The sequence below is a fragment of the Paenibacillus typhae genome (assembly GCF_900099765.1).
GTDB lineage: Bacteria > Bacillota > Bacilli > Paenibacillales > Paenibacillaceae > Paenibacillus_AQ > Paenibacillus_AQ typhae.
The window spans coordinates 1-57,106 of record NZ_FNDX01000036.1; the positions used below are offsets into that span (position 1 = coordinate 1).

Sequence of the window (57,106 nt, forward strand, 5' to 3'; positions counted from 1 at the left end):
CCAGCGTCATGGCGGTAAGCAGCGCGATTCCCCGCAGGCCCTGGAGGGCTTGAATCACGGGGGCGTACAGACAGATTTCTGCTTCCTCCCGCATGGCAGCTTCAAACCGTTTGATTCGCTCCTCCACTTCCCTCAGCTCCTGCAGAAGCTCGGCGAATACCCGTTCTTGCACCGTAAACGCAAACGTCAAGGTAGATAACCACTGCCGGTATCTCTTCGTCCAGCGTCTTTTCATCCCTTCGGAGGTGTGAATCTGGTGCCTGAGCAGGAAGTGAATAATCCGCTGCCGGGTTCGGTGTAACTCGCCACGGGCAGCCTCCCGGGCCCGGATGAGGTCTCGCAGGGCTTCGATTTCTGGAGTCGGAACATGGATCGCGGTCAATTCTCCGGCACGATGGAGCTGGGCCAGCCGTTCGGCATCCCGCCGGTCGGTTTTCACGGCATCGCCCGGACGCTGTGGAATCCGTGAAGGGGCAATGACGGTGCAGGAAATCCCCATTTTTGTCAGCCAATGATACAAGTCATACCCGGTCGGTCCGGCCTCATAGCAGACTTCCAGCGTAACTTCCTTGCTTTGGAGTTTACGCATCAATCGTGCCACGGCATCGGGAGTATGGGCAATGGCACTATGATACCGGGCAGGTTCCCGGCCCTCATCTGCAATGGCCACCGCAATTTTTTCTTTAGACACATCCAAACCGACGTATTTTATGGTATTCTTCATAGTAACAGCTCCTTTCGCATGTAGCTCTGAAATGGTTGTCCTTACTCCCATTTTAACCTACGGTGTGCGAACAGGGGCTGCCTTTCGTTCATCATAACTTAATCTGTACAGCGGCCGCCTGTTGCAATATCCCAGCAACAGCTCACAGCCTGCTGGCACATATGCCGGCACTTATAATCTTGCCCGCCGTTACTTTACTGTGACGGACGGGCTTTTCGGCCTGCCTTCCATAGCCGGAACAGGCAATAGCCGAGCACGCCGCCAAAAGTATTCAAGAGCAAATCATCGACATCGAATGTTCCGATTGAAAACAGTCCCTGTGCGCATTCGAGCACAGCGCTTACCCCGAAGGAGCGCAGCATTACCCCGAACCAGGAAATTTGCCGGTTGGAGGACAGCAGGGCCATAAAAATGCCGAACGGAATAAACAACGCGATATTCCCGGTCAGGTTCACCAGCTTGGTTACCGTAACCGGATCAAACGTATTATAGACCGTCTCCAGCGGAGTGAAGTTACCCTGCCGCAGTTGGCGCAGGGTGGTGTCCGGGCTGCGCTGCAGCTGGTGCCACAGAAACCGGAAGTCGATCGGACTGAACTTGAACAATATGATTTTGAAGAGTACATAAATATAGACGGCAAATATGGCCTGCAGCCCGGCTGAACGGAGCTTGGCAAAAGCGGCAGAAGCCTGTGCTGCACGCTCTGCAGAAGCAGTCTTTTTTTCGCGCATAACTCTGGTCTGATTCATGGGGGAACGCTCCTTTCTAAGATGAGGGATGCTGCTGGGCTGCGTAATGCTATGGATGAGCTGTTATGATTACTCCATCCACGTTGTTACCGGATATGTCATATTGCTGCCCGGCAGGTATAGGGACAAAGGTGCTTTTTCCGTTAACGGGATAATAGGAAATGTTGTATACGATCCCCTTCACTTTCAGCGTAACCGACTGCTGCTCCTTGAGATAATCAAGGTACTCCTCAAGTGTGTAATGTTTGTCGCGCATAATAATGCTGTGCGGCAAGCCGACATAGCGGAAATGCCAGGGCTCGTACTGGATGCCGGTGATGTCCGACTTGTCCTTGGGATAACGCAGGATGAAGCCATAGTCCCAGGCGTTGGCTTCAAGCCAGCGTCCTTCAGGTGCGCGGCTCATTTCCATCTGCGAGGATCCGATGTCCAGCGACAGGCCGAGGTTATGCTCGCTGTGGCCGGGCGGGAGGGCGTAATCGGCTCCTTTTTCCTCATAGAGCTGTTTCTGTTTGTCCGTATCGCGGTAGCCGCTGCTGATTAGAAACTGACTGACCCCGTCCCCGCCTGCCGCTTCCACCATCCTGGCGAACTGCATGGCAACGGTTTTGGATAATTGGGTGCTGTTATCAAGCAGCGCATAGCCTGCAGTCAGCTCACTGTGCTCTGACAGGGTAATAATATCGGACGTTATCCCCTCCGGGTGCAACGCATAATCCTTGTTCACCAGCAGCAGATTGCCCTGGTAGATCCGGCTTGCGGAAATAGCAGTCAGATCCGATCGGCTGTGGTCTCCATTCATGATCTGTACCGGCTGCAGCCTGTTTACCCGTTCATCAGTCCCCGTATATTGATGCAGCACCTCCCAGCCCAGTAATGCAATCATAACCGCACAAAAAACCCGCTTCTTCATTCCGGTCTCCTCCTTGTCCTGATAACTCAAGAATAAGGAGCAGCGTTTAAAAAGAAGCGGGGGAAAAATTAACTTTTTCTTAAAAAACAGGGTAAGGCAAAGGCTGGAGTCTGCTTACAAACCAAGCGGCAGCTTTACCTCAAAGCTTGTACGCACAGGATCGCTGTGTACGGAAATGGTGCCTTTATGCTGCTCGACTATGTTCTTGGCGATAAACAGGCCGAGCCCGGTGCTGCCCTCCTGATGGCTGCGAGCGCGGTCACCAGTATAAAACATATCAAAAACATAAGGCAAATCCTCAGGCAGGATACTGCCCCCGTAATTGGTTACCCGGACGACTGCCTGTCCATCTTCCGCATTACAGCTGATATCGACATACTGGCCGTCTTTGCCGTACCGGACTGCATTGGTCAGCAGATTCTCGAATACGCGGGCCAGCAGCTCCCCGTCGCCGTGAATCTCCATGACGGGAGCCAGCTCCAGCCGGGCGGTCAGCCCGTTGTTGTCCAGCAGCGGGTACAGCTCTTCATGCAGCTGGACGAGCAGCTCACTCAAATCGAGAGGACTGCTGTCCACCTTCAGCATGCCGTAGTTCATCCGGGTAAGCTCAAACAGCTCGTCGATCAGCCGCTCCAGCCGCCGTGATTTGGTATAGGCAATCGAGGTATAATGCCGGACCTGCTCGGCCGTTAATTCCTGATCCTTCAGCACATAATCGAGATAACCAAGCACTGAGGTCAGCGGGGTGCGCAGGTCATGCGCCAGATTGAGCACCAGCTGATCCTTGCTGTTCTCGGCAAAATCCCCGCGCTCCACGGCCTGCTGCAGCTTGCCGCTGGCCAGATTCAGGTCGGCGGCAATATCCCCGAATTCATCCTTGGAGGGGATGATGATCCGGCTGCTGAAATTACCTTCGGCCAGCTGGCGGATCTGCTGCGAGATTTCCCGGAAGTAGCGGGCGTAGGGCTGTGTAAACAAGTAGAAGAAGACAAGGGCCAGCGGGACAAAAAAGATCAGAAAAAAATTCAGATCCCCGATGTTGCCGATCATATAGCGGTAGCGGGCCAGCGGGTCCTCGGCCAAGACGTTAGCGGTATAGTACTGCTGCAGCATCTTGTAAAGCGCATAGGTCAGGATGCCGGAGCAGAGCATGCTCAGCGTGAGCAGAAAAATCATCTGAAAGCGAAAGCTGCGAAACCGTCTAGCCATTGAATGTATAACCTACTCCCCATATGGTTTTGATCAGTTTATTCTTGTCCTGTTCTTCGCCAAGCTTTTTACGCAGGGTGCGGATATGAACCATAACCGTATTCCCGCTCTCAAAATAAGCCTCGCCCCACACCTGCTGAAACAGATTCTCCGCGCTGAATACCTTCTTGGGGTAACTCGCCAGCAGGTACAGAATGTCGAATTCCTTGGGCGTCAGCTCCACATTGTTCCCGAACAGCTCTACCGTCCGGCGGTCCGGGTCTATGACCAGCCCGCCGGATTCCAGCACCGGCTTGCGCTCTGCCTGCGGCTGGTTAAGCTGCATGAAGCGGCGCAGCTGCGCGTTCACCCGGGCGACCAGCTCCATCGGGTTAAACGGCTTGGTCATATAATCGTCGGCTCCGATGACGAGGCCGGTGATTTTGTCGAGGTCCGAGGTCTTCGCGCTCAGAAAAATAATCGGCAGCTGATGCTGCTCCCGGATCTGCCGGGTCACCTCATGCCCGTCCAGCCCGGGCATCATGATATCAAGCACCGCCAGATCAATATGGCGGGACTGCACGGCCTGGACTGCGGCTTTGCCATCGGTCACCTTGACCGTGTGATAGCCCTCTTTTTCCAGATGCAGAGCTACCAGATCAGCAATTTCCGCATCGTCATCGGCGATAAGAATCGTTATCCGTTTCATTTCGTATTCGCTCCTGTACAAATGAACTTGGGTACGCGCCATTACAGCGCTTTGCTCCTAGTGTACCTTATCGGAAGTTGTTTCGCGAACAGGAATCGTGAATAATAGAATGGGTGTGCATGGAAAACATCGTTGCAGCAGGTGGCCAGGCGATCTGCGTCGTGCGTCAGACTATTTTTAAAATACTTAAATTTGTAACATTTAATGTTAAGGTATAGCCCGAAAGAGTCATGCCGGGGACTATTAGACAGTGATACTGTTAGTAACAGGATTTGAGGAGGGGACGGCAACGTATACAAGAATTAAGCTGCTGATTCTGCTGATACCCACGTTAATGGTCGGGATCTGGGAGTTCGTGCGCCACCAGTTTCTGATGCCGTACATTTCCATGGATATGGGGAATTATTTAACGCCGGTGCTTGTATTTGTGTTCAGTATTGTTTTGCTGCTGCCGCTGTTCCGGATTATGGAGCGCAATCAGCTGGAGCTGGAGCAGAAGCGGGCGGCTACCTCGGCAATGGAGGCCCGGGAGGGGCTGGCGAAGGAGCTGCATGACGGGATGGCGCAGTCTTTGTTTTTGTTGTCCGTCCGGATTGACCGGCTGGAGCAGAACCATAAGAACGGTACAGTCAGCACAGAGAACGTGGATCAGATTAAAAAAACAGTGCATGAGGTCAACCGCTATGTGCGCCAGGCGATCGCCAGCCTAAAGGTGCCGGTCTCGGGCAGTGCGGATTATTCACTCGAACGGTCCGTGCAGGAGCAGCTGGGCAGAATCGCCGCAGAGGTGATGATTGATGTCTCACTGGACTGGCATCTGCTGGAGGATGCGCTGAATAGTAAGGAACAGGCCGAGCTGCTGTCCTGCATCCGCGAAGCCATTATCAATGTGCGCAAGCATACGCGTGCCGGCCGGGTTGTCGTTAGCGGTGCAGGCGATAAGCACAGCTGGAAGGTAAGCGTAGCCGATGACGGTGCCGGAATAAAGCATGAAGACCCTTTTAAGGTGACCGGAAGCTATGGTCTGCAGATTATGCGGGAGCGGGCGGAAAGTATGGGCTGGCGTCTTCGCCTGACATCCGGCCCGGACGGAACGACAGTGGAAATTGCGAAGGGAGGGCTGGCGGATGAACCGCTGCCGGGTGATGATCGTCGATGACCATGCGCATGCGCGTGAAGCGATGACTGAAATCGTATCGCTGGATGAACGTTTTGAAGTAATTGGGGCAGTGGGCAGCGGAGCTGAGGCCATCGTTATGACCGGGCAATGGATGCCGGACCTGATCCTGATCGACATTGAAATGCCGGGAATGGACGGGCTGGAGACGACGAGGCGCATCAAGCTGGAATATCCTTATGTCCGGATCGTCATCGTTACCGTCTCGGATGAAATCTCTTATCTGTTCGAAGCGCTGAAGCAGGGCGCACAGGGATACTTGCTGAAGAATCTGGCCCCGTCAACCTGGATCGAGTATTTGCTGGCGATTGTCAGCGAGGAGGTTCCGCTGAGCCGGGAGCTGGCTTTTCAGATTCTGAAGGAGTTTGCTGTAACCTCGGTCAAGGAGGAGCGGGAAGCATTAACGGCGCGCGAGAAGGAAATACTGGGCTGTGTATCCTCAGGCTCCACAAATAAGGAGATTGCAGCCACTCTCGGGATTTCCGAGCACACGGTCAAAAACCATCTTAAAAATATTTTGCAGAAGCTGCAGCTCCAGAACCGTACGCAGCTGACCCGGTATGCCCTGGAGCAGGGACTGGCGCCGAGGGAGCGGGATTTTCCGCGGAAAAGATAAACCATTATTTAAAGAAACAATCATCCGTTGAGGGGGAAACAACTTGAATAAAATGCTTCTTAAACTGCTGACACTCGCTGCCCCGATGGCAGCTGCACTATCACTATTCACCGCGGTAGCCAGCGCTCATGTAACGGTATCGCCGGCTGAATCCACCACAGGTGCTTGGGAGACCTATACGCTCAAGGTACCGTCGGAAAAAGACATTGCCACCACACAAATCGACCTGCGCATGCCGGAAGGCGCCGAGTTCAAGCAATATGAAGCGGTGCCGGGCTGGATAGTAACTGTCGAAGGCAACAAAATCAGCTGGATCGCTTCCGGGGACGGCATTCTGGCCGGCCAGTTCCAGCGCTTCACCTTCACAGCCAAGAACCCGGATACCGCCGGCGACATCGCCTGGGATGCCTACCAGCATTATGCTGACGGCAGTCTGGTCCAGTGGTCCGGTGAAGAAGGCAGCGATACGCCACACTCTATCACAGAGATCGTCCAGGCCGCAGCCGGCGGAGACAGTCATTCCCACGGGGGATCAGGTGCGGCACACTCCGGCTCCATGACGATGGATGAGCATGAGGCAATCATGGAGAACGCAGAAAAGTCAGGAAGCACCTCGCCAATGGTGTATATTACTCTGGGAATCTCGCTGCTGGCCTTCCTGCTGTCGGCGGTTGCACTGCTGCGGGGGAAGAAGGAGTAGGGCGGTTTGGAAAATGGGAGGGACAGTCAACAGACTGTGGGAAAAACAACGGAATAACGGTGAAAAGATAAGTAACTGCGGATGGCTTTGTCCTGTACTGGGATGGAGTGTCCGCAGTTTTTTGTTGTGTAAAGATCGGGGATTGGATACATTGGTAATATGTGGAGCATGGCATAAAGGCTTGGGAGTTGTGATTGTATTTTGTACAACAGAATCAGCTCTGAATGGACTTAAATCTCATTCTATTGTATTTCATACAATTGATTACACAGGAACGTGGCGAATAAGCCAATAATGCAAGATTCTAATGTATAAAGTGCAATAGAACCGTTTTATCATAGTGATTTTATTGAATTCTATTGTATATTGTGCAATTGAAGGTAAGGCATTTGTGATGTGTGATGATTTTCGGTGAAATGCAATATTGTTGATGGTTATGGTAAAAAGTTGAGGTGGATGAAGGAGCGTTTGAATGAATTCCATTATTTTTCGATGCAGGTATGTCGGAATGCTTATGCTGTTGATCTTATCATTTAAATTACTCTCTGTTACGCAAACGGGGCCAGGCTGGGAGGTTCCCACTTTTGTCTTTGATGAGATCAGAGAAATTCAGAGCAAAATGATCTTTCTATTTTTAGTGGAAATTGTCTTAATCATTTACGATGCTGTTAAGAAAAATAAACCGGGTACCTTGAGCCTTTTGCTGTACATCCCAGCTGTTCTTTTTTCTTTTATCATTTATTCCTATGGGTCGGAGCAGGTAATCTTTAATCTGCCAGGAGATGCCCCTGCTTTATCGGCAATAGTAGCTAATTCTCTATTTATTGGCGTCCCGATAGCATGTTTGTTGGCAGGAACACTTACATATTTTCGTTGGAAAAAAGGCAGGGATTTTACAGCATGATGAATGGGAGTGTGTTTGAGTAAAGGGAGGATTTGATTGAAGAAAATATTGATTACCTGCGCAGCCATTTCGGGTGCAACTCCACTTATTTTAGTTATACTTCTTATGATTCCGGTCAAGTTTGCTGTTGGACTGGATGAAGCGCAACAAAACTTGGATGCCGGCAGTTATATTTGTGTTGCCGACTATAAGTCGAAAGTCGCTACAAATACTGAGTGGTATGCGGCATCACATTTCAATCCACACTTGGATGGGACACTTGAGGTGTACGTGTCAGGCAATAGTCCAACCCATTATTTATCTAAAAAAGAGTTCGAGAGCTTTGATATAGACAACTTGTTTCTATTAACAGGTAAAGTTGATCGGTTCGAAAAGGATAAGGAATCCTATTTTTTGAAAGCCGACCTAAATGTAGATAAATGGGAAATAATCTATCCGATCAGAAGAGAAGGATCCTTTTTTAAATACCTCATGTCGCCCAAATATCTCAACATTTATGATTTTGACTTGAAAAAAGTAGTGCATTCAATGTGGATGAGGATGACTAACTGGGGATGATGCGGCGTCAATGACTCTTCGGGTTAGTGGAGATTTTACAAGAGGAAGGAATGCGTATGAAAAGGATATTTTTTGTGAGTTATAAAAATATGATTTTAGGCTGTTTATTGTATCTCTCATGTTCTTTCGTTCCATTCATCATAATAAAGTTTGGAAACTATGGTAGAACAACAAATATTATGATCGTATTTTTTTGGAGCTTATTTTTAATTGTTTTTGGCTATTTTTCATACTTCGACAAGAAAATATATTTTAATGAGGAGGGAGTAAGATATCAATCTTTATTAAAGAAAAAATTTATCGGATGGCATGAAGTGCAGGAAGTCGGGATTGCTATTTATTCTCCTTTAGCGGGTAACAGAACCGTAGACTTCTTATGTATCTCTACTCAACAGGCTGTAACCGGCAGGATGCTTATTGTTATGGAAAATCACAGCACTTATATGAATTACAGAAAATCGCTTATCCCCCTCATAAAGAAATACTGGTCTGGTGAGATAATAAAGTGAGTTGTTTGCCTCGGAATCAATTGATTGATGATTAACACTAAGGAGTAAAAACCATGTCCATATCCGCATGGATTGATATTCATTTAAGCAGTAGCGCCAATTTATCAGCCGCGGACTTAATCCGGCAGTTTGCAAAAGAAGGCTGGGATTACACAGGCCATAACGGGGAGGTCACTTATCTGCCTTTAGGTGATGGCGACAATTTTAATTGGCTGAGTGAAGCAGTGGATAGCGCCCATATCATGAATATCATTGAAACGAAGCAGGCACAACGAGAAATCGTGGGCATCCAGCTGTTACGGAGAGATTCTGAAATCGGATGCGATATGCTGATGTTTAACACGAATCAGATCGGATTCAGTCTGTCGATGGCCAGAAAAAGTATTCAAACTCAGGGTGATCTAGATATTACTGATTTTAGCTGGTACTTGGAAAGAATATTGCCAGTCTTTAAACATGCAGGATTGCGGGTTGAGCGGGTACAGTGTGAACAATTGGACTAGGAACTTGTGATTGGTGAGGGAGGAGAGCCGAATGCCAAAATATTATCTGGATAATATTTTTACAGGACGTAGTTACGGTATGGATTTCCTGTTGAGTGTTGTATACGGCTTTCTTGAAGAAGGGGATAAGTTGTATTTCGAGTACGGTTATTCGTACATAAATTCATTTCCTTATAAGAATGTTGAGAACTTCGAAGACGCGGTTAACCGGATCTGGTATCATCCCAAAGATAAAGAAGAAGCTAAATCGATTGTAGATAGTTTTATGATTAATTGTATCGTACTGGAAAGAGATAGAGACATGGAATCATGCAAGTACAGACTTCTGGTAGTGGAAAGCATGGAATCCATTGAATTAATGGTTACCGAGTATGAAGAGGGTAGCTTTCAGAAGCTGCTCAAAACAAAGCTCAAACCGTTTCTGGAACAGGGTGTTAAGGTTTTGATTGACTAATATGCGGGAGTAGACGCAGCAAAGGGGATTTACAGATGAACATCCATAACATCGATTTTGCGAGGGAACTCCCAAAGTATAAGATAGCGGACGAGAAGAACACTTTTTTTGCAAATAGACCGTCAAAGGAAATTAATATCGAATTTCTCGACCAGCAATTTAAGCTGATGATTGAGACAAACGGATTCAGACATACCTTTGCTATCAAACTATGGAATTTTACTTTAATTGAGTTAATGACCAAAGAATACAGGGATGAGGATGTTGATAAATGTATCTCTGTAAATAATCATATTTATTTTGACATTACCGCCGTGCTGACAAGTAAACTGAATGCAGAACAAGTATTAGGCTATCCGTGCATCTCTAATGAAGCATTCAATCAGCTGATTGATAATGAGGGATATAGAGTAGACTGCTTTTATAACATTCTACATTTTATACATACATATAAGGCCCGTCCAAGTCAAGAGGATTTAACATTATTTTTGCTGGGAACAACAGGAGGTTTATTAGCTGAATTTCTGTATGAACAAGGGGTGGTTGATTATTCCCGTGAAAAATATGAATACGCGCTAACCTTCAGAAACAGTAAGATTGCTACTGATTATTTTATTATGGAACTGATTGAATGTATCAGTCGGCTAGGTTTTGCTTGCCAAGCGTTGGCGCTTGATTATATGTGAAATATTAGTACGAAGGGGAATGGGCTAATGAACGTTCATTATCTGAGTAATATTATTCCGGCGTCAGAAGATAGTTCGAGTTTCTTGATGGAGCTCGTGTTTGCTTTTGCAGGCAGGGATGAGTTTCTGTATTTGGAATATAATCTTCATGAATCTGATCCGCAGTATTCTAATGATATTGAAACATTTTCAGGGAAATATAAACAAGAGTGGTTCCGCCCGAAAAGTGTTCAGGAGGCGTTAGAAATAGAATGGAGTTTCCTGATCGAAGCGCTAGTTTTGACGAAAAATAAAGATATGGACTCATGGAAATTCAAGCTTAGTGTAGTTGAAAGCCCAGAGACTATTGAATTAATGGTTACTGAGAACATTGAGGGGGATTTGCAGGAGCTACTGGGGACAAGCTTAAAGCCGTTACTGGATCAGGGAGTCAAGGTGCGGACAGAGGAAATGTATAATGACATGATTGAAGCACAGTATTTGAAATACGGGATTCATATTTGAAAAGAAAAAAGTGAGGCTCAAACATGAACAAATACAAAGCTCTCATATCTGATTTTGATCAAGCAAAAAGGAACTTCGGTTATTTAACTTCATTTAATTTATCACGTGGTACAGAAATAGAAGGATTCCAGGTGACCTTGCAAATTACTCTAGCCCAATCAACGTTTGATTACGGTGAACAATTATCGATAACTTTTACAGGGGTGAAGGATCTGGAAGTAGGGCAACTAACGGGATTGATATGCTGGTTATATCTTGATATCACGGATATTTCTAAAGACCAGCTGGAGGATATAAGATTCAAGGTTGTTGAATATGAAAATGATATTTTTAGTTTATATTGTAGTCAGATCGCATTTGAAATCATAGGCCAGGAGCTGATGTAACATTGTTCAGTAAAGCGAATGGGAGTATCAGTATGAATATAAATACGAAACGATGATCAAAGAATTGGGAGAACCAGCAAAAACAGATGAACATGATCATTATGTAAAATATATATATCCGGGCCTTGTCTTCAGGTATGAAATAAACAACTCATTGGTTCAGGATAGGGATGGCAACTATGACTACAGTGTTTCTCCAGCAACTACAAATGTTAAAATCACTACTGATACATACCGATTTGGTAAACATAACATTGGTGTTGGCTCTACAAGAGAGGAAGTGGAAAGGCCTACCGCAAATCTATATTTAAAATCGTTGAAGAAGATTCAAGCGGTTTCCGGGACGGGGGCTCTAATGATGAGCAGTGGGTAGAATATTATTTTGATAAAAATAATAGAGTTCTAGCGGTCGAATTAGGTTTAACAAGATAAAATTTATTAAAGAAAGAAGGGGAATCAAATTAATAGGAGGTGGAGATATTACATACCGTTTTACCTTGCTGGGTACATCATTTCATTAAATGGGACCGGTATTCCACAATGGTATTATCTGATTCCCGTAAAGTTAATTTCTTTATGCTTGATGTTAATCGGTGGTAACGGGATTTATTATTTAGCTGAGGAGAAACAGCCGTTATACCTAGCCTCATTTAGATCAATGAAATACATATTGTTTTCTGTTTTACTTTTATTTATATTTGCAGTTTTACAAGAAACATTACAACAACAATTCTCAATTGATATTTCAGCATTTATAGGAATGTAGTTGAATCTTCATTAACTTCGTATCCTCTAAACCTAAAGGAGGGTATCCCTAAAAGACTTTTGGTTCAAGTGCTGTAATCAACCAATCATCCTTCCCATCTTGCAGACCATTCCAACAGCTCAGTACGTACACGGTCCGTCAGCCCATCCACCACGCGGAAATCCATGGCGGTGACATAAATTTTCTCTAACTGGTCCCGGTGCACCTTCGCCTCGGCCAGAGCGGCTATGGCATCCTTCATTTTGGCTTTATATTGGGTGCTCACTTCGGCTAGCTGTCCGTCATAGCGCTCATCCGTTCCAGGTGCGACGATGGCTTCATAAGTATCGATGATTACGTCTCCTTCATGATCAGGAAAATATTCATGCGGACTGGTGCTGTCGAAGATCGCAAAACCAAGCTCACGCACAATAACCATATCCAGACTATGGGGATCAAAACCGCAATGGTAGATTTCCGTATCCAGACCGCGTTTCTCCGCTTCGGCGGCGATTTTTTTGAGCATGGTGGATTTGCCTGTTCCCGCCCGGCCTTTAATGAAGAACCGTCTGGTTAGCCCTTCGGTCAAATTAGGTACAAAATCAACCGCCCCGGCAGGTGTCGCTGCTCCCAGAAACCGGTGCTTAACGATAGCACTCTTAGGAATGCTCGTTTCGCCAAAAAGCTGCTCCAGCATCCCGGCTGTTAATTGATTCGCTTTGTCAAAATCCATATGTTCAAAATAAATCTTTTCCCACTCATCGTGAATTTTTAAGGCTTCTGCAAACCCGCTGTACGCTGCTTTATAGGAATCCGCAACCCTCTGGTTAATCTCGCCGATGATTTCTTTTTGACTGATGAGTGCTGCCGAGTCCCAGGCCTCGCCCAGGTTCACATATTCTTCAACGGCTCCCGGTGCTTTGGGTTCAATGACATGAGGCACAGTGCCGTCAACAATGCCTATGCCTAGTGCCGGTATAATGACTGCATCAATCGAATCCTTATCGGATGAACAATGGATCAGCTCTATATTGTAACCACGCTCCGCCCACTCTGTGCCAATTGTTTTCATCAAAGAGGACTTTCCGGTGCCGGGACCACCTTTCAATATATAGATCCGCTGGAGTCCCTGAAGATTCGATTCGAACAAATTATAGAAACCAAGAGCCGTATTACCGCCTGCAAAATATCTTAAAGTCCGTGCAGCCACACATCCACTTCCTTTCACGTTGTCGCCCGGTAGGCTATACCCTACAGTATGCGTCAGGTATTTGTGAGGTGCCTAGAGGCGGAGCTGTGGTAGAACTCTCTCCTGGAGTTTGTCCGGTGTTAGTGAGCAGATGTCTAGCTTTCTAACACCTCGTACAGACATTTGGCAATTAACTGGCGTAACTTTTGCATGCCCCCCCAGATAAGCCTCCCGCGAATTTCTGCCACACTGATCAGATTCAATGGTTTTGACCCCAGTAGCTGTAAAAAGGCTAAACGAATCGCTCCCTTCGCTTTGTTCTGCTTCACTAAGTTAACAAGCTGGGAACTTCCAAAATGTGTTAATATGAATGGATGAATCATAAGTTAAATTCCTGCCGGGGAGATGTAGGATGGATACAAAACATGTAGATTTAATACGAAGAGAACTACTAAAGCTTGAAAAGTTGTTACTGACAGCAGAGATACGTACTTCAGTGAAAGAACTTTCAATATTGCTTGCAGAGGAGTTTTTCGAAATTGGAAGCTCGGGTAAGATGTGGCGCATAAAAGATGGCATAGACTCAAATGGAATAGGTATTGTTAAAATGAATCTAAGTGATTTTGATATCCACCCATTATCAGAAAATATAGTTTTAACAACATTTAAAATATTTAATGAAGAAAAAAAGCAATACTCGCTGCGTAGTTCAATATGAAGTATGAAAATTTTAGATGGCAGATGGTATTTCATCAAGGAACACCAATAACTTAAATTAACGGGATTTGAAATATATAAGGGAGGGGCAGATGCCTATTTTAAAAGAGTTCGAGTTGGATATCCCCCTATAAAGATACGGGAACCAAGGAGGATATTCAAAAGAAGTAGGAAATATCTGTTGGATAACAACGGAATTAAGGAGGTTTTATGAATACAAGAGTGGAAGAAATCACTGCTATACTTGATACTATTAGTATAGAAATAGTTGTACCGCTGAGAAGGAAAGTTATTGACGAGACAGCATTCAGTAAGCTTTTTGAATTAATGGATGAATTGCAGAGTTTGCTTTGTGATCAAAACTTTATGCCGAAAAAACTGGTTAAGATATTATTTCACGTATATACACAACTTGATATGCAAGCGGAGTATGTCAGGTCAGAAGAAGTCAAAAAAGAATTCATTACATATCTCACTATAATGAGAAGCAAAATGAGGGGAATCTTTGAGGAGAGAGTGCCACTGAATGCAGATATGAAGGAAATCTCACTTAAGGATATTATGGAAAGTTCAGGGATCACTGACCAGCGGGAAGTAATTGATAAATTTAAGAAATTGTATGAATAGTAAAGTGATTTTTCAGAACGTTTGATTAGGAGGCAGCATGCAGAATCTATGTCTTGTGTGTGGTTACGGACAATTGTATGAGCCGCCTGTAGATGAAAGAGGTATTTCATCTGATGAGATCTGTCCGTGCTGCGGATTTCATTATGGGCTTGATGATGACGATATAAGGGATGGAATGAACGTATACGAGAAATGGAGAGAGGATTGGATAAGTGGAGGGTGTTTGTGGTTTTCCGAGGGCAGGAAACCGCCTGAAGATTGGAACCCGGTCAGACAACTTCAAGGTGCAAGTGGGTCACTAAGTGAGAATAAGAAATAAAATTAGGATATTGTATATTTTGAGTTCAATTATATTGTTCTCAGTCATATTAATTAAATTTGCTTTACTAGAATGAAGGATATTAATATATGAGATGTTTGGTGGATTGTTTGTCCTATATGCACTGACTGTTGAATTACCGTTATCCATCATTCGCAATAAACAGCTATTAAATAAAGTCTGGAAAAAGGCAATGCTTTTTCTGTTAAATCTGTTAGCTTTTTTGTTGGTCCTTGTAACAGCTCAAAACACATATCAGTTAACAAAGGATGTTTTTAAAGGATATCAGGAAGCAAATGTAGCTATATTAAGCCGTCAGTCAGAGTACCGGTCCATGGATACAGTTTTGGTTGATGATAATAGTAAGATTAGTACATACAAATTAGCTCCGGGATACGTTAAGGTACACACTGGTAAACAGTACGCCGTACGGATTTTTCAAAATTCAAAGATAATAGTGCCGGTTGATGAAGATGGATTCTAGAATGCGTATCGGCGGATTAATACTAAGTGGAAAATCGCCATCTAATTCTTATTAAATTGCTGCTGAGAGAATATTAGATGGAAAAAGGACACTTAATTTCACAGGTTTCGCGGCAAAAGGGTCTTTGGGGCAAAAATAAGTGGCGATTTCCCCCCTAAATCTTAGAAATGATAGGAAATGTTGAAATTAGGTGACGATTATCCAACTAAATGTGCCTGAGATTGGAAAAAGAACATAAATACACCTCAGACGATAATTCGTCCGAGGTGTATTCTTTTTTTATCTAGTGTTAACTTCCAAGTGGCCAGTCTATAGCCGCTTCCTTTTATAAAATGTAACAAACGCCGCGGCGAGAAGGAGAACAATAATCGCTATGCCGGTGGTGATGGCTTCGCTGGTGCTGCCTTGCTGCTGGGTGCCGCCTGGTGCGTCGCCGAAGTCGCCGCCACCAAAGCCGCCCATGCCACCGCCGAAGCCACCACCCATGCCGCCGCCGAAATCACGGCCGCCGCCGGCCATGTCCCCGCCGGGGCCGTTGCCGCCCTCGGGGATGGCCGGTCCGCCCATGGCGCCCGGCACGCCGCCCGGCCAGCTCTGCCCTTGCGCCGGCGCCTGCCCTTGCTGCGCCGCGCCATCGTTTGCCGGCTTCTGCGCCCCGACAGCCTCACCGCCCTGCGTCGCGCCGCCATTGCCCTGCGCCGCCAGGCCGTCCGCGGCGCTCTGCCCTTGCTGCGCCGCGTCGCCGTTGCCCTGTGCCGCCAGCCCCTCCGCGGCGCTCTGCCCTTGCTGCGCCGCGCCATCGTTTGCCGGCGCCTGCCCTTGCGGCGCCCCAGCGCCACCGCCCGGCGCAGCGCCAAAGCCGCCCATGCCCCCGCCGCTGCCGGAGCCGTCGCCGCTAGAGGCGATAGTGCCGTCGAGCTGGCCGGAGACGCTGGTGGCCATCGTCGACATGAAGGTCTTCACGGACTGGATGCCGCTCTCATACTGCTCGAAGGTATAGAAGGCGGAGGGATCAGCCTTCACATAGCTGGAGATCATCTGATCGAGCTCATCCATCCGGGCCTGGAAGGTGTCGTCCTGCAGGTATCCGTCAATCATCTGCCGGATGATCTCGTGGTATTTCGCCTTGTACTCGTCATTCGCCAGCAGCTTCGCTATCAGCGGACGCTCGGCGAGTGCGCCTTGGGTCGGCTCGTCAATCAGAACGTCGGAGCCGCCCAGGCCGCCGAAGGCCATGTTGTAGTCCCACGGCAGGATCGAGAAGACACCGTCATCCTCGTACAGATAATAGTTCTGCTTGTTGCTGCCGAGATAGCTGTCCATATTGCCGGTCACGGCGTTCAGGGCAATGTAGCCGAGCGCGTTATCGACGTTGATATATTTTTCATAGTCGGTGCCGTTGTTCAGCTCATCCAGCATGTCCAGTAGAATATCATCGTTCGATTTCTCTGACTTCATCTCAAGGCCGGTATAGAGGGAGGCATCGTCGCCGAGCCAGGTCAGGTCGCTGCCTTGGCCGGTCATTACCCCTTTATACAGCGCGCCGTAGGAGTTGCCGAAGTTGCGCTCCAGATAAGCATCGCCGATCTGTTCTACAGCGAGATAGAAGCCCTTCAGCTCATCGTTGACATAGATGTTAACGAAGGAGTATTTTGGCGTCGGTAGGCCCATGGTTTCGGCAAGCTCATAGGTGAGAAACTCCCGCATATAAGAGGCATCGCTGTAGTTGTTGTTAAGGTTAATTTTGGTAATCCCGAACAGGTTCTGGCTCACATACTCGTCAAAAGAAATTTTAAAGCTGTAACGGTCCGAATCGCTCATCTGCACAACACTGCGCAGGCTTAAATTCCCCTTGGTCCGGATGCCGACATTGTCCATTTTGATCCCGTTGTATTCAACCGATGCTGCTTTGTATTCCTCGGCGCTGGCATTGTCCAGCATGTTCTGGAAATCATCGGGGTCAATCGTGATCCGTACATCGACAACCTTGTCCTTAGGGAACACCTCAGCATCCAGACTCTGCTCTTCATCCGATACTACCCGGTCCTGCGTATCTCCATCGTTATCGTTATTAGCTTGCTGACACCCGGCCAAAGTGGCAGCCAGCAGCAGACAGCACATCAACAGCAGGAATGGCTTACCTCTAGCTTTCATTTCGGCACCGCCTTTCCTCAGGATACGTAGTCGCCGCTGTAGCTGATCAGCAGGGCGTTTCTGACACCGGTAATATCGGAGACCGTATTGACGAATCCGCCTTCCTTGTCGTCCAGCCGGAGCTCCAGCGTCAGCTCGATATTGCCTTTAGTGACGGTTTTTTGCTTCACATTGTAGCGTTTCACGGATTTGTTCAGATGGCTGTGCACCTCGCGTTCGCTGTCATCGCCCTCGCAGTTGACAACCAGCAGGTACGGGGTTTCCACAGACGAACGTTTGATGAACAGGAAGAGAATCAGGCCGATAATGACCGAACCTACAATAGCCAGCGTGAAAAAGCCCGCCCCGGTCACAATTCCCGCAACCGCTGCCCAGAACAGGAAGATCAGGTCAGTAGGGTCTTTAATCGGCGTTCTGAACCGGACAATGGACAGGGCACCGACCATCCCGAGTGACAGCACCAGGTTGGAGTTGATCGCGATAATGACGGTAGCGGTGATCATGGTCATGCCCATGAGCGAAACGTTGAAGCTTTTGGAGTAGAGCACTCCGCTGAACACACGCTTATAGAGCAGGTAAATAAAGAAGCCGATCAGAAAAGCGACCCCAAGCGTAATCAGGATTTTGGAGATGCTGATATCGGATACAAAATTATCCACTACCGAATTTTTGATCATATCGGAAAAGGTTGTTGCCGTGTCATTGGCTTGTGCCGCCGTCGTTCCCGCAGCTGCCAGAGTAGATACAAAGCTCATGATTAATAATCCTCCCAAGTGTTGGTCTTCAAAAATTTACGGCAAATCACATACTTCGAAGCCGACTGCCGGTTCAAGCCTTCCAGCTGCAGCGCGATCCGGATGTACTCCGGAATGTATTGGTCGAATTTGACCTCGAAGATAATAAAGTTCTCATCCAGCGCCCGGACTGGCCGCAGCTCCTGATCAAAAATATCCGTAGCATGCAGCCCGGTCCGCAGCTCCTTGTCAAACGTAATCCGCACATTGCCGTTATGGCAGACGTAAGGCTCGCGCACATAATCGACAATTACCTTCGGACGCAGCAGATTATGGCGCATCCCGTTGTACAGCTCCATGAACAGCGGACTGCCGGGAACATTCAGCACCTCGTAATTTCCGGCCATAATCTGGTCGTACATCCCGCGGGTGAGCGGCTCTTTGATTTTGGCGATGTAATCGTCCCTTTTGATTTTTTTCTCGAAGTGGATGACATGATCCTGAACGTTGTAGATGCGGATCCGGTATTTGGCGCGTTCCCTGAGACCCCCGAGCTTCTCAGCCAGTGCTGTATTGTGTATATCATCAAAATAAAGGCTCCGGATATGATACTCCCCGCCTTCATCCGCATTCTGGTCGACATCCATCAGGCTGTGCAGGCGCTGGCGCAGGATCAGATATTGATGCTGGTTGATCAAAAATTTCAGCTCATGCCGGAATTGCAGCTTTTTACTCATTTCACACCTCGTTTCTCTCTAAAATAACTATCATGAACTGAACCCATCGTACGGGACAGACCTTATGATTGTCTTAAATCGGGCTGAACGTTAGCTGAAAGTTTTACACTGCGTTAACAAAAGTCACGAATTCTGAACACAATTAAGATGGTAAAGTTGACTTAGAGGCTTAATGGAGGCTATCTTTGTAAACACAGTAAAGTAGCTTTCAGGAGGGACCCGGGTGAAGGATCTGAAAATCGTGCTGATCATCGGAATTATTTTTTTAGTGTTAATAGTGGCAGCAGTAGTGTTCGAAAGACTGAAGGCGGAGCGGGCAGAAGCAGGACTGTTGCCGGGAACCCCGTATAATCTGGTAACTACGTTTAAGGGGGATGCGGCGACCAGCCGTGCTTTTACCTGGTATACAGAGGATGCTGCCGCTGCCGGGCGGCTGGAGGTTGTAAAGGGGGAGAATGCCTCTTTTGACGGGACTTCAGTAATCAGGGTGCAGGCGGAAGATACAACGATTAAGACAGATGCCGGAAAAAGAGGCGTGCATAAAGCGGAGGTCAGCGGGCTTGAGCCGGATACCGTGTACACCTACCGGGCAGGCTCAGGAGAGGATGGGGAGTGGAGTGCTGCAGCCAGCTTCACCACTGCGGAAGCGGACACTGACGAGGTAACCTTTATTAATGTGACCGATTCGCAAGGGATAACGGCGGCGGATTTTGCGGTGTGGGGACGGACGCTGAACAAGGCATTTGAGACCTTCCCGGCGGCACAGTTTATTGTGCACAATGGAGATTTTACGGAGGAAGCAGAGGATTCATCAGCCTGGAATAGCTTTTTCAGCAATGTTGACAGTCTTGTTACCCGTATTCCCCTGATGCCGGTAACCGGCAACCACGATGAGGTGGATGAACAGGCGGCCGAATTCACTTCCCACTTCAACGTCCCGGATAACGGAGCCAAAGGCTCAATCGCCGGAACATCGTACTCTTTCGATTATGGGGCGGTGCATGTTACCGTGCTGAACACGGAGAGTAATTTGAAAAAGCAGACCGAATGGCTGAAGAAGGATCTGGCGAGTACGGACAAAGCCTGGAAAATCGTTGCGATGCACCGTCCGGCATATGGCGGCAATACTTACAAGAAGCTGGACGACTGGGTAGAGCTCTTTGACAAATATAAAGTTGATCTGGTGCTGCAGGGTCATAACCATGAGTATTCGCGGTCTTATCCGCTGCTGGACGGGAAGGTAGTAACAGAGAAGCAAAGATCGGCAGGGGCGGTCAGAGGTACGGTCTATGTAGTGACGAATGCTTCCGGCAACAAATTTAACGAGAAAAAAGAAGACCAGTTCTACCATGCTGTGCATTTTCAGAACAACATGGCGATGTTCGCGGGTATTACCATCAGCGGCAAGGTGCTGAGCTACCAGGCCTACGATGTGGACGGCAATAAGCTGGATGAATTTACACTGACTCACTAACGGTAAAGAGGCGGCCGAACGGGTTCAGCTGCCTCTTTCTTTTTGTGCAGCAACTCTGTAACAGCCGGCGACAATGCTCAGCGACCGGACTGGCGCTTTAGGTTGAAGGTTTTTACAATCTGCGGCACTTCGTCATTGACCATGCGTTTCAACAGGCGGATCTCCCGGCCGTATTTCTTATAATCATAGTCGTCACCGGATTTGTTGAGGAACTCATCGGGCAGCTCCTCCGGCACCGTGTAGGCATAAATTCTTCCGCCCCGGGCGGCCAGGAAGCTATATGGGGAATCGTCATAGCCTTCGTCATGCCACTGCTTCAGGGTCATTTTGAAGACGAACAGGCTCAGGACATCATCATATAATTTCCCCTTGTATTTAAACCGGAAAAATAAGCCGTATTCAGCATCCTCCAGCCGGTTGCTCCGCTCAACAGTAGTATAGATTTTCCAGGAGCGGGGGAGCTTTAGCGTGAAGCCATATCGGGGGTCCCGGTAAATGTACGATTTTGCAGATTGAGACCTGCCGGCTGGGCGATTCAGGCGTTTTGGTGTACGAAGAAGCGTTTGGGGTGAGCGTTTACGGTGTTTTCCAGGTTTACAGGAGGTACTGGTTGAACGTTTGAGACGTTTTCCGGTGCGATGGGTGTTGCCGCTTGTGTGCTTATATTGCTTACCAGTGCGTGAGGATCTGACGATTGAGGGCTTTAACCTTTTTCCTGTTGCTATCGTGCTGCTGTCCGTGAGCCTTTGACTATATGACTTGCTCTTAAAGCTGGTACTGCCCGGAAGATTTTCTGCTTCTGCGGATAACGGCGCTACCGCTGTGCTTTTTTGTCTCCAGATCCTGCTGTTCATCATGATCACATCCCTGCATATGGTTATACCGGTTTCAGACATAGGCATAATAACCAGGATATTCATGCCTGAAGGGGTGTGACTGGACCGCTGCCCGGTCTGCAGGGAAAAGGGCTGCTGAAACACAAGTAAACCCCTATCATTGATTTGCATCAATAATAGAGGCTTACGTTGTTTGCACTATACCCATGTTATGCTCAGACTCCTTATCCTACACTCTTTGAACTCAGCCGGGTAGAAATCGTCCGAGGCGGCAGTAAATTTGCCTATCCTGAGCGGTAAATCTTCTCTAATTCATCCTCTGCCACGAGTGGACTGCTGTTTAACCTTCGAGCTTTAAGAAGCTCATACCATTTCGTTCGGGGATGGATTGAAAGCTTTAGCGCCAGAATCAAAGATATAGTCTCAAGCCCAGGGATTACAGCTGCTCAGGATTGCTGCGGATAAAAGGTTGCTTCCCGTCAGACGTTCCTTCTAGCGGTGTAAGGTTCCCTTGAGTTGATGTCTTTAGTATACCCGGGGATGGCTGGGCCGTAAAAAGCGCTAATCCTTAAAAATGGGACTATTTTTCAATTTATCCTCATGTAAGCGCTGTTATTCTGCTGTGTTCTTAGTTTTTCATCATTCGCAGCTTGTACTCCGGGTAATACCTATTGGGATCTATCATGTATAATGTAGCCAATAGAGGAGGAGTATCAATGAAACTGTTTCAGATGAAAACATCGCCGCTGGGCGTGGAGCGGATTGCAGAGTTTCTGGAGAATAATTATATCTGTATCGGGTATCCGGGCACCGGAAATCTGGAAGCGGCCAGTCCGGAAGAAATGCTGGTCAGGCTGCTGAAGAGCGGGGCTTATCAGGGGCAGGAGCTTGAGACGGCAGTTGCCGATCTGAATCTGTTCGTGCATGAGATGCAGGACGGGGATTATGTACTGGTTGCCGACGGGCAGTGGGTGCATCTCGGAGATTTGGGGGATTATTTCTACGACGACACTTTTGATACAACAGATGATGGACGCTGCCACCGCCGGGGCGTAACCTGGCTGAAGAGCATTCCGCAAAGCGCGCTGAACCCGGAAGCTGCTGAACTGCTGGCAGAGGAGGCCCAGATCTCCCGGTACCGCGGCGCCTTGCCGGCTGCAAGAATAGAGCTGTGGATTGAAGGGGCGGGCCCCGCCGATACAACCGCTGAAGGAAAACGTGCGCTGGTGGATGAGGTTACGGTACTCAAAGCGGTGGCTGTCCTGAAAGAAGCTCTGCATTCGGAAGACGTGGACCGGCGTGAGCGTGCGGCCATTGCCATCCTGCAATACGCCAAATAGGACAATAGGACAAATAGCAGATGATCTGCAGAGGGCAGCGGCCGCCAGAAGCGGCCAACCCTCAATTGAATGCATGACTAACTTCCAAGAGCTGGTTATCGCGCAGGCTTCTTCACAATGTACTGCCAGTGCGGAGGGAGCGGATAGCTTTTTAAGTGCGTGTAATGAACCAGTTTGACCTCAGGACCTGCTGAGATTTCAAACGTTAGCCTGTCTTCTCCTACAGAAATATGGGGTCCGACAACAGGCGTAACGTCGAGTGTTATGGACAACCTGAATCCGCGGAACCCGTTTAACCGCTCTGAACCGGTTATATGAACAAAATACGGATACACAAGCGGCGGCTCCAGCAAGAATTGCCGGTAATAATCCTGCACAGCAGCATTTATATGCGGAGTCAGAACATTCATAAGCATATCCTGCACTCTGAGTTCGCCGGAATCACTTAGCGGTTTATTGTGAACAGGTTCAGATAATAACCGCGTTGGTGATGACAAGCTCAGTGCAGCAGATACAACTATAACTATGAACAGTCTGGATAGAATCATAGTGTACACCTCACCCTGGTTTACAGGTAGAGTGTCCGGTTTGTCATAAAATTACCCTCATAACGTCTGTCCGTTATCGACAGTAAACACCTGCCCGGTAACAGAATCCTGTGTCAGCTGAAAAAGAACAGCCCTGGCAATATCGTCTGCCGTAGAAATTCTCTGCAGCGGCAATTTTCCGGCAAGCTGGAGCATCCGTTCCTCGTTGCCTGCCCACCATCTGGTATCGACAGCGCCTGGGGCAATGCTGTTCACCCGGATGTTAGGTGCAAGCGCGATGGCCAGCGATTTTGTCATCGTGTGTATGGCTGATTTGGTCGCTGCATACGGGATAGACGAGCCAATCCCGGTGATTCCGGCGACACTGCCCAGATTTACGATGGCGCCGGATTTTTGCTGTTTCATATAAGGGACTACTGCCTTTACACAATGAAACATCCCTTTCACATTAACATTAAAAAGCGAATCCCACACCTCATCCGACACCTCATCCAGGTTGTCCATCGCAATCTGGGCTGTAATACTTGCGTTGTTAACAAGGCCGTCAATGGTTCCATATGCCCCGGCAATGTGGGCAACCATAGCGTCAACTTCCTTTGCAGACGCCACATCCGCTTTATACGCAAAGCCTCTACCGCCCGAATACTCTATCTCTTGAACGACCTCGAGAGCTTCTTTTTCAGACCGGCTGTAATTAACAGCGACAATGGCTCCTGTGGCAGCCAGCTTTAATGCCGTTGCTCTTCCCACACCCGTTCCGCCGCCGGTAACGAGAATCACTTTATCCTTTAATTCCATAGCTGATCATCTCCGCTCCAGATTGATTCAGGAACATTATACTTTTATGCGGAGGTAAGGTATAATTCGGAAAAGTGAACCGGGTATCATTCTAAATGATATCAACGAAAGGTGCGGCTATTTTATGGAAAGCCAGGATTTAAGGATTTTTAAAGCTGTTGCGGAGCTGCAGTCTATTTCCAAAGCGGCTGACAGATTAGATTACGTCCAGTCTAACATCAGCCAGCGGATAAAAAATCTGGAGGATGAGCTCGGTGCCCCTTTATTCAGCCGCAATAACCGTGGGGTGACCCTGACTGAGGAGGGAAGCAGATTACTGGACTACACCGATCAAATTTTAGGCTTGATGGAGGAGGCCAGATCGTCAGTCAACCCGGCTAAGTGGAAAACGACACTGGCTATAGGTGCTCCGCAGACGCTCTCTGCTGTCCGTATTCCCCGGTTATTGTCTTCCTTTTTACAGGATAACAGGATCGATATCAGGCTGAAAACGGATCGGGCGGAGCGGTTGCAGGAAATGCTCCAGTACGGGGAGGTAGAGGGGATTTTTGTAAATGGCACATTCAATAACGTACTCTTTACGCCGGTATATGCTTATGATGAAAGAGTGGTGGTCATTTCCTCAAAACCTGATGATCACAGTAAGGAGCTTCCCGGGCATCATTTGATCATTAACAGTGATCCTAACTGCGTGTATAGAAGGAAGTTATTGGATGATTATATGAAAAAAAAGGAGTCAATCAACCGGACGGTTATGGAATTTGACTCCCTTGAAGCAATTCTGCAGGCGGTTAAGGACGGACTGGGGATCAGCGTTATTCCGGCAGACGTTGCCTACAGCCGTAAAGAGCTTCAGTCCGTTCAAATGGAGGAGCTTCCGGATCCGGTCAGGGTCAGCTTTATAGTAAAGCAGGGCAGGAAACAATCCCGGCCGCTAAAGCAGTTTATCCGTTTCTTAGCGGATAACGGATTGCAGCCCGTGGACAGCCAACTGGCGCCGTAATGAACGGCGCCAGTTTTTTATTGGATACAATTGCGGCGAGAGGTCCGCTCAATGGCATCGGCAACTGTGGTGTTCAGCTGGTGCGGCAGGTCGTGTCCCATGCCGTCAACCAGCATCAGCTCAGCACCCGGGATGGAAGAAGCCGTGTCCTCCCCGCACACCGGAACAAACAGAGGGTCGTCCAGCCCATGAATGACAAGAGCGGGTGCTTTTATGGCCGCCAGCCGGGCACGGCGGTCACCGGAGACAGCGATCGCGGCAATTTGCCGTCCGACACTGCCTGGATCGTAGGCCCGCCGGGCTTCCTCCAGAATAAGCGTCCGGTAAGCCTCCTCATCAAACGGATAGCCGGAGCCGGCGATACGTTTGGCAAAAGAGAGGCTGTGCGCCACAAATCCGGCTTCATCCTCGAAGGGGCTCGGCGCCGGCGTGGTCATCATCTCCATGACATCCGGGGAAGCTTGCGGAAGAGTAGGATTACCGGAGCTGGACATAATGGAGGTGAGTGATAAGACCCGTTCAGGGTACTCACTTGCTGCCAGCTGGGCGATCATTCCGCCCATGGACCTGCCAACGAAATGTGCCCGTTCAATGGAAAGGGCGTCGAGCAGTCCGATAGCGTCGTTAGACATGTCCTCGAGGGTGTAAGGGAGGTCCGGCTGCTGCCCCGACATGAGAGCAGAAGCTAATGCTGTAAAATCCATTGCCGGAAAATGGCTGAAATGTGTGGAACTGCCTGCATCACGATTGTCAAAACGAATCACCCGAAAGCCCCGTTCTGCCAGGAGTTCACAAAACGGCACTGTCCATCGTAGCATCTGGGTTCCAAGCCCGGCAATCAGAATCATGGCCTCGTCCATTTCGTTGCCGAAGCTGTCATAGGCCAGCTCAACACCGTTAACCTTTATAATCTTCATGGTCTTGTTCTCCTTCTGCTTTCACTGCGGCAGGAAATGCACCCGCCGCTAATCTCTTGACATGGTTTCTGATATCAGGCGCCCAGTCATCAATGAAGCGGTAAAAGCCGTCCAAATCACCGGCATACATTGCCCGCAAAGCCTCTTCGTAGTGATTAAAGTCCCCGGCCATAGCGGTCATAAAGTTATAGGCTGCTTCTTGTGATGCCCGAAGGGTGCTTTGCTGTTCTCCTGTGCGGCGGGCTTCATCAATGAGTTTCCGTAAGGTTACCGATGCCCCGCCAGGCTGGCTTTTGAGCCAATCCCAATGCCGGGGGAGCAGAGTGACTTCACCGGATACCACCCCCAGCTTGGGCCGGCCGACCCGCCGTGCAGTCCGGGAACTCTCTTCAGTACCGGATGAGTCATCAAACGTTTCTCCTAACCGGGTTAGCACATCAGTGATCTTTCCGCGAAAATCAACATCTATGGGCTTCCCTGTGAGATCATTAAATATCAACACCTGAGTAAGCTTGCTTTCACTAAGAGCTTCCTTTACTGAGTTAACTACGTCTTGTAACGAGCCGCCGGCGACAGCTTCCACACCTAAAAATGCCGTGCAGGAAAAGGGTGTATGGGGATTACTCATGCTGGCCTCCTTTCTGATTGTCTTAATTATACCCGGGTAAAATAGATAATTCAATATTACCCGGGTAAAACAACCCCGATTCGAAAAAATACAGATGAAAAAAACACCCCTCAGATTTATCGGGGTGTTTGTCCAATGTTATTCTAAGGGGTGCTCTCAGATAAATTCCACGAATTCATTAACAGGCTTGCGGTAGCCGCGCGGTCTGATTTTGTGCTTGTTGTCCTTGCCGATGGTTATCATCAGGACGGGAACAAGGTTGTCCGGCACTTGGAGTGTGGCATTGACCGCCTCCGGTACAAAACCGATCATCGGGCATGTATCCCAGCCTCTGTCCTTGGCAATCAGCATGAACTGCATAGCGGACAGGGAGGCATTGCGGATCGCTTCATCGCGCTGGAAGGCTTCGTTGCCTTCATAAGCATTGTTGATAGACTGGATGGTGCTGTCGTATTCCTCCTGGCTCATGGCGCCAAGCAGCTTCAAACCGCTGTAGATCTCCGGCGCCTGCAGGTAGGCATTTTTGTCCCCGTACACGACGATGACAGCTGAAGCCGTATGTACCTTATACTGATTATAGGCATCCTTGCGGATCTGCTCCTTGACGGCCGGATCGGTAACCACCTTGTAATGGGCGTGCTGCAGGTTGTTGCTGGAAGGGGCCAGGCGGGCAAGGGAGAACATCTCCTCCAGCTCTGACCGGGTAATCGTAACACCCTCGACAAAATTCATGGCGGATCTGCGGGCTTGAACCAAATCTGAAAAAGTACTCATTGTTATGCCTCCGTTAGCTTATGTATTGGTTAATAAAAATCAATAGCTGATGTTTTATAATAAACTTACATTTAGTTACTAGCTAAAGATAGCACGGTGTTTGTGGATCGTCAATGCTTTTGAGCATGGATTCATAAATTTTTTTATAAAAAGAAGAAAATTCGAGAAAATGACATTATAGAAGTGATTAATATCACAAAATAAGGTTATATGGGCAAAAACTTTGTGACATATTTAACAAGAACGGTGGTATAATAGGCACACTGACTTTGTGAGTTAGAGTAGAAAATGCAGTTATGTCAATGTGAAGGAGAGACTAAAATGTCAGAAACGATTACGCAAACAGTGCCTGAACAGGAGCAAGCGGCAGCCGCAGCAAAGAACCCTAAGGAGGATCTGCTGGAGCAGCTGCTGAAGCCGGAGGTTCAGGAATCGCTGACACTGCTGGTGCAGGAGCTGCCTAAGCTTACCCAAATGGTCGGAGTATTATCGAAATCCTTTGATTTTGTACAGGCGGTTGCAACGGATGAGGTGCTCAAGAATGATACAGTTGGTGCTATCAAGGAAATTGCCGAGCCGGTTGTAGGGTCGGTTAAAAACATGGCTGCTACCGTTATTGAAGCAAAAGACCGGGCCGAGGCAAGTACGGAAAACATCAGCCTGTTCGGCATGATGAAAATGATCAAGGACCCTCAGGTGCAGAAGATGCTCCGTTTCATGAACGCTTATCTTCAGGTCAGCGGCGAACGCAGCACACAGAAATAGCCTGAATACTTAAATAATTACACATGTATGGACGGAGGAAATAGAATGTCAAAACATATCGTTATTCTGGGTGCAGGGTACGGCGGCTTGCTGAGCGCGCTGACTGTGCGTAAATATATGAGCAAAGCAGAAGCAAGAGTTACCGTGGTCAATCAATACCCGACTCATCAGATCATTACGGAGCTTCACCGCCTGGCTGCCGGCAGCATCTCGGAGAAGGCCATTGCCATGCCGCTCGTTAAGCTGTTTGCCGGCAAGGATATTGATCTCAAAATCGCCAAGGTAAAATCGTTCTCTGTGGACAATAAGCAGATCAGCCTGTCTGACGGATCAACCCTATCTTATGATGCGCTTGTTGTCGGCCTCGGAAGCATAACCGCCTATTTCGGAATTCCGGGCCTCGAGCAGTACAGCATGGTCCTGAAATCGGCAGAGGATGCCAAGAACATTCATGCCCACATTGAGAATAAAATTGCTGAATATGCGAAAAGCAAAAATCCGGCGGATGCAACCATCCTGATCGGCGGCGGCGGCCTTACCGGTGTCGAACTGGTTGGTGAAATTGCCGATGTACTGCCTAAGCTGACCAGAAAGTACGGGGTTGATCCTAAGGAAATCAAGCTTCTGCTCGTTGAAGCCGGTCCTAAGATTCTGCCGGTTCTGCCGGATCACCTGATCGAGCGTGCAACAACCAGCCTTGAAGCACGCGGAGTACAGTTCCTGACAGGCCTTCCTGTAACCAACGTTGAAGGCAACACCATTGACCTCAAAGACGGACAAAAGATCGTTGCCAATACCTTCGTCTGGACCGGAGGCGTGCAGGGTAATCCGCTGGTCGGCGAATCCGGACTTGAGGTCAACCGCGGACGGGCGACCGTCAATGATTATCTGCAGTCCACCTCGCACAAGGATGTATTTGTTGCCGGAGACAGCGCCGTTTACTTCGCAGCTGACGGACGTCCATATCCGCCGACTGCCCAGATCGCATGGCAGATGGGTGAGCTGATCGGTTATAATCTGTATGCAGCCCTGAACAACAAGTCGCTGGAAACGTTCAGCCCGATCAACTCGGGGACACTTGCCAGCCTTGGCCGTAAAGACGGGGTAGCTATTATCGGAGGCAGCTCGACTCCGCTCAAAGGCCTGCCTGCAACCATGATGAAGGAAGCCAGCAACATCCGCTACCTGACTCACATTAAAGGCCTGTTCAGTCTGGCCTATTAATTCTTTGCCGTGCTGTAATTCTTAAAGGGATCTATACAGCCCCCTCATTCATCCTGAAGCATTCACGCCTGTACAGGCACAGGAGGATATGAGGGGGTTTTGTGTTTTAGTTTTCGGCTCCCTTTGCTATAATAGCCTTGTTTATATCAATCTAGTTCCGTACAGGAGGATTTGAGATATGGGGTTCAAAGACAATGATGTGATCGTATTTATCGGCGACAGCATTACGGACTGCGGACGGGATTACAATGATGCCGGGTCACTTGGAAGCGGTTACGCACTGATGGCAGCCGCCCGGCTTGGCCTGCAGTATCCGGAGAAGAAGCTGACGGTATTTAACCGCGGGATTAACGGCAACCGGGTGACCGATCTGCAGCGCCGCTGGGACAAGGACTGCCTGGAGCTGAAGCCGGATTGGGTATCTATCTATATCGGAATCAATGATACATGGCGCTGGTATGATTCAGGCTTTGAGACAACGGCGGCCGAATTTGAATCCGCTTACCGGGATCTGATTGAACGGACCAAGGGGGCGACGGATGCCAGACTGGTGCTGGTTGAGCCGTTCGTCCTTCCCGTGCCGGAGGACCGGAAGGGCTGGCGCACGGATCTGGACCCGAAAATCCATGTGGTCCGTTCGCTGGCAAGGGAATACGGTGCAGTGCTTGTCCCGCTGGACGGTTTGTTCGCGGCCGCATCCGTCAAGGCGGAGCCTGCATTCTGGGCGGGTGACGGCGTTCATCCTTCTCCAGCCGGCCACGCTCTGATCGCTGAGGCCTGGCTGAAAGCGGTTGAGGCGGTCCAATAACCTCTTACAGCTATGAATGACAAAAGACTGATCCGTAAAGGTTAACGCTGCGGACCGGTCTTTTTTTGGCTGGGAGGCCGGCGTTAAGGTGTTTATTTTATTATGCGGGCTGAGACTGTTATAATGGATGGATACATATGGACTTGGAGATGGAGCCTGTGAGACGGCTTCTGCACACTTTTCCATTAGGTGATCAATATAATGAAGAATTACTATACCGCTGGGATGGCGCTGAATTCAACGGGTTCAATGAAGCTATTCAATTAAAGGAAGTGTACTAGATGACAAGCGATAATGCACAAGATTTGCAAGGTCTTCAGGCAGCAGGTAAAGTGGTCGGACATACCATTGCCGAGATGAGGAAGCAGGTTGTGCCCGGTATGACAACGGCCGAGCTTGACGGGATTGGCGCAGCGCTGCTGGAGCGGTTTGGTGCGAAGTCGGCACCACAAGTAACCTATGATTTTCCGGGGAGCACCTGTATCAGTATTAACGATGAAGTGGCCCACGGGATACCCGGCCCGCGGGTTATCCAGCCCGGTGACCTGATTAACATTGATGTCTCGGCTGTGCTGAACGGCTATTATGCCGATGCCGGAGTCTCCTTTCAGCTCCCGCCCTATAATGAGAAGCTGCTTCACCTGTGCCGCAGTACAGAGGAGACTATGATGAGTGTAATTAACCATCTGCGGGCTGGGATGAAGGTGAATGAGATCGGCCGGGTGATGGAGCTGGAAGCCGGTAAACGCGGCTATAAGGTCATCCGCAACCTGTGCAGCCACGGGATCGGCAAAGCGCTGCATGAAAAGCCGTTTGAGATTCTGCCATTTTACAATCCGCGTGTAACAACGGTGCTGAAGGAGGGCCAGGTCATCACGGTGGAGCCTTTCCTGAGTACCGGCGATGATTTTGCAGAACAGCAAAGCGACGGATGGACCCTCAGTGTCAAGGGTGGCAGCCGGGTCGCCCAGTTTGAGCATACGATTATCGTGACCAAAGGCAAGCCGATTATTTTGACGAGCGCGTAAGAACCGTACACTATAAGCCAGCGTGAAGTTTACAGAGATGCATTTGGGGCTGTACCGGTAGTCAGGTTAAGGGCTGTCCGGGCCAGCCTTTGCTGTTTTACTTAAAATAACTGCGTGGAAAGGGGAGGGTCAGTGTGAAAATGGCTTTTATTCTTTTCGATGGAGTTACGTTTCTGGATTTCGCGGGCTTCTATGATGTGATCTACCGTTTAGGGCAGTTTGATGCCGGACAAGGGCTGGAATGGGATATTTGCGGAATGCGGGAAGAAATATCGGATGAATTGGGTTTGACAGTCAAAGTAGGAAGGGTGCAGCCTGATTTATCAGGTTATGATCTGATTTTTGTACCGGGCGGCCTCGGAACCAGAAAACTCCGGGATGATGCTGATTACATACAGTGGCTTAAGAGTGCAGCGGAAGTACCTTACAAAATATCTGTATGCACCGGTTCGCTGCTGCTTGGCGCAGCCGGTTTTCTGGCTGGCCGCAGTGCAACTACACATCCGTCTGCCTATGAGCTGCTGGCACCCTACTGCACCAATGTCGTGAAAGCGCGGATCGTTCATGACGGAAACATCATTACTGGCGGCGGCGTCTCTGCATCCATAGATCTGGGCCTGTATGTGTTGTCACTGCTTGCCGGTGAAGAAGCCATGCTGACGGTGAAGCAGCAGATCGACTACCCCTACGTTACACAAGGTATTGTACAGAGGCAGTGATAATATTTCGTGAAGGGAAGAACAGTTATGCGGGATAAGCAGGAGGATACCGTGCCGTTACAAGAGTGGACCCAAAACCGGGAGAGCTGGCCGCTGCTGGAGGAATACTTGCAGCTCCGCAGCGGGCTGCCCGGACCGCGCGCCAACCTGGAGCTGGCCGCCCGGTTCGCCCGTGCATATGCAGAAACGGAGATCACAGACGCGGCATGGAGCCTGTTGACCATGTGGGTGGAAGATTCAGGGGAATATTTACCGTTCTGTGCCGTTCAGGCTGGTGCCGCCCATTATGCATTCGCAGACAGCCTTCGACGCGGCTGGATTAAGAAGGTGCTTAAACAGGCGATGAATGATGCGAGATGGCGGGTCCGTGAGGCGGCTGCAATCGGACTGCAGTATGTTGGCGAGTATAATTTCTCTGAGCTGCAGGAGCTGCTGGACAGCTGGCGCCCGGAAGCGACGCTGCTGGATCAGCGTGCCTTTGTAGCCGGCCTGGCTCATCCGCCATTGCTTAAATCCAGGGAGCAGGCACAATACAGCCTGGGTTTGGCTGCTGAAATCACAGATGGAATCCTGAAAGGTCGATCCGCCGGCTATGATTCCGAACACTTCCGGGTATTGTCCAAGGGGCTGGAATATAGCCTGAGCCTGTTCGTAGCCGCTGAACCGGAAGCCGGGTTCGCCCTGCTGGGCAGGCTCGTAGCAAGCGGTGATGAACGGATGATCAGAATTGTGAAGAGCAACCTGTCCAAGGCCAGACTATCTAAAAAGTATCCCGGGCAGGTGGAAGAGCTGCTGGCGGGATTGACATCTGTCTGAAATGTAACTATTATAGTTGCATCTATAGCTTTTGTCTGAAGGCCTTAAAGGAGAGATACCCATGAACATCAGCACCCGATTTGCGGTTGCTATTCATATTTTGACGTTAATAGACAGCAATAAGGAAGGCAAGAGCACATCCGAATGGATTGCCGGCAGCGTGAACACCAATCCGGTGGTCATCCGGCGGCTTACCGGCATGCTGAACAAGGCCGGACTGGTGGAGGTCCGGCCAGGTGTGGCAGGTGCCAAGCTTACGCGCAGTGCGGCAGAGATTACTCTTCTGGATATATACCGGGCAGTAAATGCTGTAGAGGAAGACAGCCTGTTCTCCGTGCATGATCATCCAAATCCGGAGTGTCCTGTCGGCAAGAATATCGCAGGTGCGATTGTGCCGGTCTTTTCTATGGCCCAGAAGGCAATGGAGAAGGTGCTGCAGGAGGTTACGCTCGATCAGATTGTGGACCAGATCCCGGCTGTCTGATAAAGGCTGGAACCATGTTCTGGTCCCTATGGAATTCCTCTAAAAGTAATTGTAGCAAAAATGTGACATTTCCTAAATTTAAGTTGGCTTTCAGCAGGATTTTATCTGATTTTAAGGTTTGGGTAGTATAGTGGAGGTCTCCACCCCCCAGTGGATGCATTATTGTTAGATCCTGTCGTGCCTCGGCAGGGTCTATTTGTTTATGTAACAGATTGATTATTCTTTTTATCAAACCTTTACCTGCCGTTCATGTGAATTTAAGCTTCGGGCATTATAGTAATCACATGACCCCCTTATAATAGACTTTGACCCTGCCGGACGCCGGCGGGGTCCTTTTTTTATTGCGCCAAATTGATCAGATAGCTTCTCATGAAAGTAATTGACAAACTTTTGGGGTGCAACTATACTAAAGTTAGTTAAAGTGTAACGGTAACAGTTACAAGTGCATGGCAATAGTAGCTGAGGTTAACACTAAGCCGTAGAATACCGGATTTAACGGAAGCGGCTATTTCAGGAGGAATTTACTATGACGGCAACAGCAGTTTTGCATGAGGACACACAGATTGGTCTGGTTCAGATTAGAGTAAGCAATCTTGAGCGGTCGCTTGCTTTTTATCAGAATGTGATCGGATTTCAGGTTTTGCGCCAAAGCGGGCGGGAAGCAGAATTGACAGCGGACGGGCAGCAGGTGCTGCTGGTGCTGCGGGAGATTGAACACCCGCAGGTGTTAAGCCGCAAGCAGGCAGGCTTGTACCACTTCGCCATTCTGCTTCCGGACCGCCCCAGTCTGGGCCTGGTACTTCGCAATCTGATCGCTTCCGGCATAGAGATAGGGCAGGGTGACCATCTGGTAAGCGAAGCGCTCTATATTCAGGACCCTGACGATAACGGGATTGAGCTATACCGGGACCGCCCGCGTGATACGTGGAAGCGTGATGCCGCCGGAGATTACATTATGACAACGGATCCCGTGGATGTGGACGGATTGCTGGCCGCTTCGGAAGGCTTAACGTGGAACGGGCTGCCTGCAGGAACTGTAATCGGGCATGTGCATTTCCATGTAGGCAGCCTTGCGGAAGCGGAGAAATTTTATGTGGCTGCACTTGGCTTTGAGCCGACCACCCGTTACGGTAATTCGGCACTGTTCATCTCGGCCGGCGGGTATCATCACCATATGGGGCTGAATGTCTGGGCCGGCCAGGGTGCGCCGGCGACTCCGCAGAATGCCCCGGGAATTGATTACTTCACCCTGCAGCTCCCTGACAGACAGGAGATTGCGGCAGCAGCGAAGCGGGTGCGCGAGGCCGGATATGATGTGAGGGAAACTTCAGACGGAGCCGTTCTGACAGATCCATGGAACATCGGGATTCATTTAATGGTGCAGAACTAACAGGAGGAACTGAGATAGAACAGCCGGAGCATGTCGGCGAACGGTTCACCGTTGTATCGGAATCCTAATCCGCACACAATGAAGGAATAATTTGATTGCAGGAGGCATAGCCGGGTGATGCGGTTATGCCTTCTTTTGGGATATAATAAAGTGAAAAATCAATGGGATCGGAGCTGATGCAGCCTGGAGACTTTTCTTGCCGTGCTTTTACTGCTGGGACTGATTGCGGTATCCAATGTTGTGAACAGGTTCATTCCGTTTGTGCCGATTCCCCTGATCCAGATCGGGCTTGGTGTCATTGCGGCACTGGTCCCGACGGGGATACATATGCATTTTGAACCTGAGCTTTTTTTTGTACTGTTTATTGCCCCGCTGCTGTTCAATGACGGCAGGCGGACGCCGCGCGGCGAGCTGTGGAATTTGCGGGCACCGATTCTGCTGCTGGCGCTTGGCCTGGTCTTTGTGACCGTTATTGTGGCGGGATACGCGATCAACTGGATGATTCCGTCGATTCCGCTGGCGGCAGCCTTTGCACTGGCAGCCATCCTGTCGCCGACCGATGCGGTAGCGGTCAGCTCGCTGGCCGGAAGGGTGCATCTGCCGGGCAGCATCCACCGGATTCTGGAGGGAGAATCGCTGATGAATGACGCCTCCGGTCTGGTCGCCTTCAAATTTGCGATTGCCGCTGCAGTTACCGGCGTGTTCTCACTGCCCAAAGCGGCATTAAGCTTTGTGCTGATTGCCGCAGGCGGGCTGCTGCTGGGAGCGGTGTTGTCTTTTCTGCTGATCCGCCTGAGCGTTTTTCTGCGCCGGTTCGGCATGGAGGACGTTACTATGCATGTGCTGCTGCAGATTCTTACGCCCTTTATCATCTACCTGATCAGCGAGGAGGTTGGGGTATCCGGTATCCTTGCTGTTGTCGCCGGCGGTGTAGTCTATGCGATTGAGAAGGACCGGGCAGCTTCACCGCAATACAAACTTCAGCTTGTATCGGCCAGTACCTGGTCGGTGCTGCTGTTTGTTCTGAACGGTCTGGTCTTTCTCATCCTTGGCGTGTCAGTGCCGGATGTAATTGAGGTTATTTACCGGGATGAATCGCTGAATAATTTCATGGTGTTTGGTTATGTTTTGGTTATTACTGCACTTTTGATTGTGCTGCGCTTTGTCTGGGTCTATCTCTATTCCCTGATTGAAAGTCTAAGATTTAAAGAGAAACGGACACCGCTCAAATCCCTGCTGATTACCTCTATTTCCGGGGTACGGGGAGCCGTTACACTGGCGGGGGCCTTTTCCATACCGCTGGCCCTTGGAGACGGAACGCCATTTCCGGAACGTGATCTCATTATAGCGCTGGCTGCAGGCGTCATTCTGATGTCGCTTGTCATTGCCAGCATCCTGCTTCCGCTGCTGGCAGGCGAAGAAGAAGAAACGGTTCTCCAGGCACCGGGCAGGGGGAATGCCGAACTGGCGGCAAGATCGGTAGTCATTGATGCCGGGATGAGCATGCTGCGCAGTCTGGTCACCGAGACAGGTGAGCGTGCGAACCAGCCTGCCCTGCTGGAGTTCACCGACAAGATTGACCGCCTTTGTGCGCTCAGGGCAGACAACGATCCGGCCGCCGAGAAAATGCGCCGTCTGAGCGTGGAAGCCCGGCTCAGCGGAATTGAGGCGGAGCGGACCGAGCTGCGGCGGATGACGGAGAACGGGACCATTCCGGCGCCCGTCGCGGTGAAGATGGAGGAAATGCTGGACCATACGGAGTCCATTCTGTGCCAGCGTTTTGACACGCATGTGAAGTTTTCACTTACCGAGCTCCAGCGGCTGTTCTCCGGTTTGTTTACCGGACGGCTGGGCGGTGAAGACGGGCGGCAGGCCATTCAGAATGCCGAAGAAGCCCGCAAAGCCAAGATCGCCATGTGCCAGGCGGCAGTTAGTGCCGTCAGCAGCGGCATCAACGCAGAGAACCGTGAAGCGGCGCAGCGGGTTATTCATAAATATGAGCAAATCGAATCACGCCTGGAACAGGGCGAAGGCTGGAGCAAAGACGGGGTAATTGACGATCAGAAGCTGGAGCTGAAGCTGAAGGCAATCCAGGAGCAGCGTGACACGGTGCAGCAGATGTACCAGACCGGGGCGATCAATCTCAAGATTGCCGGCAGGCTGCGGCGGTTCGTAGATCAATTAGAGACATCTATATGGGAGGATTAACTGTGGGGGAAAGAGCAATCGCAGCGGGTGGTCTGGCTTTTGAGGAGATCAGTGAGGAGCATCTGGCCGGTGTGCTGGATATTTATAATTATTATGTGCTGAATACGACCATTTCGTTTCATACTGAGCCTCAGACGCTGGAGGAAATGAGACAGTCGGTGTTAAGCGGTGATCCGCGCTATAAATCATATGCCATCCTGCAGGATGGCAGCCTGGCCGGTTATGTGCTTATTGCCAGACATAAGAACAAGCAGGCCTATGATACATCCGGTGAGATCAGCATCTATCTGCAGCCGGGGGTCGGCGGACAGGGCATAGGCGGTCAAGCGCTAAAGTTTATTGAGCAAAAAGCGGCCGAACTCAGGTTCCACGTGCTGGTCGCCACCGTCTGCGCAGATAATGAGCCCAGCCGCCGCTTGTTCACAAGACACGGCTATGAGCAGAGTGCCTTGTTCAGAGAAATCGGCCATAAGTTTGGCAGATGGCTGGATATCGCCAGCTATCAGAAGATTATAGGGCAGGCTTCGATCTGACCGGAAGCAGTAGCAGCCCTTTAGGCAGCTAACCCGAATAAAGTCCGCCTGATGCCGGGGAGTATTCCCTGCCTGCAGGCGGACTTATTTGCATGTATCTATATCCTTCTCCGGCGGAACATTTGGCCCAGCACCTCGCTGAGCACCAGACCGGTAGCGATCGCGCCAGAGAGCAGCAGCGCCTGTACACCGTATTGAATCGCCTGATTATTGTCGTTCTCTACAAACTTGCGCATGGCATCATACGCCAGCCCACCGGGGACGAGCGGAATGATTCCGCCCACGCTGAAGATGATGACCGGCATTTTGTAGGTGCGGGCAAAGAACTGGCTGATTACCCCGACAACGACAGTAGCCAGGAAGGTGGCGACCACTGTATCGAGCTGCTTGTCCAGCTCCAGATACAGCACCCAGCCAATCATTCCGGCGAACCCGCATTGCAGGAGCGCCCGTGCCGGTGCATTGAACAGGATGCAGAAGGCGGCAGCTGCGAAAAAGCTGGTAACGAATTGCAGAATCATGAACGATAGACCTCTTTCACCCCGTATATTTTAGAAAAGCGACAGCACAAGGCCGATGCCGGTTCCGATGGCGAACGCGGTCAGGAAGGCGTCAGCCCCCTTGGACAGGCCTGAAACCAGATGGCCGGCCATCAGATCGCGGACTGCGTTCGTAATAAGCAGACCGGGAACAAGCGGCATTACCGAGCCGATAATAATCTTGTCCATTTCCTGGCCGATTCCGGCTCTGACCGACAGGAAAGCCAGCAGGCCGATCAGAAAGGAGGCGGAGAACTCGGCGAAGAACCGGATCTGGACAAGCCGGTGCAGCCAGGTTGCTGCAGCAAAGCCCAGTGCGGAAACCAGCAGGGCCGGGAGCGCGTCCCAGAGGCTGCCCTTGAACATTACAGTGAAGCAGGAGCCGGTCACGGCAGCAGCTGCGATCTGCATCCAGGCCGGATAGGCATGGGCAGCGTCATCCACGGCCCCAAGGCGTTCGCGGGCTTCAGCTGCTGTCAGCTGGCGCTCACTGAGCCGGCGGGAAATATCGTTAACCTCCGATACTTTCTTCAGATCGGTAGTCCGTTCCGCAATCCGGAACAGCTTCACCGGCTCTGTTCTGCTTGTTGTGAACATGATAACCGTCGGGGTCACATAGCTGTGGGCTCCCGGAAATCCCAAGGCTGCAGCCATCCGGGACATGGTATCTTCCACACGGTAGGTTTCCGCCCCGCTTTGCAGCATGATTTTACCGGCCAGCAGGCACAGGTCGACGATGTCATGCGCGGAAGTGTTGCTGATGTTGCTAGTGCTATCCAACTTCGTTAGATCCTCCCCTGGAATGTTATATATCCGATTGTCGCCGCAATTCCGAAAAAGATCAACCCTTAATCATCCCCATCAGAAAAAAGATGAATTTTAACGGAACAATTTTGATTTATTTTGTTGGAGTGACCCCGGTCATTCAATCATCCAGAGTCCATAACCCCGTTGCAACGCCCCCGGCTATAATGGTGAGAAGGGAGTGGAAGAAGGTTTCCTTGGAAATCAGAAGCCCGCCCGCCCCGATAATCACAATATCGCTCAGAAAAATAAGCACCCCAACATTAAGCGGAATATACCTTCTCATAAACTTGGCCAGCAGATCTGTCCCGCCTGTACTGGCTTTATAGCGCAGCATAAGCCCGAGACCGCTGCCCATAAGAAAGCCGCCGATGATTGCGCTGGAGATGGAGCCGATCTCGATGTAATACAAAAAATAATACTGAAGCGGTGCGAGCAGCTCAATCAAAAAGGATGAAGCCAGGAGGCCGGCTATGCTGTTGTAAAAAATATCCCGCTCTTTTAGCCAGGCGAGCAGGAAGATGGGGAGGCTGCAGCAGATAACAGCCAGTCCGATTTTGATGCCGGCTATGTAATTAATAATCAAGGCAATGCCGATTACTCCGCCATCCAGTATTTTGTAGGGGACCAGAAAAAAGTTGGTTGCGGCTGCAATCAGCAGGCTTCCCAGCAGAATAACGGCAAACCGTAAAAATGAGCGCATATTCAACATCTCCACAAATAAGGCATGTCTTAATGAATATGCGGAAAGCTGGAAAAAAATAGCCATAATACAAAAAATCCTGCTTGCGCAGGATTATCAAGTGACAGGTTTCATATTCAGACGGGCACAGGCTCCCGTGACTTAAGCTGAAGCGGCGGCGGCACCAGCCAGCCTTTCTTTTTGTTCAGATGGAGCAGTGCAAGCCCCAGTACGGTCATTTGCGAATGGAACTTCATGTACATGGCTCCGAGATCCTCGCGGATTGACATACCCGCAGCCTGGCTGCATACAACCAATCCTGCAGCAGCAGAGGCGGATAATGCTGCTGCAATTTCCGGGTCAGTAAATCTGGCCCCGGCCGGAATGTCTTCGAGCCTTGCCGATGGACGGTCAGGCAGCTGCGGAGGCGCCATGAAGCCGTTCACCTTCAGCAGCTTGTCACATGCTTTGATTTCCCGGTGCACCTGATCGATAAAGTCATCAATAATTTCTTTCAGCTCTCTGTCTCCGGCATGATAATGGAAGGTCTGAAAAGCGGATAATGCCATTTTGGCTGAGGCGGAAAATTGCCAAAGGCCAAATATTTCCCCGTAATGAAGCGGCTCTTCCTTCGGGCTGCCGCTGAGCACTCCTGACATATGCACATCTCCTTATCTTATATAATTAGGAACGTGGCTTTAGGTTGTCCGGCATAGCTTGTTTTATACAAAACCATAATAAACGAACAAATAAAACTTGCAGCCAGCCATAAAAACGACTATATTAATAGTAATGATTACGGATAATATGAATTTTAAATAAAGCAGGTGAACAGCGGATGGATTATACATACAAAGTGCTGCAGAGCGATCTGGATCTTCTGGCAGCCGCCTTATCAGAGATACCGGTTGCAGTAGCTGTTAAGGAATATGAGGATGATATTCTGGAGGATGGTGACCGGATCAGGGAATACACGCCGAACTCTGTGAGAATAGGCGGTTTATCTTACTGCCGGGAGCTGTATGAATTTCGTGCTTATCCGGCTGATATAGGACAATCATAAGCTACGCAACTTTTATATACCCCCATTACTGGCGTCTGCACATACTCAGATGCCTGGTATGGGGGTATTATGCTGCTATCGTGAATATCGCTTGCGGTAGCGCAGCGGAGAGATGCCGACCTTGCGGGTAAAGCGCCGCGAGAAGTAGGCTGTGCTCTCAAATCCGGCCCGTTCAGCAATGCCGGCAACAGAAATTTCGGTCTTCAGCAGGAGGAGCTTGGCCTGCTCCAGCCGGTAGTCGGTCAAATATTCCATTGGTGTCAGGCCGTATACGCGCTTCATACAGCGGGCCAGATAATTGTAGTGAAAATGAAGCTCCTCTGCCAGGACATTGTTAGTCAGCGGTTCGGCATAATGATTGCGGATGTAAGCCTCCGTCTGCTCTGCGATCTCCACGGCATGGCTGCCGGCGGTATCCTGCTGGGCCAGATCCAGCATCCGCAGCATTTCTTCGAATATCCGCTGCTGCTGCCATACTGCGCTTGAACGTCTGGCCCGGTTCAGCTGGATCAGCAGCTCAGCCTGTCCGCTCCGCTCAAACGGATCGGGCAATGCGCCAAACTGCGGCACCCGGATCGTATAAGGATGGGTAAGGAACTGGCTGAAATGGGCGTCGCGGTCAGCAAAGACCGGCTCGCCCTCTGCTTCGGCCCATTCTCCGACAGTGTGAAAGTGAACCCAGAAAAACGTAGTCTGCTCCTCGCAGGGTTTGGCCGAATAGTGATAACGGTCCGGCAGCAGCAGCAGGCTATGGCCAGCGGGCACAGCCCATTGCTTGTGCTCTTCCCCGATATACAGACACCCTTCCTCGACAAAAATCAGGTCGAATTTGCCCATTGCCCTGCGGTTCGGGTGCTGGTCACCACGCTGATAGACAGTCCGGTCACATTCCAGAAAATAAGGGAACGGCGGTGCCGCCATGTGAATATATGAAGGTAAGGTTGTCATCGGACTGCCCCTTTTCTTAGTGTGAAATAGTACAAAAACAGGGTTGCTTCTGATCCTGTTTTTGTTTTATTTTACCCTCTATAATGGCAATTAGCGAGGAGAAATAATTAGCGGAGGGAAGAATAAAATGAACAAAATAACGCAGACAAAGAATACATTGCAGGGCAAAACCTCAATCAAAGATGAATTCTGGGGACACTATATCAGGCTGGTTCAGGATGTTGTGATCCCGTATCAATATGAAGCGCTGCATGACCGTGTGCCGGAAGCGGAGCCGAGCCATGCCATTGCCAATTTTGAAATCGCTGCCGGCAGACGGACCGGTGAATTTAAGGGCTGGGTATTCCAGGACAGTGACGTGGCCAAATGGCTGGAGGCCGTCGGTTATTCCCTGAGTATCAAACGTGATCTGGAGCTGGAGCGCCGGGCGGATGAGGTGATCGAGCTGGTCGGTGCAGCGCAGCAGCCGGACGGTTATCTGGATACTTATTTTATCATTAAAGAACCCGGCAAACGCTGGACCAACCTGCAGGACTGCCATGAGCTGTATTGTGCAGGCCATTTTATTGAAGCTGCAGTTGCTTATTATGAAGCAACCGGCAAAGACAAGCTGCTGAACATTGTCCGCAAGCTGGTTGATCACATCGCTTCCGTATTTGGACCCGAAGAGGGCAAGCTTAAAGGATATGACGGGCATCAGGAGATTGAGCTGGCGCTGGTGAAGCTATACCGGCTAACCGGTGAGCAGAAATATCTCGAGCTCAGCAGCTTTTTCATTGACCAGCGGGGACAGGAGCCTAACTTCCTGCGCAAGGAGTGGGAGGACCGGGGGCAGGTTACCCACTGGAGCGGTAAGACGGACAAGACGGATCTGGCCTATTTTCAGGCGCATCTTCCGGTCCGCGAGCAGAGTATAGCCGTAGGTCATTCGGTCCGGGCAGTCTATATGTATACTGCTATGGCAGATTTAGCAGCACTCACCGGTGACGCTGGGCTGCGCCAGGCCTGCGAACGGCTGTGGCAGAACATGACGCAGAAGCAAATGTATATTACCGGCGGGATCGGCTCTACCCATCACGGGGAAGCGTTCACCTTTGACTACGATCTGCCTAACGACACGGTTTATGCGGAGACCTGCGCCTCCATCGGCCTGATCTTTTTTGCAAAGCGGATGCTGGAGCTTGAACCCGATGCCAAATATGCAGATGTAATGGAACGTGCGCTGTATAACAATGTGCTTGGCTCCATGGCCCAGGACGGCAAGCACTACTTCTATGTCAATCCTCTGGAAGTATGGCCGCAGGCCTGCAGCTGCAATCCGGGCAAGCATCATGTCAAAGCAGAGCGCCAGGGCTGGTTCGGCTGTGCCTGCTGCCCGCCTAATGTGGCGCGTCTGCTCACATCACTGAATCAGTACATTTATACTGTGCACGAAGACACTCTGTATACGAACCTTTATATCGGCAATGAATCCGTCTTTACACTTGGCGGACAGGAGGTTTCTGTGAGCCAGCAGAGCAATTACCCTTGGGAGGGTAAAGTGCAATTAAAGGTAGAGCCGGATGCGGCTGCGGCGTTCGGCATTGCGGTGCGGATTCCTTCCTGGAGCAAAGGCTTTGAGCTGACAGTGAACGGTGAAGCGGTAGATACCGCTGCTGAGCTGGAGCAAGGGTATGCTGTCATCCGCCGCGTATGGAACGCAGGGGATGTCATCGGGCTGAACCTTCCGATGCAGGCTAGCCGTATCTATGCCAATCCGAAGCTGCGCGCGGATGCCGGACAGACAGCCATTCAGCGGGGACCGCTGGTCTATTGTCTGGAGGAAGCGGACAATGGCGCGACGCTCAGCTCCCTGTCATTGAATGGAGCCGGAGCGTTCTCGGAGAGCTTCGATGCTTCGCTGCTTGGGGGAGCCGTCATTGTGAAGACAGGCGGCTTCCGGGTAGACGAGGCGAGCTGGAACGGTGAATTATACGGCAGTACTAAAGCTGAGACCAAGCCTGTTGAGATTACGGCTATTCCATATTACCTGTGGGGCAACCGCGGCAGCGGCGAAATGAAGGTATGGATCCGGGATTAATGCCTGAAATGCAGCTGATAAGCTGAGCCTGCCAGACAGTGGTTGTCCAGGGAAGTGGATTAGGCAGCTAATCATTACTTTGGGCAGCGAGCGGACGGAAGGGCAGAGCAGCAGGAGCATGTGTTAGACAGCAACTTTTTGCTCGGCGTGGGCGTCTCATAAGTATCCGGCTTTAAGGAGGATACTTATGAGACGTTTTTATATAGTGCTGCCTGTGCTTGCAGCCCTGCTGCTGGCAGGCTGCGGAAACAACGGACAGCTGGACGGCGCAGACGGACAGGCCGGAGAAGCAGCGCAGCTGCAGGAAGGGACTCCGCAGCCGGCTGAGACTGCTGATCCGCAGGCAGCAGCAGCCCAGTCTGCAGCAGCCGCCAGCCCGGAACCGTCTGCCGTACAGGAAACGGCGGTAACGCCGGCGGCGGATTCAGCGGAATATAAAAGGGAGATTGCTTTTGACATTGATGCTATCTCTGATCCGATCGTAAATGATGAGATTAAGACGAGCCTGAAGGACGCACTTGAGGGGATCATCAATGAGGATCTTAAGCAGTTCAACAGAGCCTTTACAACGCCTGATCTGGCCAAGGCGAATGAGTACGGCTTCAAGACCGGAGGAGGAATTACCTTCACCGGAGTGGATTACATCTCTAACCAGCCGGAAGGCAGAGTAGTGATGAATGTGAATTACATCTGGATTACCGCTGACGGTGAAGAGAGGTCAGACAGCCCGAATTACTGGTTCATGCAGAGCAAGGAAGGGAAGTGGGGACTGGTTACGATTGATTGATCTGGCGGGGAATGTTCGATTGCTTAGCTAATAGAAGATACTTTAGTGTCCTGCTCATAGGATACTGTTAGAGCATACTTCAATTTTTAGTAACGTCTTATCTTTGATGCTGTAAAAAATGCACTACTCCACGCCGTGGCCTTATCCTTCTAACCAGACTGTGAAGCGGCTCTCAGCTATCATGACTAATGTGTTTAACTGTACTTTGTACAACTAAAGCATCTGTTTTTTTGCGGAAATGGTGTATAGCTGCACTTTGTACACTTAAAAGCACTGAAAATCTCTGAATTAGGCTATCCTGCCTGTTTTAGTTGCACGGAATACACTTAAAGCGCACAAAGGCAACGATTTACCGGATTTAGTTGCATAAACTGCAGGTAACCGGCTTACTCGCACGTTACTCCCGGTAACATAAAACTCCCAGCAATTATGAACCCGCCAGCACACAAAGAATAACCCGGTTACACCGCATCTGCGGGTAACCGGGTTATTTTACATACTAAATCCGCCTAAGCGTCTAATTAACCAAGCTCTACAACAACCTGGTGCACAGCGCCGTCGCCCACAGGAGTAATGATGTTGCCATCAACAGCAGCGCCGTCGAGAGTCAGGCTGGCAACGCCCTTGGACACATGGTTCGGGTTCTTGATCGTGATGACATAAGTGTCGCCGCGGAAGACCCGGGTGATTTCGAAGCCATCCCACTCGGCAGGAATACAAGGATCTACCTTCAGACCGGCAAAATCAGCCTGGATACCAAGGATCGACTGGGTAATCGCTACATAGTTCCATGCAGCTGTACCTGTCAGCCAGGAGTTCTTCGCTTCACCGTGACGCACAGCGTCTTTACCGGCGATCATCTGGGAGTACACATAAGGCTCCATGCGGTGTACTTCACTGATGTCCTCCAGGTAGGCCGGAGCGATTTTTTTGTAGATTTCGAACGCTCTGTCCCCGTGTCCAAGCACAGTTTCAGCGATCATGATCCATGGGTTATTGTGGCAGAAAATACCGGCATTTTCCTTGTAGCCCGGAGGGTACGTGGAAATTTCACCAAGGTTCAGATAGTACTTGGAGTAAGCTGGCTGCTGCAATACGATACCGTATTCAGTATCCAGGTGCTCTTCTACAGAAGTCAGAGCTTTGGCTGCCTGGCCGCCTTCAACGCCGATGCCGGCCATAACGCACATACCCTGCGGTTCGATGAAGATTTTGCCTTCTTCGTTTTCGTTGCTGCCGATCTTATCGCCATAGTGGTCGTAAGCGCGCAGGAACCAGTCTCCGTCGAAGCCGTGAGTCAGCGTGATTTCACGCATGTTGTCGATCTTCGCAACTGCGTCTGCAGCCAGATCGTCAAGTCCGCGCAGGCGGCAGATTTCGGCATAGTCCGGTCCAACGAAGACGAATAGTCCGGCGATGAACACGGATTCTGCTGTACCGCCTGCGATATTCTCAGTAGTCTGGAACGATTCACCCGGAACGGTGGAGAAGCAGTTCAGGTTGAGGCAGTCATTCCAGTCCGCGCGGCCGATCAGCGGCAGGCCGTGAGGTCCGAGGTTGTTGGTAACATGCTCAAAGGACAGCTTCAAGTGCTCGAACAGGGTAGCAGTGTGGTCCGGATTGCTGTCAAAAGGAACCTGCTCATCAAGAATCGAATAGTCGCCGGTTTCCTTGATGTAAGCAGCTGTTCCCGAGATCAGCCAGAGCGGATCATCATTGAAGCCGGAGCCGACCTCGTTGTTGCCCTTTTTGGTAAGCGGCTGGTACTGGTGATACGCGCTGCCGTCAGGGAATTGGGTAGCAGCGATGTCGAGAATACGCTCTCTGGCGCGCTCAGGAATCTGGTGAACGAAGCCGAGCAAGTCCTGGTTGGAATCGCGGAAGCCCATACCGCGGCCGATCCCCGATTCGAAGTAGGAGGCGGAACGGGACATGTTGAACGTAACCATACACTGATACGGATTCCAGATGTTAACCATCCGGTTCAGCTTGTCGTCACCGCTCTGGATCTGGTATTTGGACAGCAGGTTATCCCAGTGTGCAGCCAGAACAGCAAGTGCAGCGTCAACCTGCTCATCTGTGGCGAACTGATCGATAACAGCCTGTGCCGGTTTTTTGTTGATGACATTCAGTGCTTCCCATTTCTCATCTTCCGGGTTCTCGATATAGCCGAGTACGAAGATAAGGGACTGCTGTTCGCCCGGTTCGAGCGTAATATCCAGAGCGTGGGAGCCGATTGGCGACCAGCCGGAGGCTACGGAGTTGCTTGCCTGTCCGGAAGCGACCACCGCAGGGTTGTCCAGTCCGTTGAACATGCCGAGGAAGGATTCACGGTCAGTGTCGAAGCCGGCCAGCGGTTGGTTAACAGAGTAGAACGCGTAGTGGTTTCTGCGCTCACGGTATTCGGTTTTGTGATAGATAACGGAATCCTTGACTTCAACTTCGCCAATGCTCAGATTGCGCTGGAAGTTGGTCATATCATCATGGGCATTCCACAGACAGAACTCGGCAAAGGAGAACAGCTTAACGGTTTTCTTCACATCGCCTGTGTTCTTGACAATCAGACGGTGAACTTCGGCATTGTGGCCCATCGGTACAAAAGCAAGCTGGTTAACGGAAATGCCGTTACGCTCACCGGTGATGGAAGTGTAGCCGAGACCGTGGCGGCATTCGTAGAAATCAAGATCACGCTTAACCGGCATCCAGCCCGGAGTCCAGAAATCACCATCGTCATGCAGGTAGTAGTAGCGGCCGCCGTTGTCCAGCGGAATATTGTTATACCGGTAACGGGTAAGTCTTCTCATACGGGCATCACGGTAGAACGTGTAACCGCCGGCAGTATTGGAAATAAGACCGAAAAATTGCTCGTTACCGAGGTAGTTGATCCATGGATAAGGTGTTTTTGGGGTGTTGATTACGTACTCTTTGCGAGTGTCGTCAAAAGTTCCGAATTTCATTTAGGAGAGTCTCCTTTCGATTGTGAACGCGCGTTTACGGGAGTCAGAAAAAATTCCCTCGGGGCAAAGGGAGTTTCTCCTGAAAAATCAGATATTATATGCTCTTTAAGTTGCTTTCGGAGGCTGACAGGAATCTCTTTCGACCAGCCTGGCCGGAAAGCTGATGGTGCTGAAGGTCGGCTGCTGCGAATCACAGAGCTCAATGACCTTCTCGACGGCTGCCTTGGACATTTCATAAATCGGCAGGCGCACAGAGGTCAGCTTGGGATGAATGCGGGCAGCGAGCTGCACGTCATCGAATCCGGCAATGGAGATGTCCTCAGGCACGGAAATACCGTGTTCAGCGAACGCTTCCATAGCGGAAATCGCCATATCGTCGTTAGAGGAGAAAAAAGCGGTCGGCAGCGGACTGCCTGAAGCAATCAGCCTCTTAACCTCTTCATAAGCCTTCTCCTTCAAAAAATCACCCTGAAGAACAAACTGCTCATTTGGAGTTAACCCGTGGCGCTTCAGCGTATCCGCATAGGCCATGTAACGTTCCCTGCCGGAATAAGTGTTCATCCGTCCGCAAATCATGCCGATTTCCTTGTGGCCAAGTCCAATCAGATGCTCAATGGCTTCAACCGTGCCCTCATAATCCTTGGAATTAACGATAGCCAGATGATTGCGGTCCAGGTGCTCGGCCATGATCTCCGAAATATCATAGTCAATCAGCACAAGCGGGGAGTCCAGACCAACCATTTCCCGCACGATATCAATGTCCTTCTGGGTGCCGACGATAATGCCGCCGTCAATCCGTTTCTGCAGAAAAGCCTGCTTGACCTTCAGGAAATCATCCGGGGAGTAGACGGTGTGGATCAGCACATAACAGCCTCTGGCATTCGCCGTGTCGACAACAGCATCGACGAAGGGCGCAAAGTAGTTGTTCTGGTAGATCCGGGTCGTATTCTCCTTCTCGTTCATGCTGATGGCAAAAAGTCCGATCGTATCGGTTTTCTTGCCGGCCAAAGCCCGGGCAAAGCTGTTGGGCTCATACTGATGCTGCTCAATAACCTTCAGCACCTTGGCCCGCGTCTCTTCAGGCACATTGGAATAATTGTTGATCACACGGGACACCGTGCTCCGGGATACCCCTGCGAGCCTCGCTATATCTTCGCTGCGCATATTGCCCCCTTTTTGCCAGAATACAAGGACCTGATATGTATCCATTAAGATGAATGTCCTCGTATTTCAAGCGGAAACAGCTACCGACCGGTTAAGGACGGGGTAGTTGTTCTACTTGTAAACGCGCGTTTATGAGTTCATTGTAAAATATAATGTTCCGGAAATCAATCCTCTATTTGCAATTCTCTTTTTGAAAAAGAAGTGAACAGACGCTACTATTATAGAAGAGATTCAGAAAATGAAAGATTTGGCAGCAAAACGATAAACAAACGGGTCAGGTGATGAAGTGACGGTGCTGGCAATCAGACAATTAGAAAGTTATTCCGAGCATTCCGTTGTATTTCCCGCATTTACAATGGAATTAACCCGCCATGAGGCGGTCGCGCTGCATACAGGCATGAACGTAAGGTCGGTGCTTCTGGGAATGCTTACAGGCAAACTGCCTGTTACTGGAGGTGAGATCTGCATTAACGGTCATATATATACAGGACGCATCAGAGAGGCGGCGCCGGATACCGGATTTTTGCTGCTGGAGGAAGGTCACTATACGAGATTGACGGTAAAAGAGAACCTGCGCTTTTATAGCAAGCTGTATGGCTCCGGCCGGCCGGTGGATGAGATAATCCGGATGGTAAGACTCGATACCAAGGCTGGTGTACGGCTATCCGCACTGAGCCATTCCGAGCGAAAAAGGGTGCAATATGCCCGGCTGATTATCCAGGACCCGCAGCTGCTGATCTGTGAGGAGCCGGACCAGAATGTCGATAATGAAACGAAGCTCGTATTCCGGAGGTTAGTGCAGCAGGTGTGCGAAAGCGGCAAAGCCGTTCTGATTATAACCGGTAACATGGAAACGGCGCTCAGTGTGACGAATCAGGTGTACAGGCTGGATGAAAAGGGACTGCAGGCTTTTGATATACAAGCTGGAGAGGAATCGTCAACCGGGTCAGCGGTAAGTGAGCAGGATGCGGATACATACAGACAGTCTGCGGATGAAGCAGAACCATTGCCGGAGGAGGGCGGTCACCCGGATTCTGAAATGTCAACAGAGGACGAATTGCCGGATGAAGCCGGGCAGACGCTCCAGCTGTTCCGTTTTGAAAAAATCCCGACCCGCATGAACGACAAAATCATTCTGTTCAACCCGCCGGAAATAGACTATGTGGAAAGCAGTGACGGACAGACCCGGCTCTCGATCGGCGGTGAGCTCTATCCGACAGCCTTTAAAATTAATGAACTGGAGGAGCGTCTGCATTCCTACGGATTTTTCCGCTGCCACCGTTCCTATCTTGTTAATCTCCAGAAGGTCCGGGAAGTCATCACATTCACCCGCAACAGCTATAGTCTTGTGCTTGATGATACAGCGAAGACCTCGGTACCCTTGTCCAAGACCAAAATGGCCGAATTAAAGGAAATGATGGGGCTGAAATAGCTCCATTCAGGTATACATATGCTCCATTCGCGCTCTTTTGTGCTCCGTTCACGGTGATTTTAATGCGCTGCTGCAGCGTTTGCCGTACGATTTGGACATAGACAACAGAAGGGCGGAGGATGAGCAGGCGATGGAGAACATTATTGAAGTCACTTCATTACAGAAAGCATTTGGAGCTTCCAGGGCGCTGAAGGATGTCACATTCAATGTAAAAAGAGGAGAGATATTCGGCTTCCTTGGCCCCAGCGGCTCCGGCAAAACAACTACTATTAAAATCTTGACTGCCCAGCTCAAGCCGACAGCCGGAAGCGCATATGCGTTTGGAGTCAGCACTGAACAGTTAAAGTCCGAGAAGTACCGGCAAAAGGTCGGAATCGTCACAGACAACACCGCCTTGTACGGAAGGCTGAATGTCTACGATAATCTGAAGCTGTACTGCGATCTTTACGGGGTGCCTTATCAAAGGATTGGTGAAGTGCTGCGGATGGTCAATCTGGCGGGTGAAGAGAGGAAGGCAGTTTCCAAGCTGTCCAAAGGAATGCTGCAGCGGATTACCCTGGCCAGGGCATTTCTGCATGAGCCGGAGCTGCTGTTCCTGGACGAGCCGACTTCGGCGCTTGATCCGGTTAATACGAAGCACATTCACGACGGACTTCTTCATTTAAAAGAAAAGGGTACGACGATTTTCCTGACTACGCATGATATGAACGAGGCCGAGGCGTTATGCGACCGGGTTGCGTTCCTGAACAACGGGGAAATCAGGCTGCTGGACAGTCCCAAAAAGCTGCGCCAGCAGCGGGGAGAGCCCACTCTGACGGTCGAGTTAGCCGACGGCAGTATGGTCATTGTACCGAAGGGACCTGAAGGTGCTGACCAGATGTTCCGCTATATGAGCACGGGCCAGCTTGTATCCGTGCAATCGAATCATCCGACGTTAGGCGATATATTTGTAGAAGTGACAGGGAGGAAGCTGGCATGACATTTTCAGCAAGAAGAATATTTGCTATTTTGCAAAAGGATTATAAAGACCTGTCGCGCAATCTGTATGTAACAACTACCTTGTTCATGCCGCTACTGATGGCTGCTTTGTTCGGACGCATGGGGATGGGCACAATTAGTTCCTACTATATAGTTATTAATATGGGTTTTATCCTTGTCGCTACCTATGTCCAATCCGCACTGATTGCTGAGGAGAAGGAGAAGAATACGCTGCGCGGACTGATGCTGTCTCCAGCCAGTACGATGGAAATCTTTTGCGGAAAAAGCCTGCTGAGCTTTATTGCGACAGCGGTAGTCGTCACCGGATCAATTCTGCTTAGTAACTATAATCCCCGGAATATGGCAGTGATTGCTATTGCGCTTTTGTTATCCGCCGTGTTCTATGTTGGACTAGGCACGCTGATCGGATTGTTTACCAAATCGGTTATGGAAGCATCCGTAGTTATCGTACCGGTTATGCTTATCTTCACCTCAGGCTCTCTGCTTATCCCGCTGATTGAGAAGTATCCGGTGCTGGCCGTAGTAGAATATATGCCGAACCTTCAATTGCTGGAGCTGGCGGACCGTGTTGAGACGGGGGCCGGACTGGGCGATACGCTGCTGCATCTGCTGGTCATCCTGGCATGGGTGCTCGTGATTCATGCGGTTGCCGCCTATGTTTATAAGAAGCGGATGGTTGATGAATAGAGCATATGAGGTTAATAGAGAGGCAGTCTGTGACCTGCATTTTGGTTACGGCTGTCTCTGTCTGTTGCTGAGTAATGCTTAAATAAATGAGTTTGTATAAAAAATCCGCCGAGAAAGTGCATTGAAACTTCGCCCAGGCATGCTAGTATTGAGAATATGATTATTGAGAATGATAATCAATTACAACAATGTCGGGAGTGGAGAGTTCAATGGTACAACGGGGTCAGAAATATATCTGGGCAGCTATGCTCATAATGGTGATGGCGGTTCTGGCAGCCTGCGGAACAAATGACAACGCAGCCAGCGGAAATGCTTCGCAGACAGAGAATGCGGCAGCAAGCAGCACACCTGATGGAAATACACCGGCAGCAACAGACAGCACCGGCGGAGATGAAGGCGGAACGCGTACAGTCACCGGAGAATTCGGCGATGTTGAAATCCCGGCGCATCCTCAGCGGATCGCGGGTATTTATGTGGAGGATTATCTGAAGGCGCTTGGCGTTACACCAGTGGTGCAATGGTATCATCCAAGCTGGGGCAAGCAGGATTATCTCGGGCTGGACGTTCCTGAATTTGATATAACCGGCAGCATGGAGGCTTTGCTGGACCAGAATCCGGATCTGATCATTCTGGATGGCGGTGCGGATCAGGCCGCCTATGAGAACTACTCCAAGGTGGCACCGACTTACCGGCTGCCGGAGGCAGTTCTTCAGGATTCCAGGCTGATGCTTGCTGCAATTGCTGATGCCTTGGGCGTGCCAGAAAAAGCGGAGAGTGTGCTGGCTGAATATGACGCCAAAGTAGCCGACGGAAAAGTCAAGCTCCAGCAGGCCATCGGCCAGGAAAAGGTCGCCGTAATCCGGCTCAATGTAGCTGATAAGTCATTTGCCTTGTTTGGCGTAAAAAACCGTTACACCGGTGTAATCTATGACCAGTTTGGGCTTACGCCTGTCGATATGGCTGCCGAGATGACGGAATACCAGTCGATTATCTCTGAAGAGGTGATTCCTGAGCTGGGCGCTGATCATATTATTGTGTTCCCGGATAACGGGGAATGGGATTCGGCTGACAATCAGGATGCCCTGAGCATTTTGGACGGACCGCTCTGGAAGAACATTCCGGCAGTGAAGAACGGAAAGATCTATAAAATGGAACGTTCACACTGGCAGTCCGGGGCCATTACAGCCAATTCCATGAAGCTTGATGATTTGCTTAAAGCTATAGTTAAATAAGGTCAGCCCCTGGCGGCTAATTATATTGAAGAAGGTCTATCAGCATGGTTGATAGGCCTTCTTTTTTGTTTTACACTGAATAAATGAAAATGATTCTCAGTTGGGAGGCGGAGCAATGGAAGAAAGGGCATTGGATAACACATACCCTTACAAGCTGTTATACAATCTTAATAGTATAGAGACGGTAACGCGTTCTAAGTCAGACAATAATCAATCCGGCTTGTTTCCGGTTCCGGCTCTGATTATAGTCACAGACGGGCAGGGCTGGATTGAAACGGACGGACAGCGCTGCCTGCTGGATAAGGGGGCCGGATTCCTGTTTGAACGCGGAGCAGTGGACCGGATCAGCACGGGGGAGCAGGGCTTGAGCTTTTACCGGCTTCATTTTGAAGTTATTGCAGCTGGAGAAAACAAGGTGCTTGCTATGCAATGCTTGTCTGAAGACGGGCTGCTGCAGCCTGGTCCGTTACAGTGCCGTCCCTTCCCGCAAATCATTCTGCTGCTGGAATCGATTCTGCAGAGCCAACGGAGCGCGGAGGGAATTGAACGGTTTGCCGCCCAGAGCCGGTTTCAGGAATTACTGCTGCTGCTCATGCGTGCCAATCCCTGTGCCGCTGTGCCCGAGGATGAGCAGGCAGCAGTTCAGCGCTCTATACAATATATGCAGGAGCATTTCAATGAAACGGTAACGGTTGACGATCTGGCGGAGATTGCCGGACTGGGGCGCAGCCGCTTTAGCAGGCTGTTCAAAGAACAGACCGGCCAGATTCCGCTGGAATACCTTAACGGGCTGAGAATAGAACGTGCACAGCAGCAGCTGCTAATGAGTAAAGACCGTCTGCATGAGATTGCTCTGGCGGTAGGCTATAGTAATGAATACTATTTCAGCCGGCGTTTTAAAGGAAGTGTCGGGGTTACGCCAGGCAAGTATCGGAGCCTATACCAGGAAGGAACACGGATATTCGCCCCGTTTCTGGAGGATTATCTGCTGGCGCTGGGTATCACGCCTGTTGCACAGTATTGCCACCCGGATTGGGGCAAGCAGGATTATCTGGGGCTTCATCACATTCCGGCGTTTGATATTTCCTCCGGCGACTGGCAGGCCCTGTTCCGTTACACGCCGGAGCTGATTATGCTCGACGACGGTTTCCAGCGCTGGCATCTCGAGGAATGCCGTCAGGTGGCACCGCTGTTCAAGCTTCCGTTTCACCAGGAGAACTGGCGTGCCACGCTGCGGTCGGCGGCAGTGATTTTCGGGCTGACGGGACGTGTACAGGAGGTAATCGGCCATTATGAGCAGAAGGCGCGTGATGCCAGGCAGCTGCTAAGCCGTGCCGCAGGCATGCAGACTGTAGCGGTGCTCCGGATTTATTCCGGCGGAATGATGCTGTACGGATGTGACGGGCTTGGTTACACGGGAGAGGTGCTGCACCGCGATCTGGGACTGCAGCCGCATCACCTGGTCCGCCAGCTGTGCCGGGGAAGGAAGCAGGTAAATCTCAGCCGTGAAGCTCTGGCGCAGCTGACGGCGGATCATCTGTTTATTACCTTTGACCGGCAGATGGGGGAAGGCCGTGAGCTGCTAGAAACCCCGTTCTGGCGGAAGCTTCCTGCTGTACGCAGCGGCTGCGTCTATGAGATGGATTTTATGGCCTGGATGAATTACGGTGTGATGTCCCATCAGCGTAAAATTGCGGATGTGCTGCAGGTGCTGGCATAAGGCTGGTTCATCACAATTTTTCGATTGCGGATAATCCGCTATAATAAGGATTATTATGTGGGCGGAAAGGGAGGTTCTCATTGGAAAACGAGGCGGAAGACCAGGTACTTTATATGCAAAAGCATACGAATGAAGGCTTGCCCCGGATTATCCCGTTAGGGGATTCGGCTGTGTCAGTAATCTTTGAGGCAGCGATCAGTCCGCAGACCCACCGCCGTGTCAGGGCAGTTTGCAGCAGGCTGTTTTCCGCTCCTTTTACAGGGATGATTGAATTTGTCCCGTCCTTTCACTCGGTTGCCGTATATTATGATGGGCCGGCTGTCCTTAGAGCATATCCGCAGTATATCTCCGAAGGAGAAGAATATTATCCGTTTCCAATAGTGGCTGCCCTGCTGGAGGAGATGTTGCAGCTTGCTGAGGAACAGGCCGGTCCGGTTCCCAGAGTAGTCAGCATTCCTGTGTTCTATGGAGGTGAAACCGGGCCTGATCTGGAATTTGTAGCGCAGCATAACGGGCTCTCGGTACAGGAGGTTATTGATATTCATTCATCGGCTGATTATCTGGTGTATATGCTTGGTTTTGCCCCGGGCTTTCCTTATCTCGGAGGGCTGTCTCCGTCGCTTTCCACTCCGCGGCGTCCTTCGCCGCGTCTGGCTATCCCGGCAGGCTCTGTCGGGATAGCGGGTGATCAGACCGGCGTTTATCCGCTGGAGACACCTGGCGGCTGGCAGCTGATCGGCCGGACACCGGTTGCCCTGTTCAGGCCGGATGCTGTTCCGCCGGTAAGGCTTCAGGCCGGCGATCTCGTCCGGTTCTATCCGGTCTCGTTCAGCGAGTTCTTGGCCTGGAAGGGTGATAGGCTATGAGTCTGCTGATCATGAAGCCGGGTCTGTTAACCACTGTCCAGGATCTCGGCAGATACGGCTATCAGCAATACGGAGTGATTGCCGGCGGTGCGATGGACAGCTATGCCATGCGTATGGCCAACCTGCTGGTTGGCAATGAAGAGCAGGCAGCCGGGCTGGAAATGACGGTACTAGGTCCGGAAATTACGTTTGCTGCTCCTGCGCTTATTGCCGTCTGCGGCGGCGGGTTAGCGCCGCTGCTGGACGGGCAGCCGCTGCCGCTCTGGCGGACAGCCCATGTGCCCAAGGGAGCAAGGCTGCATTTCGGGCGCCTGCCCGGAGGATGCAGGGCTTACCTCGCCGTAGCCGGAGGCATCGATGTTCCGGTTCAGCTGAACAGCCGCTCAACCTACCTGCGAGCCGGAATCGGGGGCCATCAGGGCCGGGCTTTGCGCTCCGGCGATGTGCTGCCAGTCGGTACGTCTTCGGGCAGGGCTGCAGCCTGGGCAGAACGGCTGACCCGTGGACGGGGCACCGGAAGGGTAGTCAGGGAGCCGATGAATAACAGGCAGCTTGAAGAGCGGTCTGCCGGAAATTCAGGAGCGGAGGCTGCAGCGATCGCAGCCTGGTATCCTGTGCCGGCAATGATTCCTGATTATCCGCAAGCTCCGGTCATCCGGGTAATTGAAGGTGAAGAGTACGAAATGTTCAGCTCTGAGAGCCGCCGGCGCTTTCAGTCTGAACCGTATACGATTCTCCCGGAATCGGACCGTATGGGCTACCGTCTGTCCGGCAGCCCTCTGTCACTGGTACAGGAACAGAGTCTGGCCTCAGCGGCAGTCACCTTTGGGACGATCCAGGTGCCTGCCGAAGGGGCCCCGATCATCTTGATGGCTGACCGCCAGACAACCGGGGGTTATCCGAAGCTGGCGCAGGTGATTACGGCTGATCTGCCGCTTCTTGCGCAGGCATCACCAGGCAGCCGGGTCCGTTTCCGGCTCGTCACGCTGAGAGAAGCGCAGGAGCAGCTGCTGCAGCGGGAGCTTGAGCTGCACCGGCTTCGGCTCGTGCTGCAGCATGTGTAGCAGCCTGCAAAAATATTTACTGGAGGCTACAGCCAATGAAATCTGTTGATTTGAACTGTGATATGGGCGAAAGCTTCGGTGCATACCGGATAGGGCAGGATGAAGATATCCTCCCCTACATAACCTCAGCTAACATTGCCTGCGGCTTCCATGCCGGTGATCCGGGTATCATGTCGCGGACGGTGCAGCTGGCGCTGAAACATGACGTGGCTGTTGGTGCCCATCCGGGGCTGCAGGATCTTGCTGGTTTCGGACGCAGGGAAATAAAGCTCTCGCCCCGGGAAGCTTACGAGCTTACCGTCTACCAGGTAGGGGCTTTGTGGGGGTTTGTGCGGGCTGAAGGCGGCATGCTCCGGCATGTCAAGCCGCACGGTGCGTTATACAATATGGCGGCGGCTTCCGCCGGTCTGGCCGAGGCGATTGCCGAGGCTGTGTACCGGATTGAGCCGGAGCTGATTCTGTTCGGTCTGGCCGGCAGCGAGCTGATCCGGGCCGGTAACAGAGCCGGACTGCGCACGGCTAGCGAGGTTTTTGCCGACCGCACCTACCAGAGTGACGGGGCGTTAACGCCCAGAAGCCGGCCGGATGCACTGGTGACAGATGAACAACAGGCGCTGCACCAGGTTCTGAGCATGGTACAGGAGGGCAAGGTCCGCTCCACAGACGGGAGAGATGTAGCTATAACCGCTGAAACCATCTGCTTGCACGGGGATGGTCATCATGCCGTTGCATTTGCCTCAGCGATCCGCAGCTCCTTAGAAAGTGCAGGAATAGCAGTGCAACGTATCCGCAGAGGATAAACC

At 50.5% G+C, this 57,106-nt stretch carries 60 protein-coding genes and 1 pseudogene; 39 read left to right on the forward strand and 22 right to left on the reverse strand.

The genetic code is table 11. The features are described 5' to 3' along the window. The 5 genes from BLR64_RS22140 to BLR64_RS22160 all read right to left on the reverse strand — a co-directional run. Positions 1-724: IS110 family RNA-guided transposase (locus BLR64_RS22140; protein WP_167360758.1), on the reverse strand; the 724-nt coding region annotated here is incomplete at its 3' end. A 194-nt stretch (positions 725-918) separates the two neighbouring features. After that, positions 919-1,473: a VanZ family protein gene (locus tag BLR64_RS22145; protein WP_090717598.1), complete on the reverse strand. Its 555-nt coding sequence runs from the start codon at positions 1,471-1,473 to the stop codon at positions 919-921. Positions 1,474-1,522: 49 nt separating this feature from the next. Next, the gene (locus BLR64_RS22150; RefSeq protein WP_090717602.1) at positions 1,523-2,386 is read right to left on the reverse strand and encodes a M15 family metallopeptidase; all 864 of its coding nucleotides are present in this window, start codon (positions 2,384-2,386) and stop codon (positions 1,523-1,525) included. Positions 2,387-2,500: 114 nt separating this feature from the next. Continuing rightward, positions 2,501-3,595 (reverse strand): sensor histidine kinase, encoded by a 1,095-nt coding sequence (locus BLR64_RS22155; RefSeq protein ID WP_090717604.1) that lies wholly within the window; start codon positions 3,593-3,595, stop codon positions 2,501-2,503. Then, a complete protein-coding gene (locus tag BLR64_RS22160) occupies positions 3,588-4,283 on the reverse strand; it encodes a response regulator transcription factor (RefSeq protein ID WP_090717607.1) in 696 nt (231 codons plus the stop codon). Before BLR64_RS22160 ends, BLR64_RS22155 begins: the two co-directional genes overlap by 8 nt. A gap of 250 nt (positions 4,284-4,533) precedes the next feature. On the opposite strand from BLR64_RS22160, the gene BLR64_RS22165 reads away from it, so the two are divergent. From BLR64_RS22165 to BLR64_RS22220, 12 genes are all read left to right on the forward strand, one after another. Continuing rightward, a complete protein-coding gene (locus BLR64_RS22165; protein WP_244157812.1) occupies positions 4,534-5,442 on the forward strand; it encodes a sensor histidine kinase in 909 nt (302 codons plus the stop codon). Then, on the forward strand, positions 5,411-6,076 hold the full coding sequence (locus BLR64_RS22170; RefSeq protein ID WP_090717610.1) for a response regulator: 666 nt from the start codon (positions 5,411-5,413) through the stop codon (positions 6,074-6,076). Before BLR64_RS22165 ends, BLR64_RS22170 begins: the two co-directional genes overlap by 32 nt. A 52-nt stretch (positions 6,077-6,128) precedes the next feature. Continuing rightward, a complete protein-coding gene (locus BLR64_RS22175; RefSeq protein WP_090717756.1) occupies positions 6,129-6,776 on the forward strand; it encodes a YcnI family copper-binding membrane protein in 648 nt (215 codons plus the stop codon). 472 nt (positions 6,777-7,248) lie between these two features. After that, positions 7,249-7,680, forward strand: a complete 432-nt coding sequence (locus BLR64_RS22180; protein ID WP_090717615.1) for a hypothetical protein — start codon at positions 7,249-7,251, stop codon at positions 7,678-7,680. Positions 7,681-7,716: 36 nt separating this feature from the next. After that, positions 7,717-8,238, forward strand: a complete 522-nt coding sequence (locus BLR64_RS22185; RefSeq protein ID WP_090717618.1) for a hypothetical protein — start codon at positions 7,717-7,719, stop codon at positions 8,236-8,238. A 56-nt stretch (positions 8,239-8,294) separates the two neighbouring features. Continuing rightward, positions 8,295-8,747 (forward strand): hypothetical protein, encoded by a 453-nt coding sequence (locus tag BLR64_RS22190; protein ID WP_090717620.1) that lies wholly within the window; start codon positions 8,295-8,297, stop codon positions 8,745-8,747. A gap of 53 nt (positions 8,748-8,800) precedes the next feature. Beyond that, complete coding sequence (locus BLR64_RS22195; RefSeq protein ID WP_090717623.1) at positions 8,801-9,250, forward strand: hypothetical protein; 450 nt, start codon at positions 8,801-8,803, stop codon at positions 9,248-9,250. Positions 9,251-9,281: 31 nt separating this feature from the next. After that, positions 9,282-9,704 (forward strand): hypothetical protein, encoded by a 423-nt coding sequence (locus BLR64_RS22200; protein ID WP_090717626.1) that lies wholly within the window; start codon positions 9,282-9,284, stop codon positions 9,702-9,704. Positions 9,705-9,739: 35 nt separating this feature from the next. Then, positions 9,740-10,390: a hypothetical protein gene (locus BLR64_RS22205; RefSeq protein ID WP_090717628.1), complete on the forward strand. Its 651-nt coding sequence runs from the start codon at positions 9,740-9,742 to the stop codon at positions 10,388-10,390. Positions 10,391-10,417: 27 nt separating this feature from the next. After that, on the forward strand, positions 10,418-10,894 hold the full coding sequence (locus BLR64_RS22210; RefSeq protein ID WP_090717631.1) for a hypothetical protein: 477 nt from the start codon (positions 10,418-10,420) through the stop codon (positions 10,892-10,894). Between the two features lie 23 nt (positions 10,895-10,917). Further along, entirely contained in the window at positions 10,918-11,280 is a 363-nt protein-coding gene (locus BLR64_RS22215; RefSeq protein WP_090717632.1) for a hypothetical protein, read from the forward strand. Between the two features lie 52 nt (positions 11,281-11,332). Further along, positions 11,333-11,653, forward strand: a complete 321-nt coding sequence (locus tag BLR64_RS22220; protein WP_090717635.1) for a hypothetical protein — start codon at positions 11,333-11,335, stop codon at positions 11,651-11,653. Between the two features lie 478 nt (positions 11,654-12,131). Here BLR64_RS22220 and BLR64_RS22225 read toward each other — a convergent pair whose 3' ends face one another. Further along, on the reverse strand, positions 12,132-13,235 hold the full coding sequence (locus tag BLR64_RS22225) for a PRK06851 family protein (protein ID WP_090717637.1): 1,104 nt from the start codon (positions 13,233-13,235) through the stop codon (positions 12,132-12,134). A 391-nt stretch (positions 13,236-13,626) separates the two neighbouring features. Between BLR64_RS22225 and BLR64_RS22235 the strand changes: the two are divergent. From BLR64_RS22235 to BLR64_RS22250, 3 genes and pseudogenes are all read left to right on the forward strand, one after another. After that, positions 13,627-13,988, forward strand: a pseudogene (locus BLR64_RS22235) (nuclear transport factor 2 family protein). A gap of 153 nt (positions 13,989-14,141) precedes the next feature. Further along, positions 14,142-14,558, forward strand: coding sequence for a hypothetical protein (locus BLR64_RS22240; protein WP_090717642.1), 417 nt, complete (start codon positions 14,142-14,144; stop codon positions 14,556-14,558). 413 nt (positions 14,559-14,971) lie between these two features. Continuing rightward, positions 14,972-15,361 (forward strand): hypothetical protein, encoded by a 390-nt coding sequence (locus BLR64_RS22250; RefSeq protein WP_090717648.1) that lies wholly within the window; start codon positions 14,972-14,974, stop codon positions 15,359-15,361. 309 nt (positions 15,362-15,670) lie between these two features. On the opposite strand, the gene BLR64_RS22255 is transcribed toward BLR64_RS22250, so the two are convergent. From BLR64_RS22255 to BLR64_RS22265, 3 genes are read right to left on the reverse strand one after another with little or no spacing between them, the layout of a single operon-like run. Continuing rightward, positions 15,671-17,515 (reverse strand): CotH kinase family protein, encoded by a 1,845-nt coding sequence (locus tag BLR64_RS22255; RefSeq protein WP_090717651.1) that lies wholly within the window; start codon positions 17,513-17,515, stop codon positions 15,671-15,673. A 17-nt stretch (positions 17,516-17,532) separates the two neighbouring features. Then, complete coding sequence (locus tag BLR64_RS22260; protein WP_244157814.1) at positions 17,533-18,270, reverse strand: DUF4956 domain-containing protein; 738 nt, start codon at positions 18,268-18,270, stop codon at positions 17,533-17,535. 2 nt (positions 18,271-18,272) lie between these two features. Further along, positions 18,273-18,986: a polyphosphate polymerase domain-containing protein gene (locus BLR64_RS22265; protein ID WP_090717653.1), complete on the reverse strand. Its 714-nt coding sequence runs from the start codon at positions 18,984-18,986 to the stop codon at positions 18,273-18,275. 223 nt (positions 18,987-19,209) lie between these two features. Between BLR64_RS22265 and BLR64_RS22270 the strand changes: the two genes are divergently transcribed. Continuing rightward, a complete protein-coding gene (locus BLR64_RS22270; protein WP_090717656.1) occupies positions 19,210-20,460 on the forward strand; it encodes a purple acid phosphatase family protein in 1,251 nt (416 codons plus the stop codon). Between the two features lie 77 nt (positions 20,461-20,537). Here BLR64_RS22270 and BLR64_RS22275 read toward each other — a convergent pair whose 3' ends face one another. Further along, entirely contained in the window at positions 20,538-21,440 is a 903-nt protein-coding gene (locus BLR64_RS22275; RefSeq protein ID WP_090717659.1) for a hypothetical protein, read from the reverse strand. Between the two features lie 572 nt (positions 21,441-22,012). Here BLR64_RS22275 and BLR64_RS22280 point away from each other — a divergent pair. After that, positions 22,013-22,636 carry a hypothetical protein gene (locus tag BLR64_RS22280; protein WP_090717662.1) on the forward strand — a complete coding sequence of 208 codons (624 nt, stop codon included), beginning with the start codon at positions 22,013-22,015 and terminating at the stop codon, positions 22,634-22,636. 95 nt (positions 22,637-22,731) lie between these two features. Here the strand turns inward: BLR64_RS22280 and BLR64_RS22285 are convergent, their stop codons facing one another. After that, entirely contained in the window at positions 22,732-23,184 is a 453-nt protein-coding gene (locus BLR64_RS22285) for a DUF3888 domain-containing protein (protein ID WP_090717665.1), read from the reverse strand. A 57-nt stretch (positions 23,185-23,241) separates the two neighbouring features. Then, entirely contained in the window at positions 23,242-23,982 is a 741-nt protein-coding gene (locus BLR64_RS22290) for an SDR family NAD(P)-dependent oxidoreductase (RefSeq protein ID WP_090717668.1), read from the reverse strand. Between the two features lie 124 nt (positions 23,983-24,106). Here BLR64_RS22290 and BLR64_RS22295 point away from each other — a divergent pair, with 124 nt between their 5' ends. Next, the gene (locus tag BLR64_RS22295) at positions 24,107-24,985 is read left to right on the forward strand and encodes a LysR family transcriptional regulator (protein ID WP_090717670.1); all 879 of its coding nucleotides are present in this window, start codon (positions 24,107-24,109) and stop codon (positions 24,983-24,985) included. A gap of 17 nt (positions 24,986-25,002) precedes the next feature. Here the strand turns inward: BLR64_RS22295 and BLR64_RS22300 are convergent, their stop codons facing one another. From BLR64_RS22300 to BLR64_RS22310, 3 genes are all read right to left on the reverse strand, one after another. Beyond that, positions 25,003-25,902, reverse strand: a complete 900-nt coding sequence (locus BLR64_RS22300; RefSeq protein WP_090717673.1) for an alpha/beta fold hydrolase — start codon at positions 25,900-25,902, stop codon at positions 25,003-25,005. Beyond that, complete coding sequence (locus BLR64_RS22305) at positions 25,883-26,530, reverse strand: DUF2239 family protein (protein ID WP_090717676.1); 648 nt, start codon at positions 26,528-26,530, stop codon at positions 25,883-25,885. Before BLR64_RS22305 ends, BLR64_RS22300 begins: the two co-directional genes overlap by 20 nt. 156 nt (positions 26,531-26,686) lie before the next feature. Further along, a complete protein-coding gene (locus tag BLR64_RS22310; protein WP_090717679.1) occupies positions 26,687-27,304 on the reverse strand; it encodes a nitroreductase family protein in 618 nt (205 codons plus the stop codon). Positions 27,305-27,625: 321 nt separating this feature from the next. Between BLR64_RS22310 and BLR64_RS22315 the strand changes: the two genes are divergently transcribed. From BLR64_RS22315 to BLR64_RS22360, 10 genes are all read left to right on the forward strand, one after another. Beyond that, positions 27,626-28,069, forward strand: coding sequence for a DUF1641 domain-containing protein (locus tag BLR64_RS22315; protein ID WP_068723495.1), 444 nt, complete (start codon positions 27,626-27,628; stop codon positions 28,067-28,069). Between the two features lie 45 nt (positions 28,070-28,114). Then, on the forward strand, positions 28,115-29,293 hold the full coding sequence (locus tag BLR64_RS22320; RefSeq protein ID WP_090717682.1) for an NAD(P)/FAD-dependent oxidoreductase: 1,179 nt from the start codon (positions 28,115-28,117) through the stop codon (positions 29,291-29,293). Positions 29,294-29,471: 178 nt separating this feature from the next. Beyond that, entirely contained in the window at positions 29,472-30,101 is a 630-nt protein-coding gene (locus BLR64_RS22325; RefSeq protein ID WP_090717685.1) for an SGNH/GDSL hydrolase family protein, read from the forward strand. A gap of 281 nt (positions 30,102-30,382) precedes the next feature. Next, positions 30,383-31,129, forward strand: a complete 747-nt coding sequence (gene map / locus BLR64_RS22330) for a type I methionyl aminopeptidase (protein WP_090717687.1) — start codon at positions 30,383-30,385, stop codon at positions 31,127-31,129. Between the two features lie 134 nt (positions 31,130-31,263). Next, on the forward strand, positions 31,264-31,848 hold the full coding sequence (locus tag BLR64_RS22335; RefSeq protein ID WP_090717690.1) for a DJ-1/PfpI family protein: 585 nt from the start codon (positions 31,264-31,266) through the stop codon (positions 31,846-31,848). A gap of 27 nt (positions 31,849-31,875) precedes the next feature. Beyond that, the gene (locus tag BLR64_RS22340) at positions 31,876-32,664 is read left to right on the forward strand and encodes a hypothetical protein (RefSeq protein WP_090717694.1); all 789 of its coding nucleotides are present in this window, start codon (positions 31,876-31,878) and stop codon (positions 32,662-32,664) included. Between the two features lie 61 nt (positions 32,665-32,725). Beyond that, complete coding sequence (locus tag BLR64_RS22345) at positions 32,726-33,148, forward strand: Rrf2 family transcriptional regulator (RefSeq protein ID WP_090717696.1); 423 nt, start codon at positions 32,726-32,728, stop codon at positions 33,146-33,148. A 526-nt stretch (positions 33,149-33,674) separates the two neighbouring features. Beyond that, positions 33,675-34,538, forward strand: coding sequence for a VOC family protein (locus BLR64_RS22350; RefSeq protein ID WP_090717699.1), 864 nt, complete (start codon positions 33,675-33,677; stop codon positions 34,536-34,538). A 183-nt stretch (positions 34,539-34,721) separates the two neighbouring features. After that, positions 34,722-36,746 carry a Na+/H+ antiporter gene (locus BLR64_RS22355; protein WP_090717701.1) on the forward strand — a complete coding sequence of 675 codons (2,025 nt, stop codon included), beginning with the start codon at positions 34,722-34,724 and terminating at the stop codon, positions 36,744-36,746. Between the two features lie 2 nt (positions 36,747-36,748). Beyond that, positions 36,749-37,279, forward strand: coding sequence for a GNAT family N-acetyltransferase (locus BLR64_RS22360; protein WP_090717704.1), 531 nt, complete (start codon positions 36,749-36,751; stop codon positions 37,277-37,279). 98 nt (positions 37,280-37,377) lie between these two features. On the opposite strand, the gene BLR64_RS22365 is transcribed toward BLR64_RS22360, so the two are convergent. From BLR64_RS22365 to BLR64_RS22380, 4 genes are all read right to left on the reverse strand, one after another. Continuing rightward, positions 37,378-37,800, reverse strand: a complete 423-nt coding sequence (locus tag BLR64_RS22365; RefSeq protein ID WP_090717707.1) for a threonine/serine exporter family protein — start codon at positions 37,798-37,800, stop codon at positions 37,378-37,380. Positions 37,801-37,830: 30 nt separating this feature from the next. Next, on the reverse strand, positions 37,831-38,598 hold the full coding sequence (locus tag BLR64_RS22370) for a threonine/serine exporter family protein (protein ID WP_082707817.1): 768 nt from the start codon (positions 38,596-38,598) through the stop codon (positions 37,831-37,833). A 145-nt stretch (positions 38,599-38,743) separates the two neighbouring features. Further along, positions 38,744-39,325 carry a YitT family protein gene (locus tag BLR64_RS22375; protein ID WP_090717759.1) on the reverse strand — a complete coding sequence of 194 codons (582 nt, stop codon included), beginning with the start codon at positions 39,323-39,325 and terminating at the stop codon, positions 38,744-38,746. A gap of 116 nt (positions 39,326-39,441) precedes the next feature. Further along, positions 39,442-39,963 (reverse strand): DUF3231 family protein, encoded by a 522-nt coding sequence (locus BLR64_RS22380; RefSeq protein ID WP_090717710.1) that lies wholly within the window; start codon positions 39,961-39,963, stop codon positions 39,442-39,444. Between the two features lie 179 nt (positions 39,964-40,142). Between BLR64_RS22380 and BLR64_RS22385 the strand changes: the two genes are divergently transcribed. Then, positions 40,143-40,367 (forward strand): hypothetical protein, encoded by a 225-nt coding sequence (locus BLR64_RS22385; protein WP_090717712.1) that lies wholly within the window; start codon positions 40,143-40,145, stop codon positions 40,365-40,367. Positions 40,368-40,442: 75 nt separating this feature from the next. On the opposite strand, the gene BLR64_RS22390 is transcribed toward BLR64_RS22385, so the two are convergent. Next, entirely contained in the window at positions 40,443-41,315 is an 873-nt protein-coding gene (locus tag BLR64_RS22390) for a helix-turn-helix transcriptional regulator (RefSeq protein ID WP_090717715.1), read from the reverse strand. Positions 41,316-41,442: 127 nt separating this feature from the next. Here BLR64_RS22390 and BLR64_RS22395 point away from each other — a divergent pair, with 127 nt between their 5' ends. Together BLR64_RS22395 and BLR64_RS22400 are read left to right on the forward strand one after the other, a co-directional pair. Continuing rightward, the gene (locus tag BLR64_RS22395) at positions 41,443-43,395 is read left to right on the forward strand and encodes a glycoside hydrolase family 127 protein (protein ID WP_090717717.1); all 1,953 of its coding nucleotides are present in this window, start codon (positions 41,443-41,445) and stop codon (positions 43,393-43,395) included. Between the two features lie 187 nt (positions 43,396-43,582). Further along, positions 43,583-44,182 carry a hypothetical protein gene (locus BLR64_RS22400; protein ID WP_090717720.1) on the forward strand — a complete coding sequence of 200 codons (600 nt, stop codon included), beginning with the start codon at positions 43,583-43,585 and terminating at the stop codon, positions 44,180-44,182. A gap of 521 nt (positions 44,183-44,703) precedes the next feature. Here BLR64_RS22400 and BLR64_RS22405 read toward each other — a convergent pair. Together BLR64_RS22405 and BLR64_RS22410 are read right to left on the reverse strand one after the other, a co-directional pair. Next, on the reverse strand, positions 44,704-47,139 hold the full coding sequence (locus BLR64_RS22405; RefSeq protein WP_090717722.1) for a glycoside hydrolase family 94 protein: 2,436 nt from the start codon (positions 47,137-47,139) through the stop codon (positions 44,704-44,706). A gap of 105 nt (positions 47,140-47,244) precedes the next feature. Next, positions 47,245-48,348, reverse strand: a complete 1,104-nt coding sequence (locus BLR64_RS22410; protein WP_244157816.1) for a LacI family DNA-binding transcriptional regulator — start codon at positions 48,346-48,348, stop codon at positions 47,245-47,247. A gap of 247 nt (positions 48,349-48,595) precedes the next feature. Between BLR64_RS22410 and BLR64_RS22415 the strand changes: the two genes are divergently transcribed. From BLR64_RS22415 to BLR64_RS22450, 8 genes are all read left to right on the forward strand, one after another. Beyond that, positions 48,596-49,735, forward strand: a complete 1,140-nt coding sequence (locus tag BLR64_RS22415) for a LytTR family transcriptional regulator DNA-binding domain-containing protein (protein ID WP_244157817.1) — start codon at positions 48,596-48,598, stop codon at positions 49,733-49,735. A gap of 130 nt (positions 49,736-49,865) precedes the next feature. Next, complete coding sequence (locus BLR64_RS22420; RefSeq protein ID WP_090717727.1) at positions 49,866-50,714, forward strand: ABC transporter ATP-binding protein; 849 nt, start codon at positions 49,866-49,868, stop codon at positions 50,712-50,714. Beyond that, on the forward strand, positions 50,711-51,421 hold the full coding sequence (locus BLR64_RS22425; protein WP_090717730.1) for an ABC transporter permease: 711 nt from the start codon (positions 50,711-50,713) through the stop codon (positions 51,419-51,421). The genes BLR64_RS22420 and BLR64_RS22425 overlap by 4 nt, the downstream gene beginning before the upstream one ends. A 209-nt stretch (positions 51,422-51,630) precedes the next feature. Further along, positions 51,631-52,653 (forward strand): ABC transporter substrate-binding protein, encoded by a 1,023-nt coding sequence (locus BLR64_RS22430; RefSeq protein WP_244157818.1) that lies wholly within the window; start codon positions 51,631-51,633, stop codon positions 52,651-52,653. Between the two features lie 115 nt (positions 52,654-52,768). Then, positions 52,769-54,373, forward strand: coding sequence for a helix-turn-helix domain-containing protein (locus BLR64_RS22435; protein WP_090717733.1), 1,605 nt, complete (start codon positions 52,769-52,771; stop codon positions 54,371-54,373). A gap of 80 nt (positions 54,374-54,453) precedes the next feature. Beyond that, positions 54,454-55,239, forward strand: coding sequence for a 5-oxoprolinase subunit PxpB (gene pxpB / locus BLR64_RS22440; RefSeq protein ID WP_341833398.1), 786 nt, complete (start codon positions 54,454-54,456; stop codon positions 55,237-55,239). Next, positions 55,236-56,303 (forward strand): 5-oxoprolinase subunit C family protein, encoded by a 1,068-nt coding sequence (locus tag BLR64_RS22445; protein WP_090717736.1) that lies wholly within the window; start codon positions 55,236-55,238, stop codon positions 56,301-56,303. Before pxpB ends, BLR64_RS22445 begins: the two co-directional genes overlap by 4 nt. A 35-nt stretch (positions 56,304-56,338) precedes the next feature. Beyond that, positions 56,339-57,103, forward strand: a complete 765-nt coding sequence (locus BLR64_RS22450) for a LamB/YcsF family protein (protein WP_090717740.1) — start codon at positions 56,339-56,341, stop codon at positions 57,101-57,103. Positions 57,104-57,106: the final 3 nt, after the last annotated feature.

Coding starts and splice junctions, on each gene's coding strand:
- BLR64_RS22145 (WP_090717598.1), bottom strand. CDS start 1,473: ATGAATCAGACCAGAGTTATGCGCGAAAAAAAGACTGCTTCTGCAGAG.
- BLR64_RS22150 (WP_090717602.1), bottom strand. CDS start 2,386: ATGAAGAAGCGGGTTTTTTGTGCGGTTATGATTGCATTACTGGGCTGG.
- BLR64_RS22155 (WP_090717604.1), bottom strand. CDS start 3,595: ATGGCTAGACGGTTTCGCAGCTTTCGCTTTCAGATGATTTTTCTGCTC.
- BLR64_RS22160 (WP_090717607.1), bottom strand. CDS start 4,283: ATGAAACGGATAACGATTCTTATCGCCGATGACGATGCGGAAATTGCT.
- BLR64_RS22170 (WP_090717610.1), top strand. CDS start 5,411: ATGAACCGCTGCCGGGTGATGATCGTCGATGACCATGCGCATGCGCGT.
- BLR64_RS22175 (WP_090717756.1), top strand. CDS start 6,129: ATGCTTCTTAAACTGCTGACACTCGCTGCCCCGATGGCAGCTGCACTA.
- BLR64_RS22180 (WP_090717615.1), top strand. CDS start 7,249: ATGAATTCCATTATTTTTCGATGCAGGTATGTCGGAATGCTTATGCTG.
- BLR64_RS22190 (WP_090717620.1), top strand. CDS start 8,295: ATGAAAAGGATATTTTTTGTGAGTTATAAAAATATGATTTTAGGCTGT.
- BLR64_RS22195 (WP_090717623.1), top strand. CDS start 8,801: ATGTCCATATCCGCATGGATTGATATTCATTTAAGCAGTAGCGCCAAT.
- BLR64_RS22200 (WP_090717626.1), top strand. CDS start 9,282: ATGCCAAAATATTATCTGGATAATATTTTTACAGGACGTAGTTACGGT.
- BLR64_RS22205 (WP_090717628.1), top strand. CDS start 9,740: ATGAACATCCATAACATCGATTTTGCGAGGGAACTCCCAAAGTATAAG.
- BLR64_RS22210 (WP_090717631.1), top strand. CDS start 10,418: ATGAACGTTCATTATCTGAGTAATATTATTCCGGCGTCAGAAGATAGT.
- BLR64_RS22215 (WP_090717632.1), top strand. CDS start 10,918: ATGAACAAATACAAAGCTCTCATATCTGATTTTGATCAAGCAAAAAGG.
- BLR64_RS22220 (WP_090717635.1), top strand. CDS start 11,333: ATGATCAAAGAATTGGGAGAACCAGCAAAAACAGATGAACATGATCAT.
- BLR64_RS22240 (WP_090717642.1), top strand. CDS start 14,142: ATGAATACAAGAGTGGAAGAAATCACTGCTATACTTGATACTATTAGT.
- BLR64_RS22250 (WP_090717648.1), top strand. CDS start 14,972: ATGTTTGGTGGATTGTTTGTCCTATATGCACTGACTGTTGAATTACCG.
- BLR64_RS22255 (WP_090717651.1), bottom strand. CDS start 17,515: ATGAAAGCTAGAGGTAAGCCATTCCTGCTGTTGATGTGCTGTCTGCTG.
- BLR64_RS22260 (WP_244157814.1), bottom strand. CDS start 18,270: ATGAGCTTTGTATCTACTCTGGCAGCTGCGGGAACGACGGCGGCACAA.
- BLR64_RS22265 (WP_090717653.1), bottom strand. CDS start 18,986: ATGAGTAAAAAGCTGCAATTCCGGCATGAGCTGAAATTTTTGATCAAC.
- BLR64_RS22280 (WP_090717662.1), top strand. CDS start 22,013: ATGAAACTGTTTCAGATGAAAACATCGCCGCTGGGCGTGGAGCGGATT.
- BLR64_RS22285 (WP_090717665.1), bottom strand. CDS start 23,184: ATGATTCTATCCAGACTGTTCATAGTTATAGTTGTATCTGCTGCACTG.
- BLR64_RS22290 (WP_090717668.1), bottom strand. CDS start 23,982: ATGGAATTAAAGGATAAAGTGATTCTCGTTACCGGCGGCGGAACGGGT.
- BLR64_RS22295 (WP_090717670.1), top strand. CDS start 24,107: ATGGAAAGCCAGGATTTAAGGATTTTTAAAGCTGTTGCGGAGCTGCAG.
- BLR64_RS22300 (WP_090717673.1), bottom strand. CDS start 25,902: ATGAAGATTATAAAGGTTAACGGTGTTGAGCTGGCCTATGACAGCTTC.
- BLR64_RS22305 (WP_090717676.1), bottom strand. CDS start 26,530: ATGAGTAATCCCCATACACCCTTTTCCTGCACGGCATTTTTAGGTGTG.
- BLR64_RS22310 (WP_090717679.1), bottom strand. CDS start 27,304: ATGAGTACTTTTTCAGATTTGGTTCAAGCCCGCAGATCCGCCATGAAT.
- BLR64_RS22315 (WP_068723495.1), top strand. CDS start 27,626: ATGTCAGAAACGATTACGCAAACAGTGCCTGAACAGGAGCAAGCGGCA.
- BLR64_RS22320 (WP_090717682.1), top strand. CDS start 28,115: ATGTCAAAACATATCGTTATTCTGGGTGCAGGGTACGGCGGCTTGCTG.
- BLR64_RS22325 (WP_090717685.1), top strand. CDS start 29,472: ATGGGGTTCAAAGACAATGATGTGATCGTATTTATCGGCGACAGCATT.
- map (WP_090717687.1), top strand. CDS start 30,383: ATGACAAGCGATAATGCACAAGATTTGCAAGGTCTTCAGGCAGCAGGT.
- BLR64_RS22340 (WP_090717694.1), top strand. CDS start 31,876: ATGCGGGATAAGCAGGAGGATACCGTGCCGTTACAAGAGTGGACCCAA.
- BLR64_RS22345 (WP_090717696.1), top strand. CDS start 32,726: ATGAACATCAGCACCCGATTTGCGGTTGCTATTCATATTTTGACGTTA.
- BLR64_RS22350 (WP_090717699.1), top strand. CDS start 33,675: ATGACGGCAACAGCAGTTTTGCATGAGGACACACAGATTGGTCTGGTT.
- BLR64_RS22365 (WP_090717707.1), bottom strand. CDS start 37,800: ATGATTCTGCAATTCGTTACCAGCTTTTTCGCAGCTGCCGCCTTCTGC.
- BLR64_RS22375 (WP_090717759.1), bottom strand. CDS start 39,325: ATGCGCTCATTTTTACGGTTTGCCGTTATTCTGCTGGGAAGCCTGCTG.
- BLR64_RS22380 (WP_090717710.1), bottom strand. CDS start 39,963: ATGTCAGGAGTGCTCAGCGGCAGCCCGAAGGAAGAGCCGCTTCATTAC.
- BLR64_RS22385 (WP_090717712.1), top strand. CDS start 40,143: ATGGATTATACATACAAAGTGCTGCAGAGCGATCTGGATCTTCTGGCA.
- BLR64_RS22390 (WP_090717715.1), bottom strand. CDS start 41,315: ATGACAACCTTACCTTCATATATTCACATGGCGGCACCGCCGTTCCCT.
- BLR64_RS22395 (WP_090717717.1), top strand. CDS start 41,443: ATGAACAAAATAACGCAGACAAAGAATACATTGCAGGGCAAAACCTCA.
- BLR64_RS22400 (WP_090717720.1), top strand. CDS start 43,583: ATGAGACGTTTTTATATAGTGCTGCCTGTGCTTGCAGCCCTGCTGCTG.
- BLR64_RS22405 (WP_090717722.1), bottom strand. CDS start 47,139: ATGAAATTCGGAACTTTTGACGACACTCGCAAAGAGTACGTAATCAAC.
- BLR64_RS22410 (WP_244157816.1), bottom strand. CDS start 48,348: ATGGATACATATCAGGTCCTTGTATTCTGGCAAAAAGGGGGCAATATG.
- BLR64_RS22420 (WP_090717727.1), top strand. CDS start 49,866: ATGGAGAACATTATTGAAGTCACTTCATTACAGAAAGCATTTGGAGCT.
- BLR64_RS22425 (WP_090717730.1), top strand. CDS start 50,711: ATGACATTTTCAGCAAGAAGAATATTTGCTATTTTGCAAAAGGATTAT.
- BLR64_RS22430 (WP_244157818.1), top strand. CDS start 51,631: ATGGTACAACGGGGTCAGAAATATATCTGGGCAGCTATGCTCATAATG.
- BLR64_RS22435 (WP_090717733.1), top strand. CDS start 52,769: ATGGAAGAAAGGGCATTGGATAACACATACCCTTACAAGCTGTTATAC.
- BLR64_RS22445 (WP_090717736.1), top strand. CDS start 55,236: ATGAGTCTGCTGATCATGAAGCCGGGTCTGTTAACCACTGTCCAGGAT.
- BLR64_RS22450 (WP_090717740.1), top strand. CDS start 56,339: ATGAAATCTGTTGATTTGAACTGTGATATGGGCGAAAGCTTCGGTGCA.